49 protein-coding genes, 5 tRNA genes, 6 rRNA genes, 1 other RNA gene and 1 other annotated feature (1 of these 62 running past the window's edge) are annotated in these 57,671 nt (G+C 42.8%); of the genes, 54 read left to right on the forward strand and 7 right to left on the reverse strand.

The window, feature by feature from the left end; translation table 11 throughout:
• The 12 genes from dnaA to rrf (MHB67_RS00060) all read left to right on the forward strand — a co-directional run bounded on the left by dnaA (position 1) and on the right by rrf (MHB67_RS00060) (position 14,525).
• On the forward strand, positions 1-1,341 hold the full coding sequence (gene dnaA, locus MHB67_RS00005) for a chromosomal replication initiator protein DnaA (RefSeq protein WP_024424073.1): 1,341 nt from the start codon (positions 1-3) through the stop codon (positions 1,339-1,341).
• Between the two features lie 196 nt (positions 1,342-1,537).
• Positions 1,538-2,674 (forward strand): DNA polymerase III subunit beta, encoded by a 1,137-nt coding sequence (gene dnaN, locus MHB67_RS00010; protein ID WP_024424074.1) that lies wholly within the window; start codon positions 1,538-1,540, stop codon positions 2,672-2,674.
• Between the two features lie 150 nt (positions 2,675-2,824).
• Positions 2,825-3,040, forward strand: coding sequence for a S4 domain-containing protein YaaA (gene yaaA, locus MHB67_RS00015; RefSeq protein ID WP_008360916.1), 216 nt, complete (start codon positions 2,825-2,827; stop codon positions 3,038-3,040).
• A 16-nt stretch (positions 3,041-3,056) separates the two neighbouring features.
• Positions 3,057-4,169 carry a DNA replication/repair protein RecF gene (gene recF / locus MHB67_RS00020; RefSeq protein WP_024424075.1) on the forward strand — a complete coding sequence of 371 codons (1,113 nt, stop codon included), beginning with the start codon at positions 3,057-3,059 and terminating at the stop codon, positions 4,167-4,169.
• Positions 4,170-4,186: 17 nt separating this feature from the next.
• Positions 4,187-4,432, forward strand: a complete 246-nt coding sequence (locus MHB67_RS00025; RefSeq protein WP_056766786.1) for an extracellular matrix/biofilm biosynthesis regulator RemA family protein — start codon at positions 4,187-4,189, stop codon at positions 4,430-4,432.
• A 57-nt stretch (positions 4,433-4,489) separates the two neighbouring features.
• Complete coding sequence (gene gyrB / locus MHB67_RS00030) at positions 4,490-6,406, forward strand: DNA topoisomerase (ATP-hydrolyzing) subunit B (protein WP_024424077.1); 1,917 nt, start codon at positions 4,490-4,492, stop codon at positions 6,404-6,406.
• Between the two features lie 232 nt (positions 6,407-6,638).
• The gene (gene gyrA, locus MHB67_RS00035; protein ID WP_024424078.1) at positions 6,639-9,143 is read left to right on the forward strand and encodes a DNA gyrase subunit A; all 2,505 of its coding nucleotides are present in this window, start codon (positions 6,639-6,641) and stop codon (positions 9,141-9,143) included.
• Positions 9,144-9,508: 365 nt separating this feature from the next.
• Positions 9,509-11,057, forward strand: a 16S ribosomal RNA gene (locus MHB67_RS00040).
• A 95-nt stretch (positions 11,058-11,152) separates the two neighbouring features.
• A tRNA-Ile gene (locus MHB67_RS00045) sits at positions 11,153-11,229 on the forward strand.
• A gap of 14 nt (positions 11,230-11,243) precedes the next feature.
• Positions 11,244-11,319, forward strand: a tRNA-Ala gene (locus MHB67_RS00050).
• A gap of 98 nt (positions 11,320-11,417) precedes the next feature.
• Positions 11,418-14,348: ribosomal RNA gene (locus tag MHB67_RS00055) — 23S ribosomal RNA — on the forward strand.
• A 61-nt stretch (positions 14,349-14,409) separates the two neighbouring features.
• Positions 14,410-14,525: ribosomal RNA gene (rrf, locus tag MHB67_RS00060) — 5S ribosomal RNA — on the forward strand.
• The 16S, 23S and 5S rRNA genes sit together here with 2 tRNA genes alongside, the layout of an rRNA operon.
• A gap of 11 nt (positions 14,526-14,536) precedes the next feature.
• On the opposite strand, the gene MHB67_RS00065 is transcribed toward rrf (MHB67_RS00060), so the two are convergent.
• A complete protein-coding gene (locus MHB67_RS00065) occupies positions 14,537-15,505 on the reverse strand; it encodes a YaaC family protein (protein WP_133745006.1) in 969 nt (322 codons plus the stop codon).
• Positions 15,506-15,626: 121 nt separating this feature from the next.
• Between MHB67_RS00065 and guaB the strand changes: the two genes are divergently transcribed.
• Both guaB and MHB67_RS00075 read left to right on the forward strand, forming a co-directional pair.
• The gene (guaB, locus tag MHB67_RS00070; RefSeq protein ID WP_041106261.1) at positions 15,627-17,093 is read left to right on the forward strand and encodes an IMP dehydrogenase; all 1,467 of its coding nucleotides are present in this window, start codon (positions 15,627-15,629) and stop codon (positions 17,091-17,093) included.
• Between the two features lie 160 nt (positions 17,094-17,253).
• Positions 17,254-18,579 (forward strand): D-alanyl-D-alanine carboxypeptidase family protein, encoded by a 1,326-nt coding sequence (locus MHB67_RS00075; protein ID WP_133745005.1) that lies wholly within the window; start codon positions 17,254-17,256, stop codon positions 18,577-18,579.
• 42 nt (positions 18,580-18,621) lie between these two features.
• Here MHB67_RS00075 and MHB67_RS00080 read toward each other — a convergent pair whose 3' ends face one another.
• A complete protein-coding gene (locus tag MHB67_RS00080; protein ID WP_342492712.1) occupies positions 18,622-20,100 on the reverse strand; it encodes a PLP-dependent aminotransferase family protein in 1,479 nt (492 codons plus the stop codon).
• 246 nt (positions 20,101-20,346) lie between these two features.
• On the opposite strand from MHB67_RS00080, the gene pdxS reads away from it, so the two are divergent.
• From pdxS to MHB67_RS00105, 5 genes are all read left to right on the forward strand, one after another.
• Entirely contained in the window at positions 20,347-21,231 is an 885-nt protein-coding gene (pdxS, locus tag MHB67_RS00085) for a pyridoxal 5'-phosphate synthase lyase subunit PdxS (RefSeq protein ID WP_024425756.1), read from the forward strand.
• Positions 21,232-21,251: 20 nt separating this feature from the next.
• Positions 21,252-21,842: a pyridoxal 5'-phosphate synthase glutaminase subunit PdxT gene (gene pdxT / locus MHB67_RS00090; protein WP_024426747.1), complete on the forward strand. Its 591-nt coding sequence runs from the start codon at positions 21,252-21,254 to the stop codon at positions 21,840-21,842.
• A gap of 53 nt (positions 21,843-21,895) precedes the next feature.
• Positions 21,896-22,112 (forward strand) — a binding site (T-box leader).
• Positions 22,113-22,161: 49 nt separating this feature from the next.
• Positions 22,162-23,436, forward strand: coding sequence for a serine--tRNA ligase (gene serS / locus MHB67_RS00095; RefSeq protein ID WP_024426746.1), 1,275 nt, complete (start codon positions 22,162-22,164; stop codon positions 23,434-23,436).
• A gap of 101 nt (positions 23,437-23,537) precedes the next feature.
• A complete protein-coding gene (locus MHB67_RS00100; protein ID WP_024425758.1) occupies positions 23,538-24,368 on the forward strand; it encodes a methyl-accepting chemotaxis protein in 831 nt (276 codons plus the stop codon).
• Positions 24,369-24,694: 326 nt separating this feature from the next.
• Positions 24,695-24,787: transfer RNA gene (locus MHB67_RS00105), tRNA-Ser, on the forward strand.
• Between the two features lie 89 nt (positions 24,788-24,876).
• On the opposite strand, the gene MHB67_RS00110 is transcribed toward MHB67_RS00105, so the two are convergent.
• From MHB67_RS00110 to MHB67_RS00125, 4 genes are all read right to left on the reverse strand, one after another.
• The gene (locus tag MHB67_RS00110) at positions 24,877-25,536 is read right to left on the reverse strand and encodes a deoxynucleoside kinase (protein ID WP_044335754.1); all 660 of its coding nucleotides are present in this window, start codon (positions 25,534-25,536) and stop codon (positions 24,877-24,879) included.
• A complete protein-coding gene (locus MHB67_RS00115; protein WP_044335752.1) occupies positions 25,533-26,156 on the reverse strand; it encodes a deoxynucleoside kinase in 624 nt (207 codons plus the stop codon). The genes MHB67_RS00110 and MHB67_RS00115 overlap by 4 nt, the downstream gene beginning before the upstream one ends.
• A gap of 84 nt (positions 26,157-26,240) precedes the next feature.
• Entirely contained in the window at positions 26,241-27,542 is a 1,302-nt protein-coding gene (locus MHB67_RS00120) for a glycoside hydrolase family 18 protein (protein WP_025092701.1), read from the reverse strand.
• A gap of 45 nt (positions 27,543-27,587) precedes the next feature.
• Positions 27,588-28,142 (reverse strand): isochorismatase family cysteine hydrolase, encoded by a 555-nt coding sequence (locus MHB67_RS00125; RefSeq protein WP_024425761.1) that lies wholly within the window; start codon positions 28,140-28,142, stop codon positions 27,588-27,590.
• A 79-nt stretch (positions 28,143-28,221) separates the two neighbouring features.
• Here MHB67_RS00125 and tadA point away from each other — a divergent pair, with 79 nt between their 5' ends.
• The 25 genes from tadA to rsmI all read left to right on the forward strand — a co-directional run bounded on the left by tadA (position 28,222) and on the right by rsmI (position 47,220).
• Positions 28,222-28,698: a tRNA adenosine(34) deaminase TadA gene (tadA, locus tag MHB67_RS00130; RefSeq protein WP_103132795.1), complete on the forward strand. Its 477-nt coding sequence runs from the start codon at positions 28,222-28,224 to the stop codon at positions 28,696-28,698.
• Between the two features lie 76 nt (positions 28,699-28,774).
• Positions 28,775-29,039: signal recognition particle sRNA large type (gene ffs, locus MHB67_RS00135), an RNA gene on the forward strand.
• A 329-nt stretch (positions 29,040-29,368) separates the two neighbouring features.
• Positions 29,369-31,081 carry a DNA polymerase III subunit gamma/tau gene (gene dnaX / locus MHB67_RS00140; RefSeq protein WP_103132796.1) on the forward strand — a complete coding sequence of 571 codons (1,713 nt, stop codon included), beginning with the start codon at positions 29,369-29,371 and terminating at the stop codon, positions 31,079-31,081.
• 26 nt (positions 31,082-31,107) lie between these two features.
• Complete coding sequence (locus tag MHB67_RS00145) at positions 31,108-31,431, forward strand: YbaB/EbfC family nucleoid-associated protein (protein ID WP_008342011.1); 324 nt, start codon at positions 31,108-31,110, stop codon at positions 31,429-31,431.
• 15 nt (positions 31,432-31,446) lie between these two features.
• On the forward strand, positions 31,447-32,043 hold the full coding sequence (gene recR / locus MHB67_RS00150) for a recombination protein RecR (RefSeq protein WP_003218094.1): 597 nt from the start codon (positions 31,447-31,449) through the stop codon (positions 32,041-32,043).
• Between the two features lie 18 nt (positions 32,044-32,061).
• Positions 32,062-32,286: a YaaL family protein gene (locus tag MHB67_RS00155; protein ID WP_024425764.1), complete on the forward strand. Its 225-nt coding sequence runs from the start codon at positions 32,062-32,064 to the stop codon at positions 32,284-32,286.
• A gap of 66 nt (positions 32,287-32,352) precedes the next feature.
• On the forward strand, positions 32,353-32,616 hold the full coding sequence (locus MHB67_RS00160; RefSeq protein ID WP_103132797.1) for a pro-sigmaK processing inhibitor BofA family protein: 264 nt from the start codon (positions 32,353-32,355) through the stop codon (positions 32,614-32,616).
• Between the two features lie 274 nt (positions 32,617-32,890).
• Positions 32,891-34,439 (forward strand): 16S ribosomal RNA (locus MHB67_RS00165).
• A 95-nt stretch (positions 34,440-34,534) separates the two neighbouring features.
• Positions 34,535-34,611: transfer RNA gene (locus MHB67_RS00170), tRNA-Ile, on the forward strand.
• 14 nt (positions 34,612-34,625) lie between these two features.
• Positions 34,626-34,701 (forward strand) — tRNA-Ala (locus tag MHB67_RS00175).
• Positions 34,702-34,799: 98 nt separating this feature from the next.
• Positions 34,800-37,730 (forward strand): 23S ribosomal RNA (locus MHB67_RS00180).
• Between the two features lie 61 nt (positions 37,731-37,791).
• Positions 37,792-37,907 (forward strand): 5S ribosomal RNA (gene rrf, locus MHB67_RS00185).
• 171 nt (positions 37,908-38,078) lie between these two features.
• Positions 38,079-38,270 (forward strand): sigma factor G inhibitor Gin, encoded by a 192-nt coding sequence (locus MHB67_RS00190; RefSeq protein WP_024425620.1) that lies wholly within the window; start codon positions 38,079-38,081, stop codon positions 38,268-38,270.
• A gap of 128 nt (positions 38,271-38,398) precedes the next feature.
• Positions 38,399-39,013, forward strand: a complete 615-nt coding sequence (locus MHB67_RS00195; RefSeq protein ID WP_024425621.1) for a 5-bromo-4-chloroindolyl phosphate hydrolysis family protein — start codon at positions 38,399-38,401, stop codon at positions 39,011-39,013.
• Positions 39,014-39,031: 18 nt separating this feature from the next.
• Positions 39,032-40,096, forward strand: coding sequence for a toxic anion resistance protein (locus MHB67_RS00200; RefSeq protein WP_342492713.1), 1,065 nt, complete (start codon positions 39,032-39,034; stop codon positions 40,094-40,096).
• Between the two features lie 77 nt (positions 40,097-40,173).
• Positions 40,174-41,583 carry an aminotransferase class I/II-fold pyridoxal phosphate-dependent enzyme gene (locus tag MHB67_RS00205; protein ID WP_185854027.1) on the forward strand — a complete coding sequence of 470 codons (1,410 nt, stop codon included), beginning with the start codon at positions 40,174-40,176 and terminating at the stop codon, positions 41,581-41,583.
• A complete protein-coding gene (gene tmk, locus MHB67_RS00210; RefSeq protein WP_024425624.1) occupies positions 41,580-42,218 on the forward strand; it encodes a dTMP kinase in 639 nt (212 codons plus the stop codon). The genes MHB67_RS00205 and tmk overlap by 4 nt, the downstream gene beginning before the upstream one ends.
• A 79-nt stretch (positions 42,219-42,297) precedes the next feature.
• Positions 42,298-42,627, forward strand: a complete 330-nt coding sequence (locus MHB67_RS00215; protein ID WP_024425625.1) for a cyclic-di-AMP receptor — start codon at positions 42,298-42,300, stop codon at positions 42,625-42,627.
• 12 nt (positions 42,628-42,639) lie between these two features.
• A complete protein-coding gene (locus tag MHB67_RS00220; RefSeq protein WP_024425626.1) occupies positions 42,640-43,080 on the forward strand; it encodes a YaaR family protein in 441 nt (146 codons plus the stop codon).
• Between the two features lie 11 nt (positions 43,081-43,091).
• Positions 43,092-44,081: a DNA polymerase III subunit delta' gene (holB, locus tag MHB67_RS00225; protein ID WP_342492714.1), complete on the forward strand. Its 990-nt coding sequence runs from the start codon at positions 43,092-43,094 to the stop codon at positions 44,079-44,081.
• A 2-nt stretch (positions 44,082-44,083) separates the two neighbouring features.
• Positions 44,084-44,911 carry a stage 0 sporulation family protein gene (locus MHB67_RS00230; protein WP_024425628.1) on the forward strand — a complete coding sequence of 276 codons (828 nt, stop codon included), beginning with the start codon at positions 44,084-44,086 and terminating at the stop codon, positions 44,909-44,911.
• 14 nt (positions 44,912-44,925) lie between these two features.
• Positions 44,926-45,279 (forward strand): DNA replication initiation control protein YabA, encoded by a 354-nt coding sequence (gene yabA, locus MHB67_RS00235; protein WP_024425629.1) that lies wholly within the window; start codon positions 44,926-44,928, stop codon positions 45,277-45,279.
• 55 nt (positions 45,280-45,334) lie between these two features.
• Positions 45,335-46,078, forward strand: a complete 744-nt coding sequence (locus tag MHB67_RS00240; RefSeq protein WP_024425630.1) for a tRNA1(Val) (adenine(37)-N6)-methyltransferase — start codon at positions 45,335-45,337, stop codon at positions 46,076-46,078.
• Complete coding sequence (locus MHB67_RS00245; protein WP_024425631.1) at positions 46,065-46,364, forward strand: GIY-YIG nuclease family protein; 300 nt, start codon at positions 46,065-46,067, stop codon at positions 46,362-46,364. The genes MHB67_RS00240 and MHB67_RS00245 overlap by 14 nt, the downstream gene beginning before the upstream one ends.
• Positions 46,339-47,220: a 16S rRNA (cytidine(1402)-2'-O)-methyltransferase gene (gene rsmI, locus MHB67_RS00250; protein ID WP_185854028.1), complete on the forward strand. Its 882-nt coding sequence runs from the start codon at positions 46,339-46,341 to the stop codon at positions 47,218-47,220. Before MHB67_RS00245 ends, rsmI begins: the two co-directional genes overlap by 26 nt.
• Before the next feature lie 45 nt (positions 47,221-47,265).
• Here rsmI and MHB67_RS00255 read toward each other — a convergent pair whose 3' ends face one another.
• Positions 47,266-47,556, reverse strand: a complete 291-nt coding sequence (locus MHB67_RS00255; protein ID WP_087975202.1) for an AbrB/MazE/SpoVT family DNA-binding domain-containing protein — start codon at positions 47,554-47,556, stop codon at positions 47,266-47,268.
• A gap of 520 nt (positions 47,557-48,076) precedes the next feature.
• Between MHB67_RS00255 and metG the strand changes: the two genes are divergently transcribed.
• From metG to purR, 10 genes are all read left to right on the forward strand, one after another.
• Positions 48,077-50,077 carry a methionine--tRNA ligase gene (gene metG / locus MHB67_RS00260; protein WP_342492715.1) on the forward strand — a complete coding sequence of 667 codons (2,001 nt, stop codon included), beginning with the start codon at positions 48,077-48,079 and terminating at the stop codon, positions 50,075-50,077.
• A gap of 81 nt (positions 50,078-50,158) precedes the next feature.
• Positions 50,159-50,926 carry a TatD family hydrolase gene (locus MHB67_RS00265; protein ID WP_024425634.1) on the forward strand — a complete coding sequence of 256 codons (768 nt, stop codon included), beginning with the start codon at positions 50,159-50,161 and terminating at the stop codon, positions 50,924-50,926.
• 244 nt (positions 50,927-51,170) lie between these two features.
• Complete coding sequence (locus tag MHB67_RS00270; RefSeq protein WP_034624439.1) at positions 51,171-52,373, forward strand: G5 and 3D domain-containing protein; 1,203 nt, start codon at positions 51,171-51,173, stop codon at positions 52,371-52,373.
• Positions 52,374-52,534: 161 nt separating this feature from the next.
• Positions 52,535-53,095, forward strand: coding sequence for a ribonuclease M5 (rnmV, locus tag MHB67_RS00275; protein WP_017359323.1), 561 nt, complete (start codon positions 52,535-52,537; stop codon positions 53,093-53,095).
• Positions 53,088-53,966 (forward strand): 16S rRNA (adenine(1518)-N(6)/adenine(1519)-N(6))-dimethyltransferase RsmA, encoded by an 879-nt coding sequence (gene rsmA, locus MHB67_RS00280; RefSeq protein ID WP_103132750.1) that lies wholly within the window; start codon positions 53,088-53,090, stop codon positions 53,964-53,966. The genes rnmV and rsmA overlap by 8 nt, the downstream gene beginning before the upstream one ends.
• Before the next feature lie 114 nt (positions 53,967-54,080).
• On the forward strand, positions 54,081-54,965 hold the full coding sequence (gene yabG, locus MHB67_RS00285) for a sporulation peptidase YabG (protein WP_024427198.1): 885 nt from the start codon (positions 54,081-54,083) through the stop codon (positions 54,963-54,965).
• Between the two features lie 213 nt (positions 54,966-55,178).
• Positions 55,179-55,436, forward strand: coding sequence for a Veg family protein (locus tag MHB67_RS00290; protein ID WP_024425637.1), 258 nt, complete (start codon positions 55,179-55,181; stop codon positions 55,434-55,436).
• A gap of 163 nt (positions 55,437-55,599) precedes the next feature.
• Positions 55,600-55,782 (forward strand): small, acid-soluble spore protein, alpha/beta type, encoded by a 183-nt coding sequence (locus MHB67_RS00295; RefSeq protein WP_103132751.1) that lies wholly within the window; start codon positions 55,600-55,602, stop codon positions 55,780-55,782.
• Between the two features lie 149 nt (positions 55,783-55,931).
• Positions 55,932-56,801, forward strand: coding sequence for a 4-(cytidine 5'-diphospho)-2-C-methyl-D-erythritol kinase (gene ispE, locus MHB67_RS00300; protein ID WP_019743558.1), 870 nt, complete (start codon positions 55,932-55,934; stop codon positions 56,799-56,801).
• Between the two features lie 55 nt (positions 56,802-56,856).
• Positions 56,857-57,671: the 5' portion of a pur operon repressor gene (gene purR, locus MHB67_RS00305; RefSeq protein WP_024425638.1), read on the forward strand. It continues 19 nt past the right edge of the window; 815 of the gene's 834 nt are visible here — the first part of the coding sequence; it begins with the start codon at positions 56,857-56,859; its stop codon lies beyond the right edge, outside the window.

A 57,671-nucleotide genomic window follows, 5' to 3' on the forward strand; every position in this document is an offset into this window, starting at 1 on the left:
ATGGAAAATATTTTGGATCTGTGGAATAAAGCACTTCAAAAAATAGAGACAAAATTGAGCAAACCCAGTTTTGAGACATGGATGAAATCGACAAAAGCCCATTCTCTTCAGGGAGATACGCTTACAATTACGGCACCTAATGAATTTGCTAGAGATTGGCTAGAGTCAAGATATCTTCACTTAATTGCTGATACCATCTATGAACTAACAGGTGAAGAGCTCAGCATTAAATTTATTATTCCTCAAAATCAGGATGAAGAGGAAGCCATGCCAAAGTCTCCTATCAAAAAAATGTCTAAAGAAGAGCCCGTTGACATTCCACAAAATATGCTGAATCCAAAATATACATTTGATACTTTTGTTATTGGTTCAGGCAACCGTTTTGCTCATGCCGCTTCACTTGCAGTCGCGGAAGCACCAGCAAAAGCATATAACCCGCTTTTTATTTATGGGGGCGTTGGTTTAGGAAAGACTCACTTGATGCATGCGATTGGTCATTACGTGATCGACCATAATCCATCAGCCAAAGTGGTCTATCTATCATCTGAAAAATTTACTAATGAATTTATCAACTCAATCCGAGATAACAAAGCTGTCGACTTCCGTAATCGCTATCGGAATGTAGATGTGCTTTTGATAGATGATATTCAATTTTTAGCAGGAAAAGAACAAACACAAGAAGAGTTTTTCCATACATTCAACACACTTCACGAAGAAAGTAAGCAAATCGTCATTTCTAGTGACCGGCCTCCGAAGGAAATTCCGACACTTGAAGACAGATTACGCTCTCGATTTGAATGGGGCTTAATTACAGACATTACCCCGCCAGATCTAGAAACGCGTATCGCGATCCTGCGAAAAAAAGCAAAGGCAGAAGGCTTAGACATTCCAAATGAAGTCATGCTGTACATTGCCAATCAAATCGACAGCAACATTCGTGAGCTGGAGGGTGCTTTGATTCGTGTCGTTGCTTACTCATCTTTAATTAATAAAGATATTAATGCAGATCTAGCAGCTGAGGCGCTAAAGGACATCATTCCTTCATCAAAGCCTAAGGTCATTACAATTAAAGATATTCAAAGAATTGTAGGGCAGCAATTTAATATTCGATTAGAGGATTTCAAAGCAAAGAAACGTACAAAGTCAGTTGCTTATCCAAGACAAATTGCCATGTACCTCTCTAGAGAAATGACCGATTCCTCTCTGCCTAAAATCGGAGAAGAATTTGGCGGTCGTGATCATACGACTGTCATTCATGCTCATGAGAAGATTTCGAAATTAATTGTTGAAGATGAACAGCTTCAGCAGCATGTCAAAGAGATCAAAGAACAATTAAAATAACTAAGCTGATATAATGAGTACGGGAAAATGTGAATAACTAGAGCATAGTCATACACAGTCTGTCCACATGTGGATAGGCTGTCTTTCCTTTCTTTTTCTCGACTTATCCACATATTCACAAGCCCTACTATTACTTCTACGATTTTTATTAATAAAATATATATACATGTCATTAAGAAAATTTAGGAGGACCACTATGAAATTCACGATTCAAAAAGATCGTCTTGTCCAAAGTGTCCAAGATGTATTAAAGGCCGTATCCTCTAGAACAACGATTCCTATTTTGACAGGGATTAAAATTGTTGCGTCTGATGAAGGGGTTTCTCTAACAGGAAGCGATTCTGATATCTCAATTGAATCTTTCATTCCTCAAAGAGATGGAGATTTAGAGGTTATCACCATTGATCGTCCGGGAAGTATTGTGCTTCAAGCCCGCTTCTTTAGTGAAATTGTAAAGAAACTGCCTATGTCTACTGTCGAAATTGAAGTAGAACAAAATCACCTGACGATCATCCGCTCTGGTTCAGCGGAATTTAACTTAAACGGCTTAGATGCTGAAGAATATCCGCATCTTCCACAAATTGAAGAGCATCATGCATTTCAAATTCCGACAGATCTGCTTAAAAACTTAATTCGTCAAACTGTTTTTGCAGTGTCCACCTCAGAAACACGACCTATCTTGACAGGTGTAAACTGGAAGGTAGAAAAAGGTGAATTAATATGCACAGCAACGGATAGCCACCGTCTTGCATTAAGAAAAGCGAAGTTAGATATTAACGAGGAAAGTTCGTATAATGTCGTGATTCCAGGGAAGAGTTTAACTGAGCTAAGTAAAATTCTTGATGATGGACAAGATCTTGTGAGCATCGTCATTACAGAAACCCAAGTTCTTTTTAAAGCACAAAACGTGCTGTTCTTCTCAAGGTTGCTGGATGGAAATTATCCAGATACAGCCCGTCTGATCCCGCAAGAAAGTAAAACGGATGTCGTGGTCAACACGAAAGAGTTCCTTCAAGCCATTGATCGTGCATCACTTTTGGCAAGAGAAGGACGTAATAATGTCGTGAAACTGTCAGCTGATCCTGAACAAAGCCTTGAAATCTCTTCTAATTCGCCTGAGATCGGTAAAGTGGTGGAGACGGTTCAAGCAGATGACATTAAAGGGGAAGATCTTAAAATCTCCTTCAGTCCAAAATATATGCTGGATGCGTTAAAAGTATTAGAGGGAACAGATATTCATGTAAGCTTCACTGGTGCAATGAGACCGTTCCTGCTGCGTACGCCGAATGATGATTCTATCTTGCAATTGATTCTTCCGGTAAGAACGTATTAATTCAATCTAAAATGGCTGCTGTGTGAGTGCACAGCAGCTTTTCTTCTCGTTTTCCATGCTTTCTTTCATCCCAGTTCGCTTTCCCCCTTTCCTTCTTGTCTTGTTTTTTAGTACAATTAGATATTAGTGATATTGAAAGAGGTCGATACAATGCCTAATCTTATAACCATTGAAACAGAAATGATTACATTAGGGCAGTTTTTGAAATTAGCCGAAGTCATCCAATCTGGCGGAATGGCGAAATGGTTTTTAAGTGAACATGAGGTGTTCATTAATCAAGAGCCAGATAATAGACGGGGACGCAAACTATACCCAGGAGATGTTGTCGAGATTGAAGGTTACGGCACATTTCAAGTTGTGAATTAGAAACGGGTGACAATACATGTACATTCAAAGTCTGGCGTTAACTTCATACCGAAACTATGAACACACCGAGCTTCAATTCGACAATAAGGTGAATGTCATGATCGGTGAGAATGCCCAAGGTAAAACGAACTTGATGGAAGCGATCTATGTATTGTCGATGGCAAAGTCTCATCGTACGTCAAATGATAAAGAACTTATCCGATGGGACCAAGACTATGCTAAAATAGAAGGTAGAGTCATTAAAAAAAATGGTCCACTCCCAATGCAGCTCGTGATCTCAAAAAAAGGGAAAAAGGGCAAGGTCAATCACATTGAACAACAGAAGCTCAGTCATTATGTTGGTGCGTTAAACACCATTATGTTTGCGCCAGAGGACTTAAGTCTTGTGAAGGGCAGCCCGCAAATCCGCAGAAGATTCCTCGACATGGAGATTGGACAAGTTTCTGCTGTCTACTTGCATGATTTATCGCTCTATCAAAAAATCCTCTCTCAGCGGAATCATTACTTGAAACAATTGCAGACAAGAAAGCAAACGGATCAAGCGATGCTGGAGATTTTAACAGAGCAGTTGATTGATGCGGCAGCGAAAGTGGTCAAAAGACGACTGACTTTTACGAAACAGCTCGAAAAATGGGCGCAGCCGCTGCATTTTGGGATTTCTAGAGAGCTAGAAACACTTACGCTCCAATACCAGACGGCAATAGAGGTATCAGAAGCGTCAGACTTGTCGAAAATAAAGAATAGCTATGAAGAATCGTTTCAGAAACTAAGAGAGAGAGAAATCGACCGAGGGGTGACACTGTGGGGACCTCACAGAGATGACCTGCTTTTCTTTGTGAATGGTCGGGATGTTCAGACATATGGCTCTCAAGGGCAGCAAAGAACAACAGCTCTTTCACTAAAGCTGGCAGAAATTGATCTGATACATGAAGAAATCGGAGAATATCCTATTCTTCTACTTGATGATGTGTTATCTGAACTTGATGATTACAGACAGTCTCATTTGCTCCATACCATTCAGGGACGTGTACAGACCTTCGTCACCACAACAAGTGTTGAAGGCATTGATCACGCCACCCTGAAAGAAGCGGAAATTTTCAGAGTAGCCAGTGGAAAAGTAATTGACTGATAAATGAGGTGTGAGTCTTGTATATTCATTTAGGTGATGATTGTGTTGTTTCTACACGAGAGATTGTCGCAATTGTTGATTACAAAATGAGGTCGTCTTCTGTTGTAGAAGAATTTCTACAAAAACAAGAGAAACATATCATTTCGTTATCACAAGGGACACCCAAATCCATTGTCGTCACAACTGAATCTGTTTATTACTCTCCTCTTTCCTCAAGCACGCTCAAAAAACGTGCTTCGTTTGTGGTTGAAATTGAAGTCTAAAAACTCAATTCATATAAATATATCGTTTAAGAAAAGTGTAGGTGAATGTACGTGGCAATGGAACAGCAACATAATAGTTATGATGAAAATCAGATACAGGTGCTTGAAGGATTAGAAGCTGTTAGAAAACGTCCAGGAATGTACATTGGGTCAACCAATGCAAAAGGGCTTCACCATCTTGTATGGGAAATTGTCGACAACAGTATTGATGAGGCATTAGCTGGTTATTGTACAGACATTACAGTGCAAATTGAAAAAGATAACAGCATTACAGTAAAAGATAATGGCCGCGGGATTCCTGTTGGAATTCATGAGAAAATGGGGCGTCCTGCCGTAGAGGTCATTATGACTGTTCTTCACGCTGGCGGTAAATTTGACGGCAGCGGTTATAAAGTATCAGGCGGTCTGCATGGTGTAGGGGCATCTGTTGTAAATGCATTATCTACTACCTTAGACGTGACTGTATACCGTGACGGGAAAATCCATTATCAGCAGTTCAAACGCGGCGTTCCAGTGGGAGATTTAGAGGTTATTGGTGAAACTGATGTAACCGGGACAACCACTCACTTTGTGCCAGATCCAGAAATTTTCACGGAAACCATTGAATTTGATTACGATACACTTGCTAACCGTGTTCGTGAGTTAGCCTTCTTAACAAAAGGTGTAAACATCATCATAGAAGACTTGCGTGAAGGCAAAGAGCGGAGAAATGAATACTGCTACGAAGGCGGTATTAAGAGCTATGTAGAACATTTAAACCGCTCAAAAGAAGTCGTTCATGAAGAGCCTGTGTACATCGAAGGTGAGAAAGACGGAATCACGGTTGAAGTAGCATTACAATATAACGATTCCTATACAAGCAATATCTATTCCTTCGCCAACAATATCAACACGTATGAAGGCGGAACACATGAAGCTGGTTTTAAAACCGGTCTAACGCGTGTCATCAATGACTATGCTCGTAAAAATGGCGTATTCAAGGATGGGGATGCGAATTTAAGTGGTGAAGATGTGCGAGAAGGCTTAACAGCCATTATCTCCATCAAACATCCAGACCCTCAATTCGAAGGACAAACGAAGACAAAGCTTGGGAACTCAGAAGCGAGAACCATCACAGACTCCCTTTTCTCTGAAGCACTTGAGAAATTCTTGCTTGAAAATCCTGATTCTGCGAAAAAAATTGTGGAAAAAGGACTGATGGCGGCTCGTGCAAGAATGGCTGCCAAAAAGGCTCGTGAGCTGACAAGACGTAAAAGTGCACTGGAAGTCTCCAGCTTACCTGGGAAACTAGCGGACTGTTCTTCTAAAGATCCTTCCATCTCTGAACTCTATATTGTAGAGGGAGATTCTGCGGGCGGATCTGCTAAGCAGGGCCGTGATCGCCACTTCCAAGCGATCTTACCGTTAAGAGGGAAGATCCTAAACGTAGAAAAAGCTCGTTTAGATAAAATTTTATCGAACAACGAGGTTCGTTCAATGATTACAGCGTTAGGAACTGGAATCGGAGAAGACTTTACTTTAGAGAAAGCACGCTATCACAAAATTGTGATCATGACAGATGCCGATGTGGATGGAGCACACATTCGAACGCTGCTCTTAACATTCTTCTATCGCTACATGCGTGAAATCATTGAAAACGGTTATGTGTATATTGCGCAGCCGCCTTTATATAAAGTGCAGCAAGGAAAACGTGTGGAGTACGTGTATAACGATAAACAGCTGGATGAGCTGTTAAAATCACTTCCTCAAACACCAAAGCCTGGACTTCAGCGTTATAAAGGTCTTGGAGAAATGAATGCTGCTCAGCTTTGGGAAACAACAATGGACCCTGATGCGAGAACACTTCTTCAAGTCACACTTGAGGATGCGATCGATGCTGATGAGACATTTGAAATGCTGATGGGAGATAAAGTAGAACCGAGACGAAACTTTATCGAAGAAAATGCGCAATACGTGAAAAACCTTGATATTTAGATAGATCCCTCCTGAGAACAACCTTATTTCTTGTTTGGAATAAGGTTGTTTTTCAAGAAATAGGGGCGTGTAACGAATGTCCTGGTTTTCCGTGTTTTCGTTGATTTTCTAGTAAATAAATGTGTATAAAGCCGAGATTATTGATATAATGGAGAATAGTCTTGTGAAGATAAATACATATTTTACTCCCACATAATTTATTTCATGTGATACGTAAAGGGAGGTTCTTATAGTGAGTGAACAACATACACCAAATGTACGCGAAGTAAATATTAGTCAAGAAATGCGTACGTCCTTTTTAGATTATGCAATGAGTGTTATTGTTTCGCGTGCATTACCAGATGTGCGAGACGGATTGAAGCCCGTGCATCGAAGAATTTTGTATGCGATGAATGACCTAGGTATGACAAGTGATAAACCATTTAAGAAATCTGCACGTATCGTTGGGGAAGTTATCGGTAAGTACCACCCTCACGGTGACAGCGCTGTATACGAAGCGATGGTTCGTATGGCGCAAGACTTCAACTATCGAAATATGCTGGTTGAAGGTCACGGAAACTTTGGTTCTGTCGATGGAGACGGTGCAGCGGCAATGCGTTATACTGAGGCGCGTCTATCTAAAATTTCAATGGAAATCCTGCGTGATATCACCAAGGATACGATTGATTATCAAGATAACTACGATGGCAGTGAAAGAGAACCAATCGTCATGCCTGCTCGTTTCCCGAACTTATTAGTCAACGGGGCAACAGGTATCGCTGTAGGGATGGCAACAAACATTCCGCCTCACCAGCTAGGTGAAGTGATTGATGGGGTACTGGCGATAAGTCAAAACCCAGAAATGACTACACAGGAACTAATGGAGATCATTCCAGGACCAGACTTCCCAACTGCGGGACAAATCATTGGCCGAAGCGGAATCCGCAAAGCATATGAAACAGGCCGAGGTTCTATTACATTACGTGCAAAGTCTATCATCGAAGAAACATCCAGCGGTAAGCAGCGGATTGTCATCAATGAAATTCCATATCAGGTCAACAAAGCACGTTTGATCGAAAAAATCGCTGATCTTGTGCGCGATAAAAAGATCGATGGCATTACAGATCTCCGTGACGAGTCTGATCGTAATGGAATGCGGATCGTGATTGAACTGCGAAGAGACGCGAACGCCCACGTTCTATTAAACAATCTTTATAAACAAACGACACTTCAAACGTCATTTGGGATCAACTTATTGGCACTAGTTGATGGACAGCCGAAAGTCTTGTCCCTCAAACAATGTCTTGAATATTATTTAGAGCATCAAAAAGTGATTATTCGCAGAAGAACAGCATATGAACTTCGTAAAGCCGAAGCAAGAGCTCATATTCTAGAAGGTTTAAGAATCGCTCTTGACCACTTAGATGAAGTCATTGCATTAATTAGAAGCTCTCAAACTGCTGAAATCGCGAGAAATGGCTTAATGGAGAACTATAGCTTGTCCGAAAAACAAGCACAGGCCATTCTTGATATGCGTCTTCAGCGCTTAACTGGTTTGGAAAGAGAAAAGATAGAAGAAGAATACAAAGGACTTGTTGATTTGATTGCTGAGTTGAAAGCCATTTTAGCAGACAATGAAAAAGTTCTTGAAATCATTAGAGAAGAGTTAACAGAAATCAAAGAACGTTTCAATGATACGCGCCGTACTGAAATTGTGACAGCAGGTATTGAAACAATTGAAGACGAAGATTTGATTCCTGTTGAAAACATCGTGATTACGCTGACTCATAATGGTTATATCAAGCGTCTGCCTGCATCAACATACCGCAGTCAAAAAAGAGGCGGTAAAGGTGTTCAAGGGATGGGAACCAATGAGGATGATTTCGTAGAACAGCTGATTTCAACATCTACCCATGATACGATCCTCTTCTTCTCTAATAAAGGGAAGGTTTATCGTGCGAAGGGATATGAGATTCCTGAATTCGGACGGACAGCGAAAGGGATTCCGATTATTAACCTGCTTGAAGTAGAAAAGGGAGAGTGGATTAATGCCATTATTCCGGTAAGCGAATTTGATGAAGATTCGTATCTCTTCTTTACAACAAGACACGGTGTATCAAAACGAACGTCATTGTCTCAGTTTGCCAACATTCGAAACAATGGACTTATCGCATTAAGTCTTCGTGACGAAGATGAACTGATGGCTGTCCGTTTAACCAATGGAGAAAAACAAATCATCATTGGAACGAAAAAAGGTATGCTGATTCGTTTCGACGAGACAGATGTTCGTGAAATGGGGCGTACGGCAGCTGGCGTGAAAGGAATTACGCTTTCTGAAGATGACATCGTCGTTGGGATGGAAATCCTTGAGCCAGATGCAAACGTATTGATCGTCACCGAAAAAGGGTATGGTAAGTTAACACCTGAAAAAGAATACCGTGTTCAAAGTCGGGGCGGTAAAGGTCTTAAAACATGTAAAATCACTGACAACAACGGTCCGCTTGTCGCGGTGAAGGCGACGAATGCTGAAGCTGAAGAGGACTTGATGATTATTACAGGAAGCGGCGTGATCATTCGTATGGCCGTTTCAGATATTTCAACAACAGGTCGAGTCACTCAAGGTGTCCGCCTGATTCGTCTAGGTGATGATGAACATGTCGCTACAGTGGCATTAGTTGAACAATCACAAGAAGATGATGAAGAGAATAGTGAAGAAAACGTAGAAACTATAGAGTCAGATCAAGAGCAATCTGAGTAAAAATAAAGCCGGTTCTTTACCGGCTTTATTTTTTTTTTTTAAAACATGAGTTTTTTTTGAAATTTATAATGCTTTTTTCATAGATATGTGTTAATCTTTCAAAGGAGCAAAAAGAGGCTCTATTTTTTATCTCTTTTACAGTGGAAACTTCTTAAAAAAATAAAATGTTTTTCAAGAAAAATGTTGACTGTTGATAGAGATATATGATATATTTAAGTGGTCGCTTTGAGAGAGAGACACACAAGTTCTTTGAAAACTAAACAAGACAAAACGTACCTGTTAATTCGAGTTTTTATAAAAAAATCCTATGATACTTCATAGGTAGTCAGTCAAACTGGCGAAAAGCAAAACTTCGGTTTTGTACTTTTTCGGAGAGTTTGATCCTGGCTCAGGACGAACGCTGGCGGCGTGCCTAATACATGCAAGTCGAGCGGACAGAAGGGAGCTTGCTCCCGGATGTTAGCGGCGGACGGGTGAGTAACACGTGGGTAACCTGCCTGTAAGACTGGGATAACTCCGGGAAACCGGAGCTAATACCGGATAGTTCCTTGAACCGCATGGTTCAAGGATGAAAGACGGTTTCGGCTGTCACTTACAGATGGACCCGCGGCGCATTAGCTAGTTGGTGGGGTAATGGCTCACCAAGGCGACGATGCGTAGCCGACCTGAGAGGGTGATCGGCCACACTGGGACTGAGACACGGCCCAGACTCCTACGGGAGGCAGCAGTAGGGAATCTTCCGCAATGGACGAAAGTCTGACGGAGCAACGCCGCGTGAGTGATGAAGGTTTTCGGATCGTAAAGCTCTGTTGTTAGGGAAGAACAAGTGCGAGAGTAACTGCTCGCACCTTGACGGTACCTAACCAGAAAGCCACGGCTAACTACGTGCCAGCAGCCGCGGTAATACGTAGGTGGCAAGCGTTGTCCGGAATTATTGGGCGTAAAGGGCTCGCAGGCGGTTTCTTAAGTCTGATGTGAAAGCCCCCGGCTCAACCGGGGAGGGTCATTGGAAACTGGGAAACTTGAGTGCAGAAGAGGAGAGTGGAATTCCACGTGTAGCGGTGAAATGCGTAGAGATGTGGAGGAACACCAGTGGCGAAGGCGACTCTCTGGTCTGTAACTGACGCTGAGGAGCGAAAGCGTGGGGAGCGAACAGGATTAGATACCCTGGTAGTCCACGCCGTAAACGATGAGTGCTAAGTGTTAGGGGGTTTCCGCCCCTTAGTGCTGCAGCTAACGCATTAAGCACTCCGCCTGGGGAGTACGGTCGCAAGACTGAAACTCAAAGGAATTGACGGGGGCCCGCACAAGCGGTGGAGCATGTGGTTTAATTCGAAGCAACGCGAAGAACCTTACCAGGTCTTGACATCCTCTGACAACCCTAGAGATAGGGCTTTCCCTTCGGGGACAGAGTGACAGGTGGTGCATGGTTGTCGTCAGCTCGTGTCGTGAGATGTTGGGTTAAGTCCCGCAACGAGCGCAACCCTTGATCTTAGTTGCCAGCATTCAGTTGGGCACTCTAAGGTGACTGCCGGTGACAAACCGGAGGAAGGTGGGGATGACGTCAAATCATCATGCCCCTTATGACCTGGGCTACACACGTGCTACAATGGACAGAACAAAGGGCTGCAAGACCGCAAGGTTTAGCCAATCCCATAAATCTGTTCTCAGTTCGGATCGCAGTCTGCAACTCGACTGCGTGAAGCTGGAATCGCTAGTAATCGCGGATCAGCATGCCGCGGTGAATACGTTCCCGGGCCTTGTACACACCGCCCGTCACACCACGAGAGTTTGCAACACCCGAAGTCGGTGAGGTAACCTTTATGGAGCCAGCCGCCGAAGGTGGGGCAGATGATTGGGGTGAAGTCGTAACAAGGTAGCCGTATCGGAAGGTGCGGCTGGATCACCTCCTTTCTAAGGATATATGGAGCAGCGTACGTTTTCGTCTTGTTTAGTTTTGAAGGAACTTGCAAAAGATCCTACAACATCATATCTTCGATATGAAAGATGGGCCTGTAGCTCAGCTGGTTAGAGCGCACGCCTGATAAGCGTGAGGTCGGTGGTTCGAGTCCACTCAGGCCCACCATCTTCTATTAAATTGGGGCCTTAGCTCAGCTGGGAGAGCGCCTGCCTTGCACGCAGGAGGTCAGCGGTTCGATCCCGCTAGGCTCCACCAACGTGTTCTTTGAAAACTAGATAACAATAAGTAATACATTCACATTGAATGCAATGCAAAGTTCATCACACATAGTGATTCTTTCTAAAGTAAGAAATGGTTAAGTTAGAAAGGGCGCACGGTGGATGCCTTGGCACTAGGAGCCGATGAAGGACGGGACGAACACCGATATGCTTCGGGGAGCTGTAAGCAAGCTTTGATCCGGAGATTTCCGAATGGGGAAACCCACTGCTCGTAATGGAGTAGTATCCATACTTGAATACATAGAGTATGAGAAGGCATACCCGGGGAACTGAAACATCTAAGTACCCGGAGGAAGAGAAAGCAAATGCGATTCCCTGAGTAGCGGCGAGCGAAACGGGAACAGCCCAAACCAAGAGGCTTGCCTCTTGGGGTTGTAGGACACTCTATACGGAGTTACAAAGGAATGATATAAGCGAAGAGGTCTGGAAAGGCCCGCCAAAGAAGGTAACAGCCCTGTAACTGAAATGTTGTTCTCTCCAGAGTGGATCCTGAGTACGGCGGAACACGTGAAATTCCGTCGGAATCCGGGAGGACCATCTCCCAAGGCTAAATACTCCCTAGTGACCGATAGTGAACCAGTACCGTGAGGGAAAGGTGAAAAGCACCCCGGAAGGGGAGTGAAATAGATCCTGAAACCGTGTGCCTACAAGTAGTCAGAGCCCGTTAACGGGTGATGGCGTGCCTTTTGTAGAATGAACCGGCGAGTTACGATCCCGTGCAAGGTTAAGCAGAAGATGCGGAGCCGCAGCGAAAGCGAGTCTGAATAGGGCGCATGAGTACGTGGTCGTAGACCCGAAACCAGGTGATCTACCCATGTCCAGGGTGAAGTTCAGGTAACACTGAATGGAGGCCCGAACCCACGCACGTTGAAAAGTGCGGGGATGAGGTGTGGGTAGGGGTGAAATGCCAATCGAACCTGGAGATAGCTGGTTCTCTCCGAAATAGCTTTAGGGCTAGCCTCAAGGTAAGAGTCTCGGAGGTAGAGCACTGATTGGACTAGGGGCCCCTACCGGGTTACCGAATTCAGTCAAACTCCGAATGCCGATGACTTATCCTTGGGAGTCAGACTGCGAGTGATAAGATCCGTAGTCGAAAGGGAAACAGCCCAGACCGCCAGCTAAGGTCCCAAAGTATACGTTAAGTGGAAAAGGATGTGGAGTTGCTTAGACAACCAGGATGTTGGCTTAGAAGCAGCCACCATTTAAAGAGTGCGTAATAGCTCACTGGTCGAGTGACTCTGCGCCGAAAATGTACCGGGGCTAAACGTATCACCGAAGCTGCGGACTGTTCTTACGAACAGTGGTAGGAGAGCGTTCTAAGGGCTGTGAAGCCAGACCGGAAGGACTGGTGGAGCGCTTAGAAGTGAGAATGCCGGTATGAGTAGCGAAAGACGGGTGAGAATCCCGTCCACCGAATGCCTAAGGTTTCCTGAGGAAGGCTCGTCCGCTCAGGGTTAGTCGGGACCTAAGCCGAGGCCGAAAGGCGTAGGCGATGGACAACAGGTTGATATTCCTGTACCACCTCCTCACCATTTGAGCAATGGGGGGACGCAGGAGGATAGGGTAAGCGCGGTATTGGATATCCGCGTCCAAGCAGTTAGGCTGGGAAATAGGCAAATCCGTTTCCCGTAAAGGCTGAGCTGTGATGGCGAGCGAAATTTAGTAGCGAAGTTCCTGATTCCACACTGCCAAGAAAAGCCTCTAGCGAGGTGAGAGGTGCCCGTACCGCAAACCGACACAGGTAGGCGAGGAGAGAATCCTAAGGTGATCGAGAGAACTCTCGTTAAGGAACTCGGCAAAATGACCCCGTAACTTCGGGAGAAGGGGTGCTTCTTAGGGTGTTAAAGCCCCGAGAAGCCGCAGTGAATAGGCCCAGGCGACTGTTTAGCAAAAACACAGGTCTCTGCGAAGCCGTAAGGCGAAGTATAGGGGCTGACGCCTGCCCGGTGCTGGAAGGTTAAGAGGAGCGCTTAGCGTAAGCGAAGGTGCGAATTGAAGCCCCAGTAAACGGCGGCCGTAACTATAACGGTCCTAAGGTAGCGAAATTCCTTGTCGGGTAAGTTCCGACCCGCACGAAAGGCGCAACGATCTGGGCACTGTCTCAACGAGAGACTCGGTGAAATTATAGTACCTGTGAAGATGCAGGTTACCCGCGACAGGACGGAAAGACCCCGTGGAGCTTTACTGCAGCCTGATATTGAATGTTGGTACAGCTTGTACAGGATAGGTAGGAGCCTTGGAAACCGGAGCGCTAGCTTCGGTGGAGGCATCGGTGGGATACTACCCTGGCTGTATTGACCTTCTAACCCGCTGCCCTTATCGGGCAGGGAGACAGTGTCAGGTGGGCAGTTTGACTGGGGCGGTCGCCTCCTAAAATGTAACGGAGGCGCCCAAAGGTTCCCTCAGAATGGTTGGAAATCATTCGCAGAGTGTAAAGGCACAAGGGAGCTTGACTGCGAGACCTACAAGTCGAGCAGGGACGAAAGTCGGGCTTAGTGATCCGGTGGTTCCGCATGGAAGGGCCATCGCTCAACGGATAAAAGCTACCCCGGGGATAACAGGCTTATCTCCCCCAAGAGTCCACATCGACGGGGAGGTTTGGCACCTCGATGTCGGCTCATCGCATCCTGGGGCTGTAGTCGGTCCCAAGGGTTGGGCTGTTCGCCCATTAAAGCGGTACGCGAGCTGGGTTCAGAACGTCGTGAGACAGTTCGGTCCCTATCCGTCGCGGGCGCAGGAAATTTGAGAGGAGCTGTCCTTAGTACGAGAGGACCGGGATGGACGCACCGCTGGTGTACCAGTTGTTCTGCCAAGGGCATCGCTGGGTAGCTATGTGCGGACGGGATAAGTGCTGAAAGCATCTAAGCATGAAGCCCCCCTCAAGATGAGATTTCCCATTCCGCAAGGAAGTAAGATCCCTGAAAGATGATCAGGTTGATAGGTCTGAGGTGGAAGCGTGGTGACACGTGGAGCTGACAGATACTAATAGATCGAGGACTTAACCTATATTCTATTGTGAAGCATGAACATTGTTATCTAGTTTTGAGAGAACATTCTCTCCATCAGGTTTGGTGGCGATAGCGAAGAGGTCACACCCGTTCCCATACCGAACACGGAAGTTAAGCTCTTCAGCGCCGATGGTAGTTGGGGGTTTCCCCCTGTGAGAGTAGGACGCCGCCAAGCTTCTATAAAGATCAGTTCCAGTCGGAACTGGTCTTTTTTGTTTTTTCTTCTAACAGCATCATGATGTAAGCTGGGAACTTCTCTTCTGCAATCTCCATGTAGCGTTCAATCATGACGTAATCATCGCTAATGTATTGAGACAGCAGCTCGTACCACCATTCTGTTTCGTAGCGGGCAATCATACTAAGGTTATACATCAATAAGTAATGGCTGATGATCTCAGGAATCCCTAGAAAAGCATCTCGTGTTGACGGTATAAACCATTGATCCATTTCTAAATCATAATGAAGATGAGTAGCAAGTGCTGGGTTTTCTTCAAGAAATACATCAAACGTCAGTTTTTTAGCCTCTCTCTGTTTGAGTTTCCAGCTTGTATGAAACTCAAAGTATTCAATAAAGCGTTCAGCAGACATGTTATAAAGTAATGGAATATGATCTTGAATCATCATTCCATTAGCCTTTTCTACTTTAACTAAAGTCGAGGGCTGCTTTTGAAACTCCAGAATATGACTCATTTCAGGTATTTTAGACAGGAGATGGATCATCGTAAATCGCTCATCTTCAAGACCATTTAATTGAAATAGATGCTTTAACACATGCATACATAGCCCATTTCTTTGGATTTTCACCTCATCTTCACTAAAACGGTAATGCTGTTTCTTCCTCTTTCTCGATGTTACGCCATGAGCTAAAACAGAGGTTTGAGAAGGATAATGAGGGTCCACTGTCAGCAAACATGCTTTTAGCAGCTGTGCCATTCCATAAAACAATAAAATGGGTTTAAGTTCTAGAGGCGCGATCTCAGCCTGTTCATAAAACGTGTGGCCATGTTTTAGAAAGTAAATAAATCGTTCACAGTTTTTATAGGCTTGCTGGTTTGCATCTTGAATGTTCCGTTTCTCATATTGTTGAAATAGAAACTTTTGGGAGGTTTCGAGCGAGTAAAAACGTTTTAAATCCTTCCATCCTGAACTTTTCATCTTCTTCCTCAACTCTCTTTATATTTTCTAAAAATTGCAACTGTTTGTTGCTTCCTTGACATGCTGTTTGCTAGTTGATAATCTACATATAATATTTTGCCGAAAAGAGGGGGATTTACTAATGTGGGAAAGTAAATTTTCAAAAGAAGGTTTGACGTTTGACGATGTTTTGCTTGTTCCAGCAAAGTCTGAAGTACTTCCGCGTGATGTCAATTTATCAGTGGAGCTAACAAGCACATTAAAGCTTAACATTCCAATTATCAGTGCGGGAATGGACACAGTGACGGAATCACAAATGGCGATTGCAATGGCACGTCAAGGTGGTCTTGGTATTATTCATAAGAACATGTCCATTGAACAGCAAGCAGAGCAGGTAGATAAAGTAAAACGCTCAGAGCGCGGCGTTATTACAAATCCATTCTTCTTAACACCAGAGCATCAAGTATTTGATGCAGAGCATTTAATGGGTAAATACCGTATTTCAGGTGTGCCGATTGTGAACAACGAACAAGACCAAAAGCTTGTTGGTATTATTACGAACCGTGACCTTCGTTTTATTTCGGATTATTCAATGAAGATTAGCGACGTGATGACAAAAGAGGAACTTGTGACAGCTTCTGTTGGTACAACATTAGAAGAAGCTGAAAAAATCCTACAGCAGTACAAGATTGAAAAATTACCTCTTTTAGATGACGAAGGAACGTTAAAAGGTCTTATCACAATCAAAGATATTGAAAAAGTGATTGAATTCCCTAACTCCTCTAAAGATGCACATGGCCGTTTAATTGTTGGTGCCGCTGTTGGTGTCACTGGCGATACAATGACACGTGTGAAAAAATTAGTCGAAGCCAATGTGGATGTCATTGTCATTGATACAGCACACGGTCATTCTCAAGGTGTTCTAAACACTGTATCGAAAATCCGTGAAACGTATCCTTCTCTTAACATCATTGCTGGTAATGTTGCAACAGCCGAAGCAACAAAAGCATTGTTTGAAGCAGGAGCAGATATTGTAAAAGTCGGTATCGGACCAGGATCTATTTGTACAACACGTGTTGTTGCAGGTGTCGGTGTACCACAAATCACAGCGATCTATGACTGTGCAACAGAAGCAAGAAAACATGGTAAAGCTATTATTGCAGATGGTGGAATTAAATATTCAGGTGATATCGTGAAAGCATTAGCATCTGGCGGACATGCTGTTATGCTGGGAAGCCTTCTAGCTGGTACATCTGAAAGCCCAGGAGAAACAGAAATTTTCCAAGGTAGACGATTCAAAGTTTATCGTGGTATGGGTTCTGTCGCTGCAATGGAAAAAGGAAGTAAAGATCGTTACTTCCAAGAAGATAATAAAAAATTCGTTCCTGAAGGTATTGAAGGCCGTACACCATACAAAGGGCCAGTCGTTGATACAGTGTATCAACTAGTTGGCGGTATTCGTTCTGGTATGGGTTATTGTGGAACACAGGATTTACGCACTCTTAGAGAAGAAGCACAGTTCATTCGTATGACGGGTGCAGGACTTCGTGAGAGTCATCCACATGACGTACAAATTACAAAAGAATCACCAAACTACACAATTTCTTGATAAATTGTGACAATCAAATTACATTTGACAGGGTCTAAGACTCTGTCTATTTTTTTTGTCTTTATTGTGATAAAATTTATACTGTTGTGTTGAGATAAGCCCTTGTGGATTACATATATATGAAAAACGTCGAAAAAAGATGAATACGGAGGTATGACGATTGAACAGCAAGATGTTGAAACAGCTTATGGTCTCTATCCTTGCATTGGCATTGATTGTTACAGCATTTACACCAATGTCCAAAGCAAAAGCTGCTGAAGATCCATTCAGTGTGAATGCGAAAGCAGCGATCCTTATTGAAGCTTCTACAGGTAAAATTCTTTATAGTAAAAACGCAGATCAAAGACTGCCTATTGCAAGTATGGCAAAAATGATGACAGAGTATCTATTACTAGAGGCAATTGCTGAAGGAAAAGTGAAATGGGATCAAAAGTATACGCCAGATGATTATGTATACGAAATTTCTCAGGACCGCAGCTTATCCAACGTTCCTTTGAGAAAAGATGGTTCGTATACAGTAAAAGAACTTTATCAAGCAACGGCTATTTATTCGGCAAATGCAGCAGCGATTGGTTTAGCAGAAGTGATCGCTGGATCAGAATCGAAGTTTGTTGAAAAAATGAACGCAAAAGCAAAAGAACTTGGTTTAACAAACTACAAATTCGTGAATGCAACTGGTCTGGAAAATAAAGACTTACATGGCCAACAGCCAAAAGGTACAGGTCCTGATGAAGAAAGTGAAGTATCTGCAAAAGATATGGCTTTGCTTGCACAGCATCTCATCAAAGACCATCCAGAAATTCTTGAAACAGCAAGTATTGCGAAAACAAAGTTCAGAGAAGGCACAGACGATGAAATGGACATGCCTAACTGGAACTTCATGCTTAAAGGACTTGTGAAGGAATATAAAGGTGTTGACGGTCTGAAAACAGGATCTACAGATTCAGCCGGTTCTAGCTTCACAGGTACAGCAAAACAAGGGGACATGCGTGTCATCGCAGTTATCTTGAATGCAAAAGGTAATCTTCATACAGCACGTTTCGACGTGGCAAAAAAACTGTTCGACTATGCGTTTAAAAACTTCACGATGAAAGAAATGTACAAAAAAGGCCAACAAATTAAAGGACATGAAAACATCGAAGTGGATAAAGGCAAAGATAAAGAAGTACCTGTTGTGACGAAAGAAGCATTTTCTGTGCCAGTAAAAAATGGTGACGAAAAGAGCTATAAAGCAAAAGTAAATATGGAAAAAAAGAACCTAGAAGCTCCTATTAAAAAAGGAACGAAGGTTGGCATGCTGACGACTTCTTATTCTGGTGATGAGAAGGACTACGGCTATTTAAATAAAGACCAATCAGGTGTTGAGCTTGTGACGAAAACAAGCGATGAAAAAGCAAACTGGTTCATCCTTGCAATGCGCGGTGTAGGTGGATTTTTCGCTGGCATTTGGGGCGGAATCGTTGACACAGTAAAAGGCTGGTTCTAATAAAAAAACTGCTCTCTATACATGAGAGCAGTTTTTTTATCGTTAAAAGAAGAGCGATTGCTTCTGATTTTGAGGAGTGGACAAGGCTTGCTGAAAAATACCACATAACTTTTCCACGCCCTCGGTCAGTGCTTTTTCATTTACATAGGAAAAGCTGAGGCGGATATAATTCTGTTTCGGCTCTCCAGGATAGCAGACAGAGCCAGGCAGAAAAGTAATTTGCTGCTTACGTGCTTCATGTAAAAGTGCTCGTGTATCGACCCAGGAAGGAAAGCTGAGCCATAAATTGAGCCCGCCCTGTGGAATTTGCCACGTTACATCTTTCGGTGCGTGCTTCGTTAACACATCCATCATCAAATCGCGTCTCACCTTCAAGGCGGTTCTTAGCTTCTTCGTATGATCAATCATTTTCTTCGATGTCAGAAACGGCAATATGGCCTTTTGTGTGAGGAGAGGGCTGCCTAAGTCATTATTAGCCTTTGCAGCTAATAAACGGTTAAATATCGAGCCTGACGCGGTGATAATCCCTATTCTGCATCCTGGAGCCAGTGTTTTACTTAATCCTCGTAAATAAATGACGTGTCCATCATGATCCAAGCTTTTAATAGGTGCTGGCGGCTTCTTTTCAAAATAAAGCTCACGATATGGGTCATCTTCTACAATGAGACAATCTATGCTTTGAGCCAGTAAGAGAAGCTGTTTTCTGCGTTTCATCGACATACTGGCTCCTGTCGGACTGTGGAAAGTAGGAATCGTATAGATCAGCTTCGGTTTATATTTATCACAAATGCTTTGAAGCTGCTTCATGTTCATTCCTTCATGATCGACAGGGACGGTAATGATTCTTGCTCCTCTGCCCATAAAGACATCAATGGCCCCGGGATAGGTCGGTGCTTCCATGACAACCACATCATCCGGCCCAATAAACGTACGTGCCACCAAATCAAGCCCTTGCTGAGAACCACTTGTTACAAGGATATTTTCAGGGGTAGACGGCACATCCAACTTTTCTAAAAAGGACTGAATGACTTGTCGCAGCTGAAGATCACCTTGTATTTCACCATACTTCGACATGATTTGAGGATGTCTGGCTAGCACATGCTGCATTTCTTTTTCTAAATACCGGTTTGGCAAAAGACCTGGATCGATCATAGAGGAAGAAAGGTTAATGGCTTCTTCGACATAGTGATACTGGGCGAATTGAGACCGTGGTAAATAATCTGGAATCGACAACTGCCAATCGAAAGAAGTAGAAGAAGGAATTGGGATATCTACCTGTTCTCGCTGCTCATTCACAAAAGTTCCCTTACCTTGCACCGTTGTTAAATATCCGTCGTCCTTTAATCGTGTGTATGCCTTAGCTGCCGTGACAAGACTGACATTCAGCTGCTTAGCTAAATCACGGACAGTTGGCAGCTTTTCTCCTTGCTGAAGCAAACCCGATTGAATGTGATCGATGATTGAAAAGTAAATTTGATTTGAAAGAGATGTATCAGAGTGTCGATGGATATCAATATGCATGAAACCCCTCCATAGAATGCAAAATTGTTATACATGAATTTTAATTGTTATAGTTGCATTATAGCATGTAAATCACACTTGAAAGAGAAAACGATATGTTTTTAGCTGAAAATCCTTTGTTTACAAGGGTTTATCCTTATTCCCCGGTTGGTTGAATTGTTATACTATTCTCTTTATTGTTATACTTCCTCGCTTGTATGATAAAGATGTTGAATGAATCGAATAGACAAATGGGAGGAAACTATTGTGAGCAATAAGGGAACTGAACGAGTGAAACGTGGAATGGCAGAAATGCAAAAGGGTGGCGTCATTATGGATGTCGTCAATGCGGAGCAGGCAAAAATTGCAGAAGAAGCAGGTGCGGTGGCAGTCATGGCACTAGAACGAGTACCAGCTGATATCCGTGCAGCAGGCGGTGTTGCCCGTATGGCAGACCCAAGAATCGTAGAGGAAGTACAAAATGCAGTAACGATTCCAGTCATGGCAAAAGCACGTATCGGCCACATCGTCGAGGCTCGTGTTCTTGAAGCACTTGGTGTTGATTATATCGATGAGAGTGAAGTGCTGACGCCCGCAGATGAGGAATTCCATTTAAATAAAAATGAATACACAGTACCTTTTGTCTGTGGATGCCGCGATTTAGGTGAGGCAACCCGCCGTATCGCAGAAGGCGCTTCTATGCTTCGTACAAAAGGAGAACCTGGGACAGGCAACATCGTAGAAGCTGTGCGTCATATGAGAAAGGTCAATGCTCAGATTCGTAAAGTATCGGCTATGAGTGAAGATGAACTGATGACAGAAGCCAAGAATCTTGGCGCGCCTTATGAATTATTGCTGCAAATCAAAAGAGACGGCAAGCTGCCAGTTGTGAACTTTGCAGCAGGAGGCGTTGCGACACCAGCAGATGCTGCATTAATGATGCAGCTTGGAGCAGACGGTGTATTTGTCGGGTCTGGTATTTTCAAATCAGACAATCCAGCTAAATTTGCAAAAGCGATTGTTGAAGCAACGACTCATTACACTGATTACCGTCTCATTGCAGACCTTTCAAAAGAGCTTGGAACAGCTATGAAAGGAATTGAAATTTCAAATCTACTGCCAGAAGAACGTATGCAAGAGCGTGGCTGGTAATTAAGGGAGCGCAAACGAACATGCTGACAATTGGTGTACTTGGGCTTCAAGGAGCGGTGAGAGAGCATATTCAATCGATTGAAGCCTGCGGCGCAGAAGGAAAGATTATCAAACGCGTAGAAGAGCTAGAATCCGTTGACGGTTTGATTATCCCTGGTGGAGAAAGTACGACGATGAGGAGACTTATGGATACGTACCAATTCATTGAACCGATCAAAGCGTTCGCTGCTCAAGGGAAACCGATTTTCGGGACATGTGCCGGTTTGATTATGCTGGCTAAGCATATCGAAGATCGAGAAGATGCTCATCTTGGCCTGTTAAATGTATCTGTTGCACGGAACTCTTTTGGCAGACAGGTAGACAGTTTTGAAGCAGATTTAAAAGTAAAAGGACTGGATGCGCCGTTTACAGGGGTATTCATCCGTGCGCCTCATATCATCAGCGCAGATAATGACGTAGAAATCATGGCTGAATATGATGGCAGGATTGTGATGGCGAAAGAAAACAATATCTTAGGCTGCTCTTTTCATCCAGAGCTGACAGACGATCACCGGTTAACACAGCTGTTTGTAGACATGGTGAAGTCCTACAAAACGAAGCTTGCTGTATAAAACGGTTGAAAAGAGATAAAACTTATAGTACATTAAAATCACAATCAAAGATCGAAAAAGCGTTGACGGGAAATAGTAAGAAGCCCCTCTTTCTCAGAGAGCCGATGGTTGGTGAGAATCGGTGAAAGATGCATTCTGAATCCATCCTTGAGCGAAATGCTGAAACACGAGAAGTAAGCATTTACGGTGATACCGTTACAGAGGAAAGAGGAAAGCATGCTTCTGCATGTTTTCAATCAGGGTGGCAACGCGAGAGCTCTCGTCCCTTTCATGGGATGAGGGCTCTTTTTATTTTTCGATAAAAAAAGGAGTGTTACACATGCTTGATATTAAACAACTGCGCACGGACTTTGATCAAATCAAAGAAAAATTAGCACACCGAGGCGAAGATTTAGCGGATTTTGATAAGTTTGGTGAGCTAGATCAAAAAAGAAGAGAATTAATCGGGAAAACAGAAGAATTAAAGAGCCGAAGAAATGAAGTATCACAGCAAGTGGCCGTTCTAAAAAGAGAAAAGAAAGACGCCGATCACATTATTCAAGAAATGCGTGAGGTAGGAGATGAGATCAAGAAGCTGGATGATGAGCTAAGAACAGTAGAAGAAAGCTTGCAGCACATCCTGTTCTCAATTCCAAATATCCCTCATGACTCTGTACCAGTTGGTGAAACAGAAGACGACAACGTGGAAGTGAGAAAATGGGGCGAACAGCCAGCCTTCTCATTTGAGCCAAAACCACATTGGGACGTAGCTGATGAGCTAAAAATCCTTGATTTTGAACGTGCAGGAAAAGTGACAGGAAGCCGTTTCGTTTTTTATAAAGGGCTTGGCGCACGCTTAGAGCGCGCATTGTATAACTTTATGCTTGATTTACATGTGGATGAGTTTGGTTTTACTGAAGTGCTTCCACCTTACATGGTCAACAGAGCAAGTATGACAGGAACTGGGCAGCTTCCAAAATTCGAAGAGGATGCCTTTAAAATTCGTGAAGAAGATTACTTCCTCATTCCAACAGCTGAAGTGCCAATTACGAACATGCATCGTGACGAAATTCTTGAAGGTGAACAACTGCCGATCAACTATGCAGCATTCAGTGCTTGCTTTAGATCAGAAGCTGGATCTGCTGGAAGAGATACACGTGGACTCATCCGTCAGCATCAATTTAACAAGGTAGAGCTTGTGAAATTTGTCAGACCAGAAGATTCTTATGAAGAATTAGAGAAACTAACAAATCAAGCAGAAAAAGTTCTTCAGCTATTGAACCTGCCATACCGTGTCATGAGCATGTGTACGGGAGATTTAGGATTCACAGCTGCGAAGAAATACGATATCGAAGTGTGGATTCCGAGCCAGAATACGTATCGTGAAATTTCTTCTTGCAGTAACTTCGAAGCATTCCAGGCAAGACGTGCAAACATTCGTTTCCGTCCAGAACCTAAAGCGAAGCCAGAACATGTCCACACATTAAATGGATCTGGCTTAGCGGTAGGAAGAACCGTAGCGGCTATTTTAGAAAACTATCAACAAGAGGACGGCACAGTGATCATTCCTGAAGTACTGCGTCCTTATATGGGAAATAAAGAAGTGATGAAATAAGATGCCGTCAAGGCATCTTTTTCTTTTTACCAAAAGTCCTACAGTTTTCCTAAATTTAGCCGATAAAAAAATTAAAAGCTTCTAGGAAAGAAGGAATAACCTTGAATAGGCTTGACTATTATGTTGAAATGGCTCATTTACTTAGAAAGGTACTAGATGAAAGTATTCTTTTCGGCATCACAGATACAGAGAAGATACTATGTTATTACCCGTCTAACACAATAGATTTTGGTATGAAAGTTGGAGACCCATTGAACCCAGAAGACCAAAATGTGGCGACGACATTAAGAGGACAAGAATATGACGGTCATTTACCAGAGCATTTATATGGTTATGAAATTGCTGTAAAAGGTTACCCGATTTTTGATGAAGATAGAAAAGTAATTGGCTCTTTTTTAGTGGCATTTTCACATCATCGTGAAAAGAAATTAAGCGGTTATATGGAGCAAATCAATAAAGTAGCGAAAGAACTCCAAGGTGGAATTGAGCAAATTGCTGCACATTCTCAAGAGCTGGCTGCCACAAGTTTAGAAATAAGCGAACAGGCAGGAAGAGCGGAAGAGAAATCTGCGAATATTGAAGAAGTCGTCAAAACCATTGGCGGGATCGCTAGACAAACAAATCTGCTCGGTTTAAATGCTGCAATTGAAGCCGCAAGAGCAGGCGAGAACGGAAAAGGGTTTGCTGTCGTTGCTGATGAAGTTCGCAAATTATCAGATGGCTCGAAGGAAGCGGCTGAAACCATTAATACATTTTTAAAAGAAATCCAAGACAGCATTGGCACTTTGTCTGAAAACATCTCACAAATCAGCAGTTCAACAAATGAACAAGCCAAACAAGTGACAGACTTTACGAAGATTATCGAGTCATTAAATGAGTTTAAAGTAGAGATGAATCAGTTTATTGAAGAAATTAGACAGGATACGAAATAGATCAAGAGCAGCCGTCAATGGCTGCTTCAGCGTGTAGACAAACCCTCGCATTCGGTGTCAGGTCTGCGCTTCGGTGCTCACGAATGTCAAATTCGCTCCGCTCCGGTGCTCGCCCTTCCTAGGGCTGCAAAGGTTTTCTATCACGCTGAAAAGAAGACAAAGGGCTAAAATCAAAATCATTTTAGCCCTTTGTCAACAATCTGGAGCAGCCATCAATGGCTGCTTTTTTATAGGCAAATATCATGCCGAAATCACATATTGAAATTTTTTTCGAAAAGATGTTGACTTCAAATAAAATGATATGGTATATTAATTCTTGTCGATACGGAGGAATACCCAAGTCCGGCTGAAGGGATCGGTCTTGAAAACCGACAGGGGTGTCAAAGCCCGCGGGGGTTCGAATCCCTCTTCCTCCGCCATATTGATTTTTTACCTTAGTTGAATTGAACGCAAGCATAAAAATTGGAAATTGTCAAACCGCTGCATTTCGCGAATGCAGCGGTTTTTTTTATTTTGTTTTAGAGCGATTTTTTTGAATAACAGAAGCTATTTCATGAAGAATGGGATCAAGTGAGCTTTCATCATGAAGTAAGTCGTAATCTTCAATATTAATTTTAATCACTGGGCATAAATCAAATTGATCGATCCATTCCGTGTATCGAGTGTACATTTCTTCCCAATAAGCTCGGTCAGTTTGAGTTTCCATCTCTCTGCCGCGTTCTTCAATACGATGTAAAATATGATCTAAATCCCCGTGTAGATAGATGAGGACATCAGGGTGAGGGAAGTAAGGTGTCATCACCATCGCCTCAAATAGGCTTGTATACGTTTCATAATCGACCTCAGACATCGTACCTTTGTCCGCATGCATTTTTGCAAATATGCCAGTATCCTCATAAATGGAACGATCTTGTACGTATCCTCCGCCAGATTCAAAAATCCGCTTTTGCTCCTTAAAACGCTCAGCTAGGAAATAGACCTGTAAGTGGAAGCTCCATCTTTGGAAATCTGAATAAAAAGGCTCTAAATATGGGTTATCATCTACTTTTTCAAGAGAGGTTTGAAACCCTAGCTTGTCCGCTATTGTTTTGGTCATAGTTGATTTGCCGACACCAACAGTCCCGGCAATTGTGATGACTGCGTCCTTTGGTATTTCGATCTTGTTCATAGCACTTGCTCCTTTATGTTCTGTACAATTTGCTGGTAATCTTGCTTTGAGGAAACGAAGTCTGTATGATCTCCTTCAATTGTAATGATAGGAAGCCCTGGCTCAGTCTGTTTTAAATGTTCAATGGCCAGCTCGTAATCTTCAATGAGTGTTTTTAAATAAGCTGGGTCGATGTCTTCTTCAAAAGAGCGTCCTCTCATCTGTATTCTTTCAAGTAAGGTGGGAAGGCTGGCTTTTATATAGATCATGGCATTTGGTTTAGGAAGATCATCTGTTAGCAGGTGATAGATCTTTCTGTATTTATCCATGTGCTTTTTTGATAATGTTCTTTCTGCAAATATCATATTTTTATAGACGTGATAATCAGTGACAACTGGCTGCTGTTTATTCACATAGTTTTCTTCAATTGATTCTAACTGTTTGAACCGATTGCATAAAAAGAACATCTCAAGCTGAAAGCTCCATTGTTCCATATCTTCATAAAATTTATCTAAGAATGGATTTTCTTCTACAATCTCTTTTACTAAAGGAAATTGAAATTCCTTCGCAAGCATTGTAGCCAAAGTTGTTTTTCCGGCTCCAATCGGGCCTTCCACTGCAATAAAAGGGGCAGGATACATAGGCGTTCTCCTCTATCTATAAAGTTAAAGTTGCAAACCAATGTATATTGTACCATACCCCTTCTAATAGATAGAGTGAATGGATTACGATGTCGTTCTTTTTTCAATATTAAATTGATCTGATAATAAGAGCCAGTTTTGTGGGAAAGATAGACCTAATTTCCAATAAGCAATGCCGTTCAAATTTAGCTCTTTGATGAGGTTGAACTTTGCTTGAATTGATCTAGCGTCTTCGAACCAGACCTCATGCTCTTTGTTGTTGGCATCTGTATAACGAAAATGGGGTGCTTGTGCTGTTTCGTCGTATAAGATAGAGACATTGTGCTCTCTAGCAAGTGCAATTGCTTGTTGAGGACTGACGGCTTTGGCTATGGGGCCGCCCTGGACGAAAGGAAGTGTCCAATCATAGCCGTATAAATTCTGCCCCATTACAATTTTATTGGCAGGTATGACAGTTAGTGCATATTCAATGACTTGGCGGACAGGTCCAATTGGAGAGACAGCTTGTGGAGGGCCGCCGCTGTACCCCCATTCATAGGTCATCAACACAACGTGATCGACGATCTTACCGATTGCTTCATAGTCATGGGCTTCATACCATTTGCCCTTTTGCTGACTACTTGTTTTTGGTGCAAGTGCAACAGATATTGTCCATCCTTCTTGATGGAAACGGGCTGTTGCTTCTCTTAAAAATTGAATATAAGCATCTTTATCAGCAGGGCGTAAATATTCAAAATCAAAATGGATTTCCTTGAATTGATACTTTTTGGCAACTCGAACAATTTCATTTAAAAATGCCGTTTTGACAGATTGGTTAGTTAAAAGAATACGCCCAAGTTCATCACTGAATTTTTCATTCTCTAGATTTGTCACCACCATGGTTAATACAGTTCTGTTCTGAGCGGCAATCTGGGGTAGTTGGTCTAACGGTGGTTCTCGCAGTGTCCCATCTCTTTGTGCTTGAAAACTAAAGACGTCTAAATGGGTTAAGTATGGGGAGGCCTCTCTAGCTGCCTGCTTTAAGTTTTCACTGACTTGATTTCCCCGTGGTTCAATATAAGCATTGGAATTAATGTTCCTTTTCGGTCTTTGTGGAATATAGAGCAAGAAACGAATAGGCAGTATCGCTTCAGGTCGAATTCTGTTCACGCGTGCCAATTCTTCCACTGAGATTTGAAACCGTCTACCAATTTGATATAGTGTGTCATTTTGTTTGACCTCATAAAATTGACCTCTAATTGGAATGACAATTGTTTGTCCAATGACGAGTTGATTTGGTGTTTCGATTTCGTTAGTACGGATGATTTCATTGACTGTCGTTTTAAAACGCATAGCAATGTCGTTTAAAGTATCTCCTCTTTTGACAACATAAATTTGAATAGTCAACGCCCCCTTTGTTATTGCTAACAATTTATGAGGGTTATAGCTAAATCATGTTTGATTTTCATTCGTGATTTCCTTAGCGGTAGTGATTTTGGCTAGAAGAACGTTCTCCATCATCGTTAAAGCGTAGTCGTTATCTCTGTCGTCGTTTGAAGCGATACAATCTTTAGGTACAATTAGATTGTATTCTCGCATGTATGCGTCATTTGCAGTGAACAAAACGCAAATGTTTCCGGCAATTCCAGTTAGAATAATGTCCTCAACACCTAATTCATTTAAGAGTGTCTCTAGTGCAGTACCGTAGAAGGCAGAATGCTTAGGTTTAATTAAGAAGTAATTATCTTTTGATGGTGTCATTTTCTCTAAAATAGGAGCGCTTCTTTCGTTTTTGCATGTTTCTAAAACAGCTTGGATATCAGCCTTCCAAAGTCCGTAGTGATCGTTGATATAAATGATTGGCCAATTTTCCTTGAAAGCATGTTGTTTAAGAGCTAAAATTTTATTGGTCATTTGCTCTGTTTTTTCTGCAAGCACATGTCCCATTTCAAAATCAAAATCATTAATCATGTCGATAATAAGCAGCGCCTTTTTTTGCTTTGACAAAATAAGACCCCCTTTAAAAGATTGTGATAATATGTTAACCTCAATTTCCTTTTAAAAAACATGAAAAGAGAGCCATGCCATGACGAAAGATGAAAAGTTTATGCAAGAAGCCATTTCTGAAGCCTTAAAAGCAGAACAAATTGGGGAAGTGCCGATTGGTGCGATCATTGTTGTTGATGATCAAATCGTGAGCCGGGCTCATAATTTAAGGGAAAGTGAGCAGCGTTCGATTGCACATGCAGAATTACTTGCTATTGATGAAGCATGTAAAGCGACAGGGAGCTGGCGTTTAGAAGATGCTGTGCTTTACGTTACGCTTGAGCCATGCCCAATGTGTGCGGGTGCTATTGTTCTCTCTAGAGTGAAAAAGGTCGTTTTTGGTGCATACGATCCAAAAGGTGGATGCGCAGGTACTTTAATGAATTTACTGGATGATGAACGGTTCAATCATCAGTCTGAGGTCATCGGTGGTGTACTTGAAAATCAGTGTGGTGAGCTGTTAAGTCAGTTCTTCCGAAACCTCCGTCAGCGAAAGAAACACGCCAAAAGTAAATGAATGGATGTCGTTTGCAATTTGAGCTGTAAGAAGGTATACTTATGTCTGCGTCACTAACAATTTAATATTCATTTTGCCGTGCTAAGCGGGGAGGTAGCGGTGCCCTGTACTCGCAATCCGCTCTAGCGAGGCCGAATCCCTTCTCGAGGTTCGTTTACTTCAAGGTCTGCCTTAAATAAGTGGTGTTGACGTCTGGGTCCTGCGCAATGGGAATTCATGAACCATGTCAGGTCCGGAAGGAAGCAGCATTAAGTGAAACCTCTCATGTGCCGCAGGGTTGCCTGGGCCGAGCTAACTGTTTAAGTAACGCTTGGGGTAGCGAATCGACAGAAGGTGCACGGTAAATCAATATTAAATGTAACTCATCTAGTTTAACTAGGTGAGTTTTTTGTTGCTGTTCCAAGAATAGCTTAACTGCTTTGGTTATACAAATAGATAAAAAGTCTTTTTAGAGCCATTTGTTTTTTCACTAACCGCAAAAGGAACTGGTGTTCTGTTTGGGGTTTCAGGTCTTTTTACAAAGCTAGAAAATACGTTTTTAATACATAGAAAGTAGAAAATCTCTAGTTGAAATCATCTTTTTGGCATATTAGAAAATAAAGGTGTGCTTTTGAATTGATCGGTGCATCATGTATAATGAAAAGGATGATAAATGGAGGAGGGCGTATTTGTGAGTTATCAAGCTTTATATCGAGTGTTCAGACCTCAAGTTTTTGAGGATGTTGTTGGACAAGAACACATCACAAAAACGTTGCAAAATGCCCTTTTGCAGAAAAAGTTTTCTCATGCTTACTTATTTTCAGGTCCTAGAGGAACAGGTAAAACAAGTGCTGCCAAAATCTTTGCTAAGGCAGTGAACTGTGAAAAGTCACCTGTTAGCGAGCCGTGTAATGAATGTGATGCCTGTAAAGGGATTACAAACGGTTCAATTTCAGACGTGATTGAAATAGATGCTGCCTCGAATAACGGGGTAGATGAAATCCGGGATATACGTGATAAAGTGAAATTTGCTCCTTCGGCGGTTACATATAAGGTTTATATTATAGATGAAGTACATATGCTCTCTATCGGTGCATTTAATGCTCTCCTTAAAACGCTGGAAGAACCGCCTGCTCATTGTATCTTTATTTTGGCTACCACAGAGCCCCATAAGATTCCTCTTACCATCATATCTCGTTGTCAGCGATTTGATTTTAAACGAATCACGACTAAAGATATTGTTGGAAGAATGGAGAAAATTGTAGATGCAGAAGGCCTTGACGTACAGGAGGGTTCGCTCGAGATTATTGCTAGTGCAGCTGATGGCGGTATGCGTGATGCACTAAGTCTCTTGGATCAAGCGATCTCATTTAGTGGTGAACAATTGACAATTGATGATGCGCTGCTCATTACAGGTGCTGTATCTCAGCATTTCATTAGTCAGCTTGCTGAAGCAATTTTTGATCAAAATATTGCCACAGCGTTAGATACATTAAATGAATTGCTCCAGCAGGGGAAAGATGCTGCTAAATTAATAGAGGATATGATTTTTTACTTTAGAGATATGCTGCTTTATAAAACGGCACCAGATCTCGAGGGTGTCCTTGAAAAGGTAAAGGTCGACGAAAGTTTCGTGGCGCTGTCAGATCGTGTGACACCTCAGTTTCTGTATGAAACCATTGAAGTCCTGAATAAAAGCCACCAAGAAATGAAATGGACAAATCATCCAAGGATTTTCTTTGAGGTAGCTGTTGTAAAGCTGTGTCAGTCAACAGCAGGATTGACACAAGGCCATGCTGACGCTGATTTAACAGCGCTAACAGATAAAATAAACAGGCTGGAACAGGAACTATCGAGGCTAAGAGCCGAAGGTGTACCAATGTCTCCATCTCATAGCCCTCAAGAAAAAAAGGAAGCGCCTCGACCACAAACGAGTAACAAAAATGGCTATCGTGCTCCTGTCGGCCGAATTCATGAGATTCTAAAAGAAGCGAAACGGCCTGAGTTAGAAAAAATTAAAAGCAAATGGGGAGAGCTCCTTGCCCAGTTGAAACAGCAGAATAAGGTGTCTCACGCTGCGTTATTAACGGACAGTGAGCCAGTTGCGGCTGCTTCGCATGCCTTTGTTTTAAAATTCAAATTTGAAATACATTGTAAAATGGTTGCTGAAGATAAAAGCGGTGTTCGGACCAATCTTGAACAACTGCTAGAGTCTATGTTAGGAAAAAGAGTGGAATTAGTTGGCGTTCCTGACGCTCAATGGGGTAAAATAAGAGAAGAATTTTTAAGAGATCATCAGCCGGATGAACAAGCAGATGGTCAGGGAACTTCTACTGAAGAGGATCCATTGATTGCGGAAGCAAAAAAATTAGTAGGAACTGATTTAATTGAAATTAAAGATTAATAAAAATGAAAGAGAGTGGTGTTCATATGCGCGGTGGAATGGGAAATATGCAAAAAATGATGAAACAAATGCAAAAAATGCAAAAGGATATGGCGAAGGCTCAAGAAGAGCTTGCAGAAAAAGTTCTTGAAGGTACAGCTGGTGGCGGTATGGTCACTGTCAAAGTAAATGGACAAAAAGAAGTCGTTGATGTAGCAATTAATGAAGAAGTTGTTGATCCAGAAGATATCGATATGCTTCAAGATCTTGTACTTGCTGCGACAAACGATGCATTGAAAAAAGTCGATGAGCTAACGAATGAAACGATGGGTCAATTCACAAAAGGAATGAACATGCCAGGTTTATTCTAGGAGGAATAACTGAAGATGCAATATCCTGAACCAATATCAAAGCTGATTGACAGCTTTATGAAATTGCCAGGAATCGGACCGAAAACTGCGGTCCGTCTGGCTTTTTTTGTTCTTAGTATGCAGGAAGATGTCGTACTAGATTTCGCGAAGGCGCTTGTAAATGCAAAGCGTAATTTAACTTATTGTTCGGTATGCGGTCATATCACAGACCAAGATCCTTGCTATATTTGTGAAGATACAAGAAGAGATCAATCTGTTATCTGTGTAGTGCAGGATCCAAAAGATGTAATCGCAATGGAAAAAATGAAAGAATACAACGGCTTATATCATGTGCTTCATGGTGCCATTTCGCCAATGGACGGAATTGGCCCAGAGGATATTAAAATTCCTGACCTATTAAAAAGATTGCAAGACGATCAAGTGACAGAGGTGATCCTTGCAACCAATCCAAACATTGAAGGAGAAGCAACAGCCATGTATATCTCCAGATTGTTAAAACCATCAGGAATTAAACTCTCTCGCATTGCTCACGGACTTCCAGTAGGCGGGGATTTAGAGTATGCGGATGAAGTTACACTGTCTAAGGCTCTAGAAGGCAGACGTGAGATGTAGGAAGGAGAAGTACGGTACATGGGTTTTCTTCGCAGAAAATCAATTCGAAAAGAATTCGATGAGAAATTAATTCAACAGCTTTTTAAGCAAAAGGAAGAATGGAACAGACAAAAAAAGCTTGTCGCAAATAGCGTTGAGCCTTCACCGGACATTCTATTCGAATTAAAGCTTGCTCAAGCAAAGTACTTTTTCTATCTGAGAGAAGCGAAAAAGAGGAATTTACGTTTAAACAACTGGAAATAGCAGGTCTATTATACATAGTCCTCTCATATGCTTGTACTATTCATATGAAGAGGAGATGAGAGGATTATGGAACCTGTTATTGTGATCGGGTCAATTTTGCTAGCTGTGCTATTGTTGTTTATGTCAGGTGTGCAGGCGAATCCATTCAAATGGTTAGGGCTTATCGGAGTGAAGTTTATAGCAGGCGCTCTTTTTTTATTTTGCCTCAACCTATTTGGCGAGAGTCTAGGATTACATATCTCTATTAACCCTGTAACGAGTGGAATTAGTGGTTTATTGGGTATTCCGGGCGTAGCAGCTTTAATCGTTATTGAAAAGTTTATTATTTAATGAAAAATATTATTGACTTTGATTCGATAGGGTGGTAAATTAATATACGTCGCTGATGACGAAGAAACGAAAAAACATAATAACAAAAAAGTTGTTGACACTAACAACTTGGATGTGATAAGATGTTCTAGTCGCTTCTGAAGCGGTAAACAAGTTCTTTGAAAACTAAACAAGACAAAACGTACCTGTTAATTCGAGTTTTTATAAAAAAATCCTATGATACTTCATAGGTAGTCAGTCAAACTGGCGAAAAGCAAAACTTCGGTTTTGTACTTTTTCGGAGAGTTTGATCCTGGCTCAGGACGAACGCTGGCGGCGTGCCTAATACATGCAAGTCGAGCGGACAGAAGGGAGCTTGCTCCCGGATGTTAGCGGCGGACGGGTGAGTAACACGTGGGTAACCTGCCTGTAAGACTGGGATAACTCCGGGAAACCGGAGCTAATACCGGATAGTTCCTTGAACCGCATGGTTCAAGGATGAAAGACGGTTTCGGCTGTCACTTACAGATGGACCCGCGGCGCATTAGCTAGTTGGTGGGGTAATGGCTCACCAAGGCGACGATGCGTAGCCGACCTGAGAGGGTGATCGGCCACACTGGGACTGAGACACGGCCCAGACTCCTACGGGAGGCAGCAGTAGGGAATCTTCCGCAATGGACGAAAGTCTGACGGAGCAACGCCGCGTGAGTGATGAAGGTTTTCGGATCGTAAAGCTCTGTTGTTAGGGAAGAACAAGTGCGAGAGTAACTGCTCGCACCTTGACGGTACCTAACCAGAAAGCCACGGCTAACTACGTGCCAGCAGCCGCGGTAATACGTAGGTGGCAAGCGTTGTCCGGAATTATTGGGCGTAAAGGGCTCGCAGGCGGTTTCTTAAGTCTGATGTGAAAGCCCCCGGCTCAACCGGGGAGGGTCATTGGAAACTGGGAAACTTGAGTGCAGAAGAGGAGAGTGGAATTCCACGTGTAGCGGTGAAATGCGTAGAGATGTGGAGGAACACCAGTGGCGAAGGCGACTCTCTGGTCTGTAACTGACGCTGAGGAGCGAAAGCGTGGGGAGCGAACAGGATTAGATACCCTGGTAGTCCACGCCGTAAACGATGAGTGCTAAGTGTTAGGGGGTTTCCGCCCCTTAGTGCTGCAGCTAACGCATTAAGCACTCCGCCTGGGGAGTACGGTCGCAAGACTGAAACTCAAAGGAATTGACGGGGGCCCGCACAAGCGGTGGAGCATGTGGTTTAATTCGAAGCAACGCGAAGAACCTTACCAGGTCTTGACATCCTCTGACAACCCTAGAGATAGGGCTTTCCCTTCGGGGACAGAGTGACAGGTGGTGCATGGTTGTCGTCAGCTCGTGTCGTGAGATGTTGGGTTAAGTCCCGCAACGAGCGCAACCCTTGATCTTAGTTGCCAGCATTCAGTTGGGCACTCTAAGGTGACTGCCGGTGACAAACCGGAGGAAGGTGGGGATGACGTCAAATCATCATGCCCCTTATGACCTGGGCTACACACGTGCTACAATGGACAGAACAAAGGGCTGCAAGACCGCAAGGTTTAGCCAATCCCATAAATCTGTTCTCAGTTCGGATCGCAGTCTGCAACTCGACTGCGTGAAGCTGGAATCGCTAGTAATCGCGGATCAGCATGCCGCGGTGAATACGTTCCCGGGCCTTGTACACACCGCCCGTCACACCACGAGAGTTTGCAACACCCGAAGTCGGTGAGGTAACCTTTATGGAGCCAGCCGCCGAAGGTGGGGCAGATGATTGGGGTGAAGTCGTAACAAGGTAGCCGTATCGGAAGGTGCGGCTGGATCACCTCCTTTCTAAGGATATATGGAGCAGCGTACGTTTTCGTCTTGTTTAGTTTTGAAGGAACTTGCAAAAGATCCTACAACATCATATCTTCGATATGAAAGATGGGCCTGTAGCTCAGCTGGTTAGAGCGCACGCCTGATAAGCGTGAGGTCGGTGGTTCGAGTCCACTCAGGCCCACCATCTTCTATTAAATTGGGGCCTTAGCTCAGCTGGGAGAGCGCCTGCCTTGCACGCAGGAGGTCAGCGGTTCGATCCCGCTAGGCTCCACCAACGTGTTCTTTGAAAACTAGATAACAATAAGTAATACATTCACATTGAATGCAATGCAAAGTTCATCACACATAGTGATTCTTTCTAAAGTAAGAAATGGTTAAGTTAGAAAGGGCGCACGGTGGATGCCTTGGCACTAGGAGCCGATGAAGGACGGGACGAACACCGATATGCTTCGGGGAGCTGTAAGCAAGCTTTGATCCGGAGATTTCCGAATGGGGAAACCCACTGCTCGTAATGGAGTAGTATCCATACTTGAATACATAGAGTATGAGAAGGCATACCCGGGGAACTGAAACATCTAAGTACCCGGAGGAAGAGAAAGCAAATGCGATTCCCTGAGTAGCGGCGAGCGAAACGGGAACAGCCCAAACCAAGAGGCTTGCCTCTTGGGGTTGTAGGACACTCTATACGGAGTTACAAAGGAATGATATAAGCGAAGAGGTCTGGAAAGGCCCGCCAAAGAAGGTAACAGCCCTGTAACTGAAATGTCATTCTCTCCAGAGTGGATCCTGAGTACGGCGGAACACGTGAAATTCCGTCGGAATCCGGGAGGACCATCTCCCAAGGCTAAATACTCCCTAGTGACCGATAGTGAACCAGTACCGTGAGGGAAAGGTGAAAAGCACCCCGGAAGGGGAGTGAAATAGATCCTGAAACCGTGTGCCTACAAGTAGTCAGAGCCCGTTAACGGGTGATGGCGTGCCTTTTGTAGAATGAACCGGCGAGTTACGATCCCGTGCAAGGTTAAGCAGAAGATGCGGAGCCGCAGCGAAAGCGAGTCTGAATAGGGCGCATGAGTACGTGGTCGTAGACCCGAAACCAGGTGATCTACCCATGTCCAGGGTGAAGTTCAGGTAACACTGAATGGAGGCCCGAACCCACGCACGTTGAAAAGTGCGGGGATGAGGTGTGGGTAGGGGTGAAATGCCAATCGAACCTGGAGATAGCTGGTTCTCTCCGAAATAGCTTTAGGGCTAGCCTCAAGGTAAGAGTCTCGGAGGTAGAGCACTGATTGGACTAGGGGCCCCTACCGGGTTACCGAATTCAGTCAAACTCCGAATGCCGATGACTTATCCTTGGGAGTCAGACTGCGAGTGATAAGATCCGTAGTCGAAAGGGAAACAGCCCAGACCGCCAGCTAAGGTCCCAAAGTATACGTTAAGTGGAAAAGGATGTGGAGTTGCTTAGACAACCAGGATGTTGGCTTAGAAGCAGCCACCATTTAAAGAGTGCGTAATAGCTCACTGGTCGAGTGACTCTGCGCCGAAAATGTACCGGGGCTAAACGTATCACCGAAGCTGCGGACTGTTCTTACGAACAGTGGTAGGAGAGCGTTCTAAGGGCTGTGAAGCCAGACCGGAAGGACTGGTGGAGCGCTTAGAAGTGAGAATGCCGGTATGAGTAGCGAAAGACGGGTGAGAATCCCGTCCACCGAATGCCTAAGGTTTCCTGAGGAAGGCTCGTCCGCTCAGGGTTAGTCGGGACCTAAGCCGAGGCCGAAAGGCGTAGGCGATGGACAACAGGTTGATATTCCTGTACCACCTCCTCACCATTTGAGCAATGGGGGGACGCAGGAGGATAGGGTAAGCGCGGTATTGGATATCCGCGTCCAAGCAGTTAGGCTGGGAAATAGGCAAATCCGTTTCCCGTGAAGGCTGAGCTGTGATGGCGAGCGAAATTTAGTAGCGAAGTTCCTGATTCCACACTGCCAAGAAAAGCCTCTAGCGAGGTGAGAGGTGCCCGTACCGCAAACCGACACAGGTAGGCGAGGAGAGAATCCTAAGGTGATCGAGAGAACTCTCGTTAAGGAACTCGGCAAAATGACCCCGTAACTTCGGGAGAAGGGGTGCTTCTTAGGGTGTTAAAGCCCCGAGAAGCCGCAGTGAATAGGCCCAGGCGACTGTTTAGCAAAAACACAGGTCTCTGCGAAGCCGTAAGGCGAAGTATAGGGGCTGACGCCTGCCCGGTGCTGGAAGGTTAAGAGGAGCGCTTAGCGTAAGCGAAGGTGCGAATTGAAGCCCCAGTAAACGGCGGCCGTAACTATAACGGTCCTAAGGTAGCGAAATTCCTTGTCGGGTAAGTTCCGACCCGCACGAAAGGCGCAACGATCTGGGCACTGTCTCAACGAGAGACTCGGTGAAATTATAGTACCTGTGAAGATGCAGGTTACCCGCGACAGGACGGAAAGACCCCGTGGAGCTTTACTGCAGCCTGATATTGAATGTTGGTACAGCTTGTACAGGATAGGTAGGAGCCTTGGAAACCGGAGCGCTAGCTTCGGTGGAGGCATCGGTGGGATACTACCCTGGCTGTATTGACCTTCTAACCCGCTGCCCTTATCGGGCAGGGAGACAGTGTCAGGTGGGCAGTTTGACTGGGGCGGTCGCCTCCTAAAATGTAACGGAGGCGCCCAAAGGTTCCCTCAGAATGGTTGGAAATCATTCGCAGAGTGTAAAGGCACAAGGGAGCTTGACTGCGAGACCTACAAGTCGAGCAGGGACGAAAGTCGGGCTTAGTGATCCGGTGGTTCCGCATGGAAGGGCCATCGCTCAACGGATAAAAGCTACCCCGGGGATAACAGGCTTATCTCCCCCAAGAGTCCACATCGACGGGGAGGTTTGGCACCTCGATGTCGGCTCATCGCATCCTGGGGCTGTAGTCGGTCCCAAGGGTTGGGCTGTTCGCCCATTAAAGCGGTACGCGAGCTGGGTTCAGAACGTCGTGAGACAGTTCGGTCCCTATCCGTCGCGGGCGCAGGAAATTTGAGAGGAGCTGTCCTTAGTACGAGAGGACCGGGATGGACGCACCGCTGGTGTACCAGTTGTTCTGCCAAGGGCATCGCTGGGTAGCTATGTGCGGACGGGATAAGTGCTGAAAGCATCTAAGCATGAAGCCCCCCTCAAGATGAGATTTCCCATTCCGCAAGGAAGTAAGATCCCTGAAAGATGATCAGGTTGATAGGTCTGAGGTGGAAGCGTGGTGACACGTGGAGCTGACAGATACTAATAGATCGAGGACTTAACCTATATTCTATTGTGAAGCATGAACATTGTTATCTAGTTTTGAGAGAACATTCTCTCCATCAGGTTTGGTGGCGATAGCGAAGAGGTCACACCCGTTCCCATACCGAACACGGAAGTTAAGCTCTTCAGCGCCGATGGTAGTTGGGGGTTTCCCCCTGTGAGAGTAGGACGCCGCCAAGCTTCTATAAGGATCAGTTCCAGTCGGAACTGGTCTTTTTTGTTTTTTAAGAAAAGGAACAAACACTCGATCTGACATGGATACATATACTAAACTACCATCTAAAACATTCTTAATTTTGTATACAATTGAAAGCGCTAGGGCATACTGAAGCTATAAGTGGAGGTGTCACAATGAGCAAAAAAGAGCGAGAAGCGATTTGTTTGATTTGTGAAGAGAAAAAAACAAAGGGAATTTATTTATATCATCAGTTTTTGTGCCGAGAATGTGAGAGAAAGTTAATTTCTACATCGACCTCGGATCCTAGCTATGCCGATTATGTTAGAAAGCTAAAAAATCTTCATACGCCGCCTTTGTATTCATAGACCATTAGATGGTCTTTTTTTATGAGCTATGGAGGATTGGGCCTGTTTTTTGGAACTTAGTTTGGACATCATCCGTAATTAATAATAAGATAAACAGAGAGCCTGATTATTCATAGGAGTCGATGAACATGAAATCAATCTTTTATACATTTATATGGGCCATCCTCTCTACTTTTTTTTCGCTTGTGATTTTAACCGTCAGTATTGGGGTTTTCCATCATCATGTTGGATTATCGATACTGTATGCGATGATGGGGTGGGGCGTGATGTTTGCAGGGAGCAGATGGGTTGCTTTCCAGTTGTTTTTAAAGAAACACGGACTGTCTCGTAGTGATTATGTATATATCAAACAGCATTTAAAAGAAGCAGGACAAAAGCTCGTACGTTTAAAGAAGGCTTTATTTGCTGTGAAGAACGTACAGACGATCAAACATAATTATGAAATTCTCCGACTTGCACGACGAATCTATACGATTACAAAAAAAGAGCCGACCCGGTTTTATGATGCACAGCGTTTTTATTTTGAAAGCTTGGATTCTGTCGTTGAACTAACTGAAAAATATGCACTATTGTATAATCAGCCTGATCGCAGTCATGAGCTGGAAATGACACTAAGCCAAACTCGAGTGACGCTGACAGAACTGCAAAAGCAATTGACGAATGATTTGCAGCAAGTATTAGGAAGAGACATAGAAGCCCTTCATATTGAGCTTGAAGTGGCAGATAAAATGATAAAGAAATAATGAAAGGAGTCAAACGTAATGAAACCAGAAGATCACATCCCAACAGCATCTGCTTCCACTACAGATCTTCAGTTTCAGGTGTTTGATACCTTATCTGATGAGGAGAAACAAGAAGCCATACAGCGTGCTGAGCAGATCCCTGACAATCCGCAAAAGCTGCTTTTCTATGGTACACGTGTTCAGGAACGATTATTGGAACAATCACAACAAATGATGAAATATGTTGAGAAAAAAGATATCGATCAAATAGGAGACGTGCTTGAGGCCTTTTTGCACCAGCTGCATGTAGTAGAACCGGAGGACTTACTGCCAAAGAAGCAGGGCTTTTTTTCGAAGTTATTTCGGCGGGAGAAGCGTTCTACTCAGGAAATCATATCGCGTTTTCAACATGCAAAATCACAGATCGAGAGATTATCAGCAAGGCTTCGTTACGCAAAAGGCGGATTAATTTCGGATCATATGTTATTAGAGCGTTTATTTGAAGAAAATCAAACTTTTTTCCAAGAAATGACGCTGCAGGTTGCAGCAGTTGAAGCGAAAATGACCACTTTAGAGAAGCAGATCATATCAGAACCGGAGCAGATTGGTAATCGGACTATAGAGGAGCAATTGATGAGTCAGGAAGTCAATGCAGAAGAATATATGGAGAGGTTGAAAGAACGGAAATATGATTTGCTGCTAAGCCGGCAAATTGCGTTGCAATGTAATGCCCAAATTCGAATGATCCAGCATACGAATCATACATTGGCCAATCACATTCAATCAACAGTTTCTGCATCTATTCCTCTATGGATCAACCAAATGTCGATTGCATTAACGCATATTCAACAGCGTGCCAATTCAGCTCTTGAGAATCGAATCCAAAAAACATATGAAAAGGTATCAAAGCAGCAGGGGGAGCTTCTTGAAGAGGCAGCTTTTGCACCTATAGATACGTTGAAAAAGGTTCAACGCCAATTAGCTGAAACCTTACAGGAAACGTTACAGGTGAAAGAGCATGGAAGCCAAGAGCGAGCCCAATTGAAAAACAGCATGTATGAGGCAGAACAGCAGCTGGCGAATCACCAGCCAATAAAGGAATGAGAATCCATCTTTCGGTTCCCTTGTATGAACGTTATAATAGACATAAGATATCGTTAAAGTGAAAAGGGTCGATTTGTTTGAAAATACCTTTATATACAGCATTAGCACAACATGCGGAAAAGAAGCCTTATTCTTTCCACGTTCCAGGACATCACAATGGAGATGTCTTTTTTGATGAGGCACGGACTTATTATGACTCAATTCTTCAGCTGGATGTAACAGAACTTGAAGGATTAGATGATCTCCATCATCCAACTGGTGTGATTCAAGAGGCTGAACATTTATTGGCAAAGCTATATGGATCAGATCAAAGCTTTTTTCTTGTGAATGGGACAACTGTCGGAAATTTAGCGATGGTGATGGCAGCCTGTCGTGCGGGAGATGAGATTTTCGTCCAGCGAAATTGTCATAAGTCTGTTTACCATGCGATTGAGCTTGCAGGAGCAACGCCTATTATGGTAGAAGCTGAGATAGATCAACACCTGCATGTTCCAACACATGTGACGGATGAAACAGTCAAAAAAGCCATTGCCAAACATCCTAATTGCCGGGCGATCGTTTTGACTTATCCGAACTACTATGGTCATGCAGCTGATTTATCAAAACTGATACACATGTGCCACGAAGCAGGCATGATCGTTTTGGTTGATGAGGCACATGGTACACATTTTGTATTAGGCGGCGCTTTTCCTCCATCTGCTCTTTCCTATGGAGCTGACGTGGTGGTACAATCAGCACATAAAACCCTTCCGGCTATGACGATGGGTTCCTACCTTCATCTTCAGGGGGAGCGAATGGATGCAAAACGTTTGAAAACATTCCTCACGATGCTTCAAAGCAGTTCTCCATCCTATCCAATTATGGCCTCATTAGATGTGGCAAGGGCCTATGTCGAGGAGATCAAGAAAAAAGGGATCTTGGATGGAATCATGAAAGGGCTGGCAGAGCTGAAAAATGAGTTCAATCGTATACCTCAGCTTGAAGTGGTAGAGTCTGAATTGCTTTCTAACGATCCATTAAAATGTGTGATTCGATCAACAAAAGGGCTGACTGGCTATGAACTAAAACGAGTACTTGAATCAGTGGAGGTTCACCCAGAGCTTGCCGACGAACATCAGGTTTTACTTGTCTTTGGTTTAGAACAGAAGAAGGATATACCTTTTAAACGAATAGAGCAGGCCCTTAATCAAAGCAATTCATTGCTCAAAGGAAAAGATCATTTTCAAAGAGAGGCGCTGGCTGATGACAACGAGGAGCATAGACAGGATATAGAAGCCGTCCCATTTGAATATGCAGCAGGACGGGTTAGTGCAGAATCGGTGATTCCATATCCACCGGGTATTCCTTTAATCGTTAAGGGAGAGCGTATTGAAATCGATCAGATTGCGGCTTTAAGCCGTTTGCTTGGACATCAGGTTCATGTTCAAGCCAGTCAGGTGATTCATCAGAGAAAATTATATGTTTATATAGAAGAGGAGACACTATGAGCGGTATGTTTATTACGTTTGAAGGGCCAGAGGGTGCCGGAAAAACGACAGTGATTCGAAAAGTGTATGAAGAAATGGAACGCCAAGGATATGCAGTGATGGCGACACGTGAGCCTGGCGGCATTGACATAGCAGAGCAGATTCGTGAAGTCATTTTAAATGAAAAAAACACAAAAATGGATGCGAAAACAGAAGCTTTGCTGTATGCAGCCGCAAGAAGGCAGCATTTGGCTGAGAAGGTAGAACCGGCATTACAGCGCGGGCAGACAGTTTTATGTGATCGTTTTGTCGATAGCTCCCTTGCTTATCAAGGCTATGCGAGAGGGCTTGGGATTGAAGAAGTAAAGTCAATTAACGACTTTGCTATCAATGGCACGATGCCGCAAATGACCATTTATTTTTCAATTACACCTGAGGAAGGGCTAAAGCGAATTAATGCCAACCAGGGAAGAGAAAAGAATCGATTAGACATGGAGACGCTGAATTTCCATCAGCTTGTCAGAGAAGGCTATGAACTGCTTATTGCACAATCGCCAGAACGATTCCGTGTAGTGGATGCGTCTCAGCCGATGCAGGATGTCTATGAAGAAGTCCTTCAATTGATTCAGGACACATTAAAGCAAAATCAAATATGACCTAATTCCCAATCGTTGTTATAATATAGAGGAAGACATCGGCATGTCATCTGTGCCTAAAATAAAGGAGGCCAATCAAATGAAATTAATTGTTGCCGTTGTACAGGACCAAGATAGCAGCAAGTTGTTGAAAATATTGACTGAACATCATTTCGGCGTGACAAAATTAGCTTCAACTGGTGGGTTTTTAAAGTCTGGGAATACGACTTTTATTATTGGTTGTGATGATGTCCGGGTGGATAAAGCATTACAGCTTATAAAAGAAAATTGCCGTAAACGTGATCAAATGATCGCGCCTGTCTCCCCAATGGGCGGAAATGCAGATTCATACGTACCATACCCTGTTGAGGTTGAAGTTGGCGGAGCTACTGTTTTTATTCTGCCAGTTGAACAATTTCATCAATTTTAAGGATGGGTTGCTGTGAAAATTAATCAAGATATGCGGCTGCGTTTAGAAAAGCGTGAACTTCAAGCGATGAAAGGAAGCCAGACATCTGCCTCCTTTAAAGCTTCGATGGAGACGCAAAGCGGCAAACTGCGCTTAGAACAGCTGACGGTCATGCTGAGTGATATCGAAGTGTTCGGAAAAAAGCTCGCAAAGTCACGAAACCTAAAGGATTTGGCTAGGTTTAAAGGACTGGTGAAGCGCTTTGTGAAAGAGACAGTCGATAATGGTTTAAATATAGAAACATCAAGGAGCTTTGACATTTATGGCAACACACGTACACTTGCTTTGGTCAAAGCCTTAGATGAAAAGCTGATTGAATTAACCGAGGAAATGATGGATCAAGAGAAACCATCTATTGATTTGCTTGAACGTATTGGAGAAATAAAAGGTTTATTGATTAACCTTTACACATAGAGAGTGATAACATGGCAATTAGCTGGGATGACATGAATGATTTGCAGCCGCGCGTCATGCGGCTGATTTTTAATAGTATTGATAAAGACCGACTTGCGCACGCCTACTTATTTGAAGGAAAAAAAGGAACCGGAAAACTGGATGCAGCGATGCTTTTGGCTAAGAGCTTTTTTTGTTTGGAATCAGGAGTAAAACCATGTGAATCCTGTCAAAACTGCAAAAGGATTGCATCAGGAAACCATCCCGATTTACATCTTGTGCAGCCCGATGGCCAATCAATTAAGAAGGCGCAAGTGCAGGCATTGCAAGAGGAATTTACAAAAGCAGGTGTAGAATCTCACCGGAAAATGTATATTATTCTTCATGCGGACAAAATGACGGTCAATGCCGCGAACAGTTTATTGAAGTTCCTAGAGGAGCCTAATCGGGAAACGATGGCGGTTTTAATCACTGAGCAATCGCATAAAATGCTGGATACGATTATTTCAAGATGTCAGATGCTCAGCTTTCAGCCGCTGCAGCCACAATCCTTGGAGCAGCAGCTTTTACAAGAAGGCGTACCTCAGCATCTCGCAAGGCTTTTGTCGAATTTAACCAATAATTTAGCAGAAGCACTCGAATTAAGTCGAAATGATCAGTTTGCAGAGTCTAGAGCGAAAGTGATAAAATTGTATGAAGTCTTACACCAGCGAAAAGAACATGCATTTTTTTATATACAGGATCAATGGATGCCTTTTTTCAAAGAGAAAGACCTTCAAGAAACAGGTCTGGATATGCTTTTATTTATATATCGTGATGTATTGTCGATTCAAATAGGAAATGAAGATAAAGTCATTTATCAAGACTTATTCCAGACAATGAAGCAGCATGCGCTGCATTCCACACAGCAGATGGTGACCAGCCAGATCCTTGCTGTATTAGAAGCGAAAAAGAGACTTCAATCCAACGTGAATGCCCAAGGGCTGATGGAGCAATTGGTGTTGATGTTGCAGGAGGGATAAGCTTGTACAACGTAATTGGTGTTCGCTTTAAAAAAGCGGGCAAAATCTATTATTTCGATCCTAATGGATTTCATATAGAAAATGATAGTTGTGTCATTGTAGAAACGGTTAGAGGGGTTGAGTACGGACAAGTGGTCATCGCCAACAAAAAAGTAGATGAACACGATGTGGTTCTCCCTCTGCGTAAAGTCATTCGTGTAGCAGACGAACGTGACCGGCTCATCGTTGAGGAAAACAAAGAAGCAGCGATGACAGCCTTTGATACATGTCTTCAGAAAGTAAGTGAACATGGGCTGGAAATGAAATTGGTTGATGTTGAATTTACATTTGACCGAAACAAGGTCATCTTCTACTTCACAGCAGATGGCAGAGTTGATTTCCGTGAGCTAGTGAAGGATCTTGCATCAATCTTCAAAACGAGAATTGAACTTCGCCAGATTGGCGTAAGAGACGAGGCAAAAATGCTTGGCGGCATTGGTCCTTGCGGGCGAATGCTTTGCTGTTCGACATTCTTAGGAGACTTTGAACCAGTGTCTATTAAGATGGCAAAGGATCAAAACCTGTCGTTAAATCCGACAAAAATTTCAGGCCTATGCGGACGTTTGATGTGCTGCTTGAAATATGAGAATGATGAGTATGAAACAGCGAAAGAACAATTACCGGATATCGGCGAAACGATTCAGACGTCTAATGGCTCTGCAAAGGTAGTAGGGCTCAATATTTTAGAACGAATTTTGCAAGTTGAATTAACCGGGCAAGAAAAAGTGATAGAATATACATGGGAAGAATTATTACAAGAAGGCGTTGTATCTGCACAAACAACTGAGTAACGAGGTGTGCCACCTTGGATAAAAAGGAACTATTTGATACGGTGATTAATTTAGAAGAACAAATCGGTTCTCTTTATCGCCAGTTAGGTGATTTGAAAAATCATATCGGTGAAGTGATTGAAGAAAATCATCAGCTGCAGATGGAGAATCAGCACTTGCGTGAACGTCTGGATCAGTCCGATCGAGACAAATCGTCTGAGGCAGAGAATGATTCTGCCCAGAAGCCAAGTCATTCTGATATAGGAGAAGGTCATGATAACCTGGCCCGGTTATATCAGGAGGGCTTCCATATTTGTAATGTACATTATGGGAGCATTCGTAAAGAGGGAGACTGTTTGTTCTGTCTGTCATTTTTAAATAAAAAATGAGAAAAGGCTTCCGCTGAATCGGGAGCCTTTTTCACAGGAAAAGAAAGGATACATCATGGTTTCGTTAAGAGAAGATGAACGGTTAGATTACCTGCTCGCCGAAGATATGAAGATTATTCAAAGTAAAACTGTGTTTGCCTTTTCATTGGACGCAGTGTTATTAGCTAAATTTGCGTATGTGCCAATCCAAAAAGGAGAGATCATTGATCTTTGTACCGGAAATGGCATCGTGCCATTGCTGCTTTCAACTCGATCTAGGGCCTCGATTACGGGGGTTGAAATTCAAGAACGACTGTTTGATATGGCAAAAAGAAGTGTGGAGTATAATCAACTTGCGCACCAGATTGAATTGATTCATTGTGATTTGAATGATATGCCGGAACGCTACGGCAACCATAAAGTTGATGTGATTACATGTAACCCGCCATATTTTAAGACACCCTCTAAGGATGAAATCAATGAAAATGAATATTTGGCGATTGCCCGGCATGAAATTCATTGTACATTAGAAGATGTTATTCGTGTTTCTTCCACGCTGCTAAAGCAAGGGGGGAAACTGGCGATGGTTCATCGACCAGGACGGCTGCTTGAGATTGTTGAATTAATGAAAAAATACCGAATTGAGCCGAAACGAATTCAATTTGTTTATCCCAAACAAGGGAAAGAAGCCAATACTATCTTGGTAGAGGGCATAAAAGATGGAAAACCAGATCTGAAAATTCTCCCGCCTCTTTTTGTTTATGGGGAAGATCAGGAGTATACAGATGAAATCAGGACGATACTGTATGGAGAAGCATAATCATTATTTCTATGTATTAAAATGTGCAGATGGCAGCCTGTATGCGGGTTATACAAATGATTTACAAAAAAGACTGATAACCCATAATAGTGGAAAGGGAGCAAAGTATACAAGAGCGAGACGGCCGGTTGAGCTTTTTTATCATGAATGTTTTGCAACCAAAAGAGAAGCCATGCAGCAAGAATATCGTTTCAAAACGTGGACGCGGAAAAAGAAAGATATTTATATAGAAGAAATGCGAATGGAAAAGGAGGCGGCACATGAAAAAGACACAGAAAAGCTTTGATGGTCAATCTGATATGGGCATTCTTTATCTCGTTCCAACCCCGATTGGAAATCTAGAAGATATGACGTTCCGAGCGATACAAACGTTAAAAGATGTAGATTATATTGCCGCAGAAGATACAAGGCAAACGAAAAAGCTTTGTCATGTATACGAGATTGATACACCCTTAACGAGTTATCATGAGCATAACAAAGACAGCAGCGGCCACAAGTTAATCGAATGGCTAAAAGAAGGGAAAAATATCGCACTCGTGAGTGATGCCGGTTTACCGACGATTTCAGATCCAGGGGCTGAAGTGGTTCGAGATTTTACTAGCATCGGAGGCTATGTCATTCCGTTACCTGGCGCAAATGCTGCACTAACGGCACTCATTGCATCAGGAATCGCGCCTCAGCCATTTTTCTTTTACGGTTTTCTCGACCGTCAAAAAAAAGAAAAGAAAAAGCAGCTTGAAGCCTTGAAAAAACGCCAAGAAACGATCATTTTCTATGAAGCGCCTCATCGGTTAAAAGAAACGCTGACTTTGATGAAGGAAGTGTGGGGAAATCGGAACATCGCCATTACGAGAGAACTAACGAAAAAATTCGAAGAGTTTATTCGTGGGGATTTAGAATCTGTGCTGACATGGGCTGCGGAGAATCAAATTCGAGGTGAGTTCTGTCTTGTAGTACAAGGAAATGATCAAGCTGAAGAAGAGCTGAATGAAGAAGCTTGGTGGACGTCCTTATCTGAAAAAGAACATGTGATCCATTACATAGAGGAAGGATTAACGTCGAAGGAAGCCATTAAACGTACAGCTGTCGAACGTGGTGTACCAAAGCGCACGATATACGATGCTTATCATATTGAACAATAAAGAAAGGTTCTTGCAAACGGTGCAAGAACCTTTTTTATATGAACCTTATTTTTGTGATTGAAGTTGGTTTTGGATTTCGTTAATGATTTGCTCTGCACCTTCGCGGCTAAGAACTAATTTACCATTAGCAAGTTTAAGGTTATCGTCTGATACTTCACCTGTTACTTGGCAAGTCATGTTTGGTTTATATTTTTTTAAGATAATTTTTTCATCATCAACATAAATTTCCAAAGCGTCTTTTTCAGCGATTCCTAGCGTACGGCGAAGTTCGATTGGAATCACCACGCGTCCTAATTCGTCAACTTTACGTACAATACCTGTAGATTTCATCTTCATTCTCCTCCCAAAAAGTTCTTATTCTTAAAATAATATTATCTTCGTCATTATTCGACAAATTCCTTACATTCCTAGCATAACAAGGTTTCCATAAATCGTCAATCATTTTGTTTACTATTGTTTGTAAAATATGACTCTTAAAGTCAAAAGACCTTGAAACTACTGCTGTATAAGGATTTTGTAGGCTTTTTCTATGAAAATATAAGAAATGACGAGATCAGATTAACAAGACTTTTGCCCTAAATTAGCCAAATGTAAATCTGGAAATAGATTTCATACGACAATATTCGACAAAATGTCGACGGGTTTGTCGTTTTTTTCGAAAAACTCATCTTTTTCGATCATTTCATCTTGTTCTATGTATATATGCTTGATCTTAAAGGCTAAGATGGTATCATAGAGAAAGCACAAGTGCAAAATTGAATGAATTGATCTGACACATTTTCATGTAATGATGATAACCGCTCTCGTCCATTGGGCGGGAGTTTTTGACATTTACACACACGCAGGAGGTTCCGACATGCCGGAAAAGAAAAAAACGTTTTATCTGACAACACCTATTTACTATCCGAGCGGAAAATTACATATTGGACATGCTTATACGACAGTAGCAGGAGATGCTATGGCTCGTTATAAACGTCTTCAAGGCTATGATGTGATGTATTTAACAGGTACAGATGAGCACGGACAAAAAATTCAGCAAAAAGCTGAAGAACAAAATATCACACCGATCGAGTATTTAGATCCAGTCGTTGAAGACATTAAATCATTATGGAAGAAACTCGACATTTCGAATGATGACTTCATCCGTACAACAGAAAAAAGACATACGAAAATCATTGAGCAAGTCTTCCAAAAGTTGCTTGATCAAGGCGATATTTATTTAGATCAATATGAGGGCTGGTACAGTATTCCTGATGAGACATTCTATACGGAAACACAGCTTGTTGATGTTGAGCGTAATGAGAAAGGGGAAGTCATTGGCGGGAAAAGCCCTGACAGCGGCCACCCTGTTGAATTAATTAAAGAGGAATCATATTTCTTCCGTATGAGTAAGTATGCGGACCGTTTGCTCGATTATTACGAAAAAAATCCATCGTTTATTCAGCCTGAATCAAGAAAGAATGAAATGATTAATAACTTCATTAAACCAGGTTTAGAGGATTTAGCAGTATCAAGAACAACCTTTGATTGGGGAATTAAAGTTCCTAACAATCCAAAACACGTCATTTATGTATGGATTGATGCGTTATTCAACTATTTAACTGCGATTGGCTATGGAACAGATCAAGATGAAAAATATAAAAAATATTGGCCTGCCAACGTACATCTCGTAGGAAAAGAAATTGTACGCTTCCATACGATTTATTGGCCGATTATGCTGATGGCATTAGATCTGCCTCTGCCGAAACAAATTTTCGCACACGGCTGGCTACTCATGAAAGATGGCAAAATGTCTAAATCAAAAGGGAATGTGGTAGATCCAGTCACATTAATTGATCGTTATGGTCTCGATGCCCTTCGTTATTACCTGCTTCGCGAAGTACCATTTGGTGCAGATGGTGTGTTTACACCAGAAGGATTCGTGGAACGTGTAAACTATGATCTTGCCAATGATTTAGGTAACTTGCTTAATCGTACAGTTGCGATGGTACAAAAATATTTTGACGGCACATTAAGCAGCTATAAAGGCCCTGTTAATGAGTTCGATGAAGAGCTGAAAGCAGTAGCTGAACAAACAGTCAAAGCCTATGAAGAAGCGATGGAAAATCTTGAATTCTCTGTGGCTCTTTCAAATGTTTGGACATTAATCAGCAGAACCAATAAATATATTGATCAAACAGCTCCGTGGGTGCTGGCAAAGGATGAAACAAAACGAAAAGAATTGCATTCTGTTATGTATCATTTAGCAGAATCACTTCGAATCACTGCAGTACTCTTAACGCCGTTCCTAACGAAAACACCTGAGAAAATCTCCTTCCAGCTTGGAATTGAAGAAGATAAGCTCAAAAGCTGGGATAGTATCCTATCATTTGGTGCGATTCAACAAGCAACGGTACAAAAGGGAGAGCCTTTGTTCCCGCGTTTAGAGGTTGAAGAAGAAGTAGCCTACATTAAAGAAAAAATGCAGGGAAGTGCACCTAAGGTAGAAGAAGAGAAAGTGGAAATCGAAGAAACGGAATTACCTGAGCTGGGAGCAGAAATTGCATTTGATGATTTCTCAAAAGTTGATCTTCGAGTTGCACAGGTATTGGAAGCAGCCCCAGTGAAAAAAGCGGATCGTCTTTTAAAGCTTCAGCTTGATTTTGGATTTGAAAAAAGACAAATCGTCTCTGGGATTGCCAAGCACTATCAACCAGAAGAATTAGTAGGGAAAAAGCTCGTTTGCGTAGCGAATCTTACCCCAGTTAAACTCAGAGGGGAAATTTCCCAGGGAATGATTTTAACTGGAGAAACAGGCGGGAAATTGCAGGTTCTTGAAGTAGATCAAACTCTAGCAAATGGAACGAAAATTTTATAAATCAACAAAGGTGTTCCACGTGTAACATTTCGTCGAACACCTTTTGTTTTTTAGCAGAATTGTCGAAAGGAGCAATCAACCATGTTATTTGATACACATGCCCACTTGAATGCAGAACAATACAATGAAGACTTAGAACAGGTGATCGAAAGAGCGAAAAGCGAAAAAGTTGAGAAAATCGTGGTGGTAGGGTTTGACCGCCCAACAATTACGAGAGCGATGGAATTGATTGAAGAGTATGATTTCATATATGCAGCTATCGGCTGGCATCCAGTCGATGCTATTGATATGACAGATGAGGATTTGGCTTGGATCAAAGATTTATCTCAACACGAAAAAGTGGTTGCGATTGGTGAAATGGGTCTGGATTACTATTGGGACAAGTCGCCAAAAGATGTGCAAAAGGAAGTCTTTAGACGCCAAATTGCTCTTGCGAAGGAAGTGAAGCTTCCAATCGTTATTCATAATCGTGACGCAACGGAAGATGTCGTGACGATTTTAAAGGAAGAGGGAGCAGCTGAAGTTGGAGGTATTATGCACTGCTTTACTGGCAGTCTGGAAACTGCAAAAGCGTGTATGGAGATGAACTTTTATATTTCATTCGGTGGACCCGTGACATTTAAAAATGCCAAAAAGCCAAAGGAAGTTGTAAAGGAGATACCGAGTGACAAACTTTTGATTGAAACAGACTGCCCATACTTAACGCCAGTGCCATTTAGAGGGAAACGTAATGAGCCAAGTTATGTCAAATATATTGCAGAACAGATTGCGGAGCTGAGAGAAATCAGCTTTGAAGAGCTTGCTGAATTGACAACAAAAAATGCAAAAAAAGTTTTCCGTATAAACTGACAGTATATGATGTCAATCCTTGTTTAAGCTTGTCCAATTGTGAAACATAACGAAAAAGTTCTACACGTTTGCGCCTCCTCATAGGATAAGTTGTCGATAAGTCTTTCTTCCCTTCCTTCCATAAATCTCCCATAATAGGTTTACAATCGAGCATTTTTGTACAGTGGGTGGAAGGGTTGACAGGTTTTGAGATACTCTATATAATCTCTCCGAGGAGAAGGAGGCGTTTTTCATCGTACAAAAAATGAAAAATCTGTTTTCTGTGAAGCTAGGAAAAGGCAAGGTTTTATTACTAGTTGTTTGCTTGCTTTTAGCTGGAACTGGAACGGCTTACGGTGCGCATGAGCTCACTAAGCAGTCTATTACCATTTCAATCAATGGTAAAGAGAAGACAATTCGTACACATGAAGAGACAGTAGCTCAGCTGCTTTCAGAACTTGGCATAAGGACCAAGGCGGAGGATCATATCTCTCCAAGTCTAAATACAAAGATTCAAGACAACATGAACATTGTGTATGATGCGGCTATACCGGTTCATCTGACCCTAGATGGGAAAGAGAAAACGATATGGACAACAGATCAGACGGTTGGAGCATTATTGAAGAATGAGAAGATAGATATTGGGAAGCACGATCAAGTAACTCCAGGAAAGAATGACAAGTTAACAAAGGATATGAATCTTGTGGTTCAGCAGGCCTTCCAGGTCAGCTTAAATGATGGAGGAAAAGATAAAAAAGTGTGGACCACTTCGACTACGGTCGCTGACTTTTTAAAGCAACAAGAGCTAAAGCTCAAGAAGCACGATAAGATCAAGCCTGCGTTACATAGTAACCTTTCTAAAAAGAGCGCAGATATAAAGATCACTCGGGTGGAAAAAGTCACCGATGTAGTGGAAGAGAAAATTGCTTTTGATACCAAACATAAAAAGGATCATTCTCTTGAAAAAGGGAAAGAGAAGGTACTTAAAAAAGGTGAAGAAGGTAAATTGAAGAAGCACTATGCCATTGTGAAAGAAAACGGCAAAGTGGTGTCTAAAGAATTGATTAAAGAAGTGACCGAAAAAGATAGTAAGGACCGATTAGTGGCTATTGGTACACAAGTGGCCAAAAAGGAGCCTACAGCGTCCCCTGCGGTTTCACGAAGCAATGAATCGTCAGGAAAAGAATTTTATGTGGCGTCAACAGCCTATACAGCGAGCTGTGCTGGATGTACGGGCAGAACGTCTACAGGCTTTAATTTAAAAGCAAATCCGGGTGCAAAGGTTATAGCAGTTGATCCGAGTGTCATTCCGCTGGGCTCAAAAGTGTATGTGGAAGGCTATGGATATGCCGTTGCATCAGACACTGGATCTGCTATAAAAGGGAATAAAATTGATGTGTTCGTCCCAAGTAAGTCGGCAGCTTATCAATGGGGAAATAAACGAGTGAAGATTAGAGTACTCAAATAAACACATCAAATCATTTATATGAACAGAGGGCTTTGCGCACCCTCTGTTTTTTTGGTTATAATAGAAGCACTGTTTTCTAATTAATTAGACGCAAAAGCAGCATGAAAGGTTTCGTTTTTTTAACCAAAAAATGTAGATTGTTTTTGCAAGCGGAGGAATACATGAAAATCAAAGAAATCATTGTGGTGGAGGGTCGTGATGACACTGCCAGAGTGAAGATGGCGGTTGATGCAGATACGATCGAAACAAACGGATCCGCCATTGGCGATACAGTCATTCAACAAGTGCGTCTTGCGCAGGAGACGAGAGGGGTCATTATTTTAACAGATCCTGATTTTCCTGGTGAGAAGATCCGTAAAACCATCGCAGAGGCAGTTCCTGGCTGTAAGCACGCTTTTTTGCCAAAACATCTTGCGAAGGCGAAGCGGGATAAAGGAATTGGTGTCGAGCATGCTTCCTTGGACAGTATTCGGGAATGTCTTGCCCATGTCCATGAAGAAATGGAAGAATCGGAAAGTGACATTACATTAGACGACTTATTTGACGCAGGCCTTATCGGTGGCGAAGCGTCGAAACGCCGCCGCGAACGACTAGGAGTGCTTTTAAATATAGGATATACCAATGCGAAGCAGCTGCAAAAGCGCCTTCACATGTTCCAAATAACCAAACATGATTTTATTGCGGCCTTAAAGACCGTCATGCAGGAGGAAGCCGATGAATAAAGATATTGCGACACCCGTCAGAACGAAGGAAATACTGAAGAAGTACGGTTTCTCTTTTAAAAAGAGCTTAGGGCAGAACTTCTTAATTGATACAAATATTTTAGATCGCATTGTCGATCACGCGGAGGTTACAGATGAGACCGGCGTCATTGAAATTGGGCCTGGTATCGGCGCATTGACAGAGCAGCTCGCTAAACGTGCAAAGAAAGTCACCGCTTTTGAAATCGATCAGCGTTTATTGCCTATTTTAAACGATACGCTTTCTCCATATGATAATGTCACGATCATTCATCAAGACGTATTAAAGGCGGATGTGAGAAAGGTCATCGAGGAAAATTTTGCTGACTGTAAAGAAGTGATGGTCGTAGCCAACCTTCCATATTACGTGACAACACCGATTATTATGAAATTGCTTGAAGAAAACCTTCCATTGAAAGGGATTGTGGTCATGCTGCAAAAAGAAGTAGCAGATCGTATGGCAGCTGCCCCTTCATCAAAGGAATATAATTCACTGTCTATCGCAGTTCAATTTTATACGGAAGCAAAAACGGTGATGGTTGTGCCTAAAACGGTTTTTGTTCCTCAGCCAAATGTTGATTCGGCTGTGATTAAGCTGACTGTTCGTGAAACGCCTGCTGTTTCAGTAGAAAATGATGCGTTTTTCTTTCAATTGATTCGAGCGAGCTTTGGCCAGCGCCGGAAAACATTGTTGAATAATTTGATGAATAATCTACCTGATGGAAAAAAACATAAAGCCATCATTGAAGAAGCACTTCAAACAGCAGATATTGATGGAAAGCGCCGCGGAGAATCATTATCCATTGAGGAATTTGCCCGTTTGTCGAATGTTTTACAAAAAGCCCTTTCGTAAGGGCTTTTTTCTTTTGTTTTTCACCACTTCAACTGTTCGGGCATAGGCTAGAAAGAACAGCACATATGAAAGACGATACCAACAGGATATGAGCCTGATTGTGGAGTGAACAGCATGCAATTTCAAATAGGAGATATGGTGACGAGGGCATCCTATCAAATGGATATTATGTTTCGAATCATTCGAATTGATGAGACAGATCAGCACGAAGCCACTGCCATATTGCATGGGAATGAAGTAAGGCTGATTGCTGATGCTAAGATGTCGGATCTCGTCTTAATTCAAAAAGAGGAGCAGCTGACAAGGGAGAAGGACGACGAACGGAAAATTAACGAATCGCTCGACTTACTAAGACAGGATTATCAGCTGCTGCGTGAAAAACAAGAGTATTATACTTCTGGACAATATCAGCATCAGGAGCAGTATTTTCACATGCCTGGAAAGGTCCTTCATTTAGATGGAGATGCTTCATACTTAAAGAAATGCTTAGATGTATATGAACGAATTGGTGTGCCTGTATATGGAGTACATTGCCATGAGAAGAAAATGCCAAGCGTGATCGATTCGTTACTTGATCAATATCGGCCTGATATTTTGGTCATTACAGGGCATGATGCGTATTCCAAGCAAAAGGGCGGCGTAAATGATATCGGTGCCTATCGCCATTCTCGTCATTTCGTTGAGACGGTTCAAAAAGCAAGAAAGAAAATTCCTCATTTAGATCAACTTGTGATCTTTGCAGGCGCCTGTCAATCTCATTTCGAATCATTGATCCAAGCAGGTGCCAATTTTGCAAGCTCACCTTCACGTGTGAACATCCATGCGCTCGATCCCGTCTATATCGTTGCGAAGATCAGCTTCACTCCATTTGTAGATCGAATCAACGTATGGGATGTGCTTCGTAATACATTAACAAGAGAAAAAGGACTCGGAGGCATCGAGACGAAGGGTGTTTTAAGGGTAGGTATGCCATATAAAAAAGACCATGAATCGACATAACCCGACTGATTTCAGTCTGGTTTTTTTTATGTGTAAAAAGAAATTTCAAACGGATACATAATTCACCGGAATTTGAGAAAAATAGGGAGGAGAAAAGGTAGAAGTTTGTCAAAATTATTTTGTTGACAATGGCTCGTGTTGGTTGATATAATTTAATTTTTATTTGACAAAAATGGGCCGTTGTTGTATAATTATCTCAGTGAGGTGGATGCAATGGCGAAGACTTTGTCCGACATCAAAAGATCGCTTGATGGTAACTTAGGTAAACGTTTGACGTTAAAGGCTAACGGAGGCCGCCGTAAAACAATTGAGCGTTCGGGCATTTTAGCTGAAACGTACCCTTCTGTATTTGTGATTCAATTAGATCAAGATGAGAATTCGTTTGAAAGAGTTTCTTACAGTTATGCAGATATACTGACTGAGACGGTCGAATTAACGTTCGATGATGCCGCTAGCTCAGTCGCCTATTAATGGGCAGTGAACTTCTTGTTTACTGCTTTTTGTTTTGCCTTTTTTTCTGAATGGGAGTCTGTCCATTTTTTGAAAGGGGTAAAAGAAAAGATTCGATACAAAATAAGAAAGCCACAAAAGCAGTGGCACTGATTCGAATTCTCGACTAAAGGGGCTGTTTCGTTTGGGTAGACGCCGAGGCATTATGTCAGATGAGTTCAAATACGAGCTGGCGAAGGATCTTGGATTTTATGATACCGTCAAAAATGGAGGCTGGGGAGAAATTCGTGCGCGTGACGCAGGGAATATGGTCAAACGTGCCATCGAATTAGCTCAGCAGCACATGGCTCAGGAAGAGAATCAATGATAGAAAAATGGTCAGGGATACCTCAGGTGTCTCTGGCTTTTTTTGTTGGAAAAGTCAGTGTGCTGGGCGTAAAAGCCAATATTCATCAGATCCATCAAATGTGATACAATATTGATACTTATGTTTAGATGGAGAAGTAGGTGAAATGTTTGCGTATTTTAGAAAAAGCACCGGCAAAAATTAATCTCTCACTTGATGTTCATGGAAAAAGACCAGATGGATATCACGAAGTGGAGATGGTGATGACAACAATAGACCTTGCAGATCGACTTGAGCTGACGGAGCTGGATAAAGACGAAATCCGTGTATCATCTCATAATCGATTTGTGCCAGATGATCAGCGTAACCTGGCTTATCAGGCAGCTAAATTACTCAAAACAAGGTTCGGTATTCAAAAAGGAGTATCGATTGTCATCACAAAAGCAATCCCTGTTGCAGCAGGTTTAGCTGGAGGCAGCAGTGATGCTGCAGCAGCGCTTCGCGGTTTAAACCGTTTGTGGAAGTTAAATCTCACGTTAGATGAACTGGCTGAGCTTGGAGCGGAGATCGGCTCAGATGTGTCTTTTTGTGTACACGGAGGCACAGCACTAGCGACAGGACGTGGAGAAAAACTGAAGCATATCGCGACACCGCCGCATTGCTGGGTGATTTTAGCGAAGCCGGTGATTGGGGTATCTACAGCTGAAGTTTATAGACAATATGACGCAAGCAAAGTAGAACACCCAAATGTACAGCGTATGATTGAAGCCATTGAGGCGAAAGATTATAAAGAGATGTGCGGCTCACTCGGTAATGTTCTGGAGTCTGTGACATTAAAGATGTATCCAGAAGTAGATATGATCAAAAGACAGATGAAGCGTTTCGGTGCTGATGCTGTATTAATGAGTGGAAGCGGCCCAACGGTATTTGGCTTGATTCAATATGAATCAAAGGTACAAAGAATATATAACGGACTGAGAGGATTTTGTGATCAGGTATACGCTGTCCGCATGATCGGCGAACAAAATGCCCTTGATTAAATCCGTATATTAAGTTATATTATTCATAAATTATTCGGGTTCTGGGGGTAAGTTCATGAAGTTTCGTCGAAGCGGCAGATTGGTGGACTTAACAAATTATTTGTTAGCCCACCCGCACGTACTAGTACCTTTAACTTTTTTTGCAGAACGTTATCAATCTGCAAAGTCCTCCATTAGTGAAGACTTAACGATTATCAAACAGACCTTCGAACAGCAGGGAATAGGCACATTGCTTACTGTACCTGGCGCTGCTGGCGGAGTGAAATATATTCCAAAAATACACCTAAAAGAAGCAGATGACGTAGTAAACGATATCGGAGAGGCATTATCAACTCCTGAACGTGTACTTCCTGGCGGTTATTTATATTTAACCGATGTTTTAGGCAATCCATCGATACTTGCGAAAATCGGTAAGCTGTTTGCGACCATCTTTGCGGACCGTGCGATTGATGTCGTCATGACCGTTGCGACAAAAGGTATTCCGATTGCCTATTCTGTTGCGGGTTATTTAAATGTGCCTGTTGTGATCGTTAGAAAAGATAATAAGGTAACCGAAGGATCAACTGTCAGTATTAATTATGCGTCAGGTTCTTCTAACCGAATTCAAACCATGTCCCTTGCAAAGCGAAGCTTAGATAAAGGCTCCAATGTGTTGATCATTGATGACTTTATGAAAGCGGGCGGAACCATTAACGGCATGATGAATTTGCTTGAGGAATTTAATGCAAATGTTGCAGGGATCGGTGTTCTTTTAGAAGATGAAGGCGTAGATGAACGTCTTGTCGATGAATATGTCTCGTTGTTAAAGCTTTCTACCATTGATATGAAGCAAAAAATCATTGAGATCAATGAAGGCAATTTCCACGAGTT

It is taken from the genome of Bacillus sp. FSL H8-0516 (genome assembly GCF_038635285.1).
In the GTDB taxonomy this organism is placed as follows: Bacteria; Bacillota; Bacilli; order Bacillales; family Bacillaceae; genus Bacillus; species Bacillus safensis.

What these genes read in the sequence shown, in the direction of transcription:
- dnaA (WP_024424073.1), top strand. Translation starts at nt 1, where the DNA reads ATGGAAAATATTTTGGATCTGTGGAATAAAGCACTTCAAAAAATAGAG.
- dnaN (WP_024424074.1), top strand. Translation starts at nt 1,538, where the DNA reads ATGAAATTCACGATTCAAAAAGATCGTCTTGTCCAAAGTGTCCAAGAT.
- yaaA (WP_008360916.1), top strand. Translation starts at nt 2,825, where the DNA reads ATGCCTAATCTTATAACCATTGAAACAGAAATGATTACATTAGGGCAG.
- recF (WP_024424075.1), top strand. Translation starts at nt 3,057, where the DNA reads ATGTACATTCAAAGTCTGGCGTTAACTTCATACCGAAACTATGAACAC.
- gyrB (WP_024424077.1), top strand. Translation starts at nt 4,490, where the DNA reads ATGGAACAGCAACATAATAGTTATGATGAAAATCAGATACAGGTGCTT.
- MHB67_RS00065 (WP_133745006.1), bottom strand. Translation starts at nt 15,505, where the DNA reads ATGAAAAGTTCAGGATGGAAGGATTTAAAACGTTTTTACTCGCTCGAA.
- guaB (WP_041106261.1), top strand. Translation starts at nt 15,627, where the DNA reads ATGTGGGAAAGTAAATTTTCAAAAGAAGGTTTGACGTTTGACGATGTT.
- MHB67_RS00080 (WP_342492712.1), bottom strand. Translation starts at nt 20,100, where the DNA reads ATGCATATTGATATCCATCGACACTCTGATACATCTCTTTCAAATCAA.
- pdxT (WP_024426747.1), top strand. Translation starts at nt 21,252, where the DNA reads ATGCTGACAATTGGTGTACTTGGGCTTCAAGGAGCGGTGAGAGAGCAT.
- serS (WP_024426746.1), top strand. Translation starts at nt 22,162, where the DNA reads ATGCTTGATATTAAACAACTGCGCACGGACTTTGATCAAATCAAAGAA.
- MHB67_RS00110 (WP_044335754.1), bottom strand. Translation starts at nt 25,536, where the DNA reads ATGAACAAGATCGAAATACCAAAGGACGCAGTCATCACAATTGCCGGG.
- MHB67_RS00115 (WP_044335752.1), bottom strand. Translation starts at nt 26,156, where the DNA reads ATGTATCCTGCCCCTTTTATTGCAGTGGAAGGCCCGATTGGAGCCGGA.
- tadA (WP_103132795.1), top strand. Translation starts at nt 28,222, where the DNA reads ATGACGAAAGATGAAAAGTTTATGCAAGAAGCCATTTCTGAAGCCTTA.
- MHB67_RS00145 (WP_008342011.1), top strand. Translation starts at nt 31,108, where the DNA reads ATGCGCGGTGGAATGGGAAATATGCAAAAAATGATGAAACAAATGCAA.
- recR (WP_003218094.1), top strand. Translation starts at nt 31,447, where the DNA reads ATGCAATATCCTGAACCAATATCAAAGCTGATTGACAGCTTTATGAAA.
- MHB67_RS00155 (WP_024425764.1), top strand. Translation starts at nt 32,062, where the DNA reads ATGGGTTTTCTTCGCAGAAAATCAATTCGAAAAGAATTCGATGAGAAA.
- MHB67_RS00160 (WP_103132797.1), top strand. Translation starts at nt 32,353, where the DNA reads ATGGAACCTGTTATTGTGATCGGGTCAATTTTGCTAGCTGTGCTATTG.
- MHB67_RS00190 (WP_024425620.1), top strand. Translation starts at nt 38,079, where the DNA reads ATGAGCAAAAAAGAGCGAGAAGCGATTTGTTTGATTTGTGAAGAGAAA.
- MHB67_RS00195 (WP_024425621.1), top strand. Translation starts at nt 38,399, where the DNA reads ATGAAATCAATCTTTTATACATTTATATGGGCCATCCTCTCTACTTTT.
- MHB67_RS00200 (WP_342492713.1), top strand. Translation starts at nt 39,032, where the DNA reads ATGAAACCAGAAGATCACATCCCAACAGCATCTGCTTCCACTACAGAT.
- tmk (WP_024425624.1), top strand. Translation starts at nt 41,580, where the DNA reads ATGAGCGGTATGTTTATTACGTTTGAAGGGCCAGAGGGTGCCGGAAAA.
- MHB67_RS00215 (WP_024425625.1), top strand. Translation starts at nt 42,298, where the DNA reads ATGAAATTAATTGTTGCCGTTGTACAGGACCAAGATAGCAGCAAGTTG.
- holB (WP_342492714.1), top strand. Translation starts at nt 43,092, where the DNA reads ATGGCAATTAGCTGGGATGACATGAATGATTTGCAGCCGCGCGTCATG.
- MHB67_RS00240 (WP_024425630.1), top strand. Translation starts at nt 45,335, where the DNA reads ATGGTTTCGTTAAGAGAAGATGAACGGTTAGATTACCTGCTCGCCGAA.
- MHB67_RS00245 (WP_024425631.1), top strand. Translation starts at nt 46,065, where the DNA reads ATGGAGAAGCATAATCATTATTTCTATGTATTAAAATGTGCAGATGGC.
- rsmI (WP_185854028.1), top strand. Translation starts at nt 46,339, where the DNA reads ATGAAAAAGACACAGAAAAGCTTTGATGGTCAATCTGATATGGGCATT.
- MHB67_RS00255 (WP_087975202.1), bottom strand. Translation starts at nt 47,556, where the DNA reads ATGAAGATGAAATCTACAGGTATTGTACGTAAAGTTGACGAATTAGGA.
- metG (WP_342492715.1), top strand. Translation starts at nt 48,077, where the DNA reads ATGCCGGAAAAGAAAAAAACGTTTTATCTGACAACACCTATTTACTAT.
- MHB67_RS00265 (WP_024425634.1), top strand. Translation starts at nt 50,159, where the DNA reads ATGTTATTTGATACACATGCCCACTTGAATGCAGAACAATACAATGAA.
- MHB67_RS00270 (WP_034624439.1), top strand. Translation starts at nt 51,171, where the DNA reads ATGAAAAATCTGTTTTCTGTGAAGCTAGGAAAAGGCAAGGTTTTATTA.
- rnmV (WP_017359323.1), top strand. Translation starts at nt 52,535, where the DNA reads ATGAAAATCAAAGAAATCATTGTGGTGGAGGGTCGTGATGACACTGCC.
- rsmA (WP_103132750.1), top strand. Translation starts at nt 53,088, where the DNA reads ATGAATAAAGATATTGCGACACCCGTCAGAACGAAGGAAATACTGAAG.
- yabG (WP_024427198.1), top strand. Translation starts at nt 54,081, where the DNA reads ATGCAATTTCAAATAGGAGATATGGTGACGAGGGCATCCTATCAAATG.
- MHB67_RS00290 (WP_024425637.1), top strand. Translation starts at nt 55,179, where the DNA reads ATGGCGAAGACTTTGTCCGACATCAAAAGATCGCTTGATGGTAACTTA.